Genomic DNA, 53,919 nt, shown 5'->3' on the forward strand with positions numbered 1-53,919 from the left:
CGCTTTGTATCTCACCCCCGGCAATCTGCCGTTGTAGCTGCTCCTGTGCCTGACGTTGTGACTCAGCGGCGCTGCGGAAAGGGTCTGACGCAATCGCTGCATTGTGATCTTCCCAACGCTGCTTTGACTCTGCGAGGGTTTTATTCAGCCGCTCCAGTTCAGCGCGCTGACCATCAGTATATTTCGCACCAGTTTCAATTGATGCGGCAAATAATGATGCAGCAGCCTCACCCTGCGCCAATCGAACAGACTCAATCTGTATTTCTTTATTCAGGTTAGCAACAGCTTGCTCATAAGCCTTGGTTGCGCTTTCAGCCGCTTTAGTTGCACTGGCCGCCTTACTCTTTGCTTGCTCATTCGCCTTATTCTGCTCGGACTGATCGTAGTTCCTGAGTTCACCGCTTACGAACTTTGATACCTCGGTGGGATCGGTGATTTTGAGCCGTTCAGCTTCCTGCCTGGCGATTTCAGTCGCCTGCGCCCTGCCCGACAGTTTCAATATAGCAAGCTTATCATCCTGCACCTTTTGCGCGTTTTTAAGCTCTTCACTGACAGGCAGAATCAGACTAGTTGAGTTAAAGGCGGTTTTGGCTTGGGTAGCAATATTCAGAGAGTTGGTAAAATTAGCCATCATTCCGGCTGCAATGCCCACCTCAACTTGTTCCAGCTTGAGGATGCCTACGCCCTCCTGAAGCGTCCCATTTAACTGAGCACTCAGAACATTGGCACCATTTACCGCCCTGCTTTTATTGTCCTGCGCATCAGTCAGTTCATTGAGTGCTATCGCCTGATTATTGAGAGAGATATTCAATTCTTCATTGGCTTGCTTCCCAATGGTTGAACCTTCCCCCCACAAATAAATCTGCCGGCGGTTTCGCTCAACGGCTTCAGTCGCTTTGTCGTAATTTTTTTGTGCATCAGCGACAACAGACGAAAGTGCCGGTAATGAGTTATTCAGCTTGCCGATTTCAGCCGCTAACTGAACATTCCCCATTTCCCGCATTTTATCAATCAGCCCACCGACTCCACCCGCCAGCTCTGTCGCTGACCGTTTTGCCTGTTCTGATTTTTCGTAGAAATAATAGATTGCACCGGCTGCCAGCATTGCGGCCCCGACTGGGCCACCCACCAGACCCAGCGCCTTACTTGCCAGCCCGGAAGCAATATTTAAGCGGCTCTGTGCTGCTGCAAGAGCATCGGTTGCAGCAACTTCGGCGCGGGATGCCGCCGCAACAGCAGCAGAGTTAACTGCAAGTTGCGCACGAATACTCGCGCGGGCCTTTTCTGTTTGTGCCAACTGTAATTGAGCGACCAATGAACGTTGCGCCGCAACCGCCGACTCTCGTTCTGTCCGGATCTGTAACAATGATGCCTGAACACCTTCTACCTGCGCTGCTGCAAGAGCAAGTTGTGAGCGAGTGGCATTAATGACTTCTTTGGTGGCTGTAGTGACATTATCAGCCATGCCGCCAAAGTATCGCGCTAATCCAAGTCCCACTAAGCCGGTACCGGCTGCAACAAGCACATCGATATTATCCGCAGCGGTACCAATCACGCCGGAGATCGCCGCCGTCACACCCATTGCACTATTGGCATCACCAATATAGGCTTTCCAATGGTTTGACAGCTTAGTGATGGCATCCCCGACCGTGGTCGGCATAGCCTCGGCAAGTTCGGCATTACGGTCTTTTGCAGCGATCACTGCCTTGGAAAAGGTATCCATTGATAACTTTCCAGCCGCGCCAAGTTTTTTCACTTCAAGCTCAGTGGTCCCCAAATAACGGGCAATATCACCGATAACGGTCGGCATAATCTCCATGACGGCATGCCACTGATCACCTGCCACCTTGCCATTTACCATGGATTTAGACAGTGCATTAATCGCGCTTTCGCCCTTTTCAGCGCTGGCGGCGTTAATGGTTAATGCGCTGGAAATTGAATCGATAAAATCAATCGTACTGGCCGTGGAGAAACCCAGCTCTTTCATCGAGTTGGCGCTGCGAATATACAGCTCGGATTGTTCCTCAATGCTTTTATAAGTGCGGTCGCTGATCTCCATCAGGCGTTGCTGAACGCTGTTATATTCCTCTTGTGAGCCGGTTGCCATTTTGATACGGGATGATATTTGCCCGTATTGGTCAGCCGTGCTGATCAGGCTACCCACCGCAAATGCCCCGGCAAACATGCCCACCATGCCACTGGCCGACTCTTTCACCGTGACCAATTCGTTATTCAGTTCTGCTAATGCACGTTTGCTCTGGCGTGTCGCCGCTTCTGCCTTACGCGAACCGCCCTCCATGGTTTTATAATATTCAGCCCCCATACGTGAGGCTCGGGCCATCTCCGTTTGATAAGAGGACGAGTTAGCCGTGATTTTGACGATGAGTTCACGTAAGGTTGCCATATCAGTACCAATAAAAAACCCGCCGAAGCGGGTTATGTCATGAGGGATTCAAAGAAAGATTCCAAAGCAGCGGTATCTTCTTCTGTCTCTTCCGGTTCTTTCCATTGCAGCAATAAATCTTCAAGGCCGACATTACTGCCCTGCGACCGATATACCGCACTGGCTATTTGTGCGGCATGGATATCCCCACGCCGATCCCCAATTGGGCTACCCGCATCAAACTCAATCCACAGCGCCAACTCACGCGCGGTCATGGTGGTTTCAAGTTCATGCAGGGTTCGCCCCAGCCGCAATGCCAACGACATGAGAAAAGACATACCCGGCGCATTTACTTTTTTTCGGCAGTTTCAATATCCTGCTTACTGAGACTTAGCGCTTCTTTAAGCAAGCGAGCATGCACCGGCCCATAACTTTCAGCGACAAGGGGAATATCTTCATTAGAAAACGCCTGAAGACCACTCTCATCAAGCAACACATCAACAAACAATGTGACATCTGAGAGAATATTGTTGGTGATCTGGTCCTCAATCGAGGCTTTTACCGCTTCATCTGGGTTCGCCTCGCCTTTTACCGCCACCTCTCGCCAACGTAGCCAAGCACCCGAAGAGGGTTCTCGCAGTATCACCGTGGTGCCATCCCATTCAGGAACGACCACCGTTTTATGTCGAAACCCTGCGCGGGGCGCAATAGCCAGCGCTCGTAAATCCTTTTTAGCCATGATTATCCGGCCTCAGTCACAGTAAAGTTACAGGTTGCAGTAAAGCCGCCATCCGCAGTGGTAAAGGTAACAATGGCCGCGCCATCATCCAGCCCTTCATACTGACCCGTTACCGGATCAACGCTCACAATCGCAGGCGCAGATGAAATAAAGGTGCCGGTTTTGTTGGTGGCATTAGCCGGTAAGAATGTCGGGATTAACACGCCGGTATCACCCACCTCAACAGCGGCGGTCGATTTGTTTAAGGTGACGCTGGTCACAGGAACCTCAGTGGCAGCAATGCGAACCGGTTTACCTTTAATGCGCAGGGTGAATGACGCAGACACCACGCCGGATGTGCCAGCACTCCAACTGTTCTGACGCACTTCGGCAAGATAGGCATAACCATTGCCGCTGGGGAAGACGACCTTGATAGAGCGAAGTGTGTCGGTTTCGTAGGCTTCATAGAGCGAATATTGGGCCTCTTCGTCCGGACTCCAGTTGCGCGAAATGGTCATTTCTGATGGTGCAGGTAAACCATTCGTCATTTCCTGTTCTTCAGAACACAGCGTGGTGACGTCGATATCCGCTTTTTGTCCACCAGTGAAACTGATCTCTTTGGTAGCACAAGCCGCAGACAACCACACAACAGATCCTGTTGGTAAAGGCTGAGTCGTCACGCCAGCCGAAACATAAATTTTCGTGCCCTGCGTTTTTTCATAAATACTGGTCATATTTTTCTCCAGACATAAAAAAACCGCCCGTAGGCGGCTGGTGACTTTCTTGGGGGTTATTCCCACACCTGAACTTCAAGCAGGGCGCGGAAAAGGGAGGTGTCTGATTCAAAGTGGGTGATTTCATTCATCTGAACCGGTGAAAGTGGCCTAATAAGCGCCCTCACTTCGTGACGAATGGCGCGAGCATCGTCAATGGTTCTGGCGTAGACATCAATTTGAAGCATCGATGCGGTGGCTGATTGTCCGTCTATCACATCATCAGTCACATCTGATGGAAGCGAAAACACCACCCAAGGCGGTAATATGGCCGGACCGCTGCCATCAGGTTTCTGAGGGGCAATATAGGGGTATACCTGCCCACCTGCCAAGTGCTTGATTAAGGGGTAAACATCAGCTTCGGTCATTTTGCCAATACCTCATCAATGGCCTGAATTGCTCGGTCAATCGTAACCCGTGCCGCCTCATCGGTTTTGGCATCAAAAGCCGGACGCATAAACGGAATAGCGGCCATATTAGAGGTGCCCAACTCCACAAAGCGCCAATAAAACGAGTTATTACTGCGGATCGCTTTCTTGGTGTTGTCACTGTTGGTACCGGATGGGTTAGTTCCCCTGACGCGGATACCGGCACTGGCCTGTGTCGCATCCCCTTTACCATTGGCGATAATGATGTTGCGTTTCAGTTTGCCGGTACGCTCTGGTGCACGGTTTCGTGCTTCAGCCTGAATAACAGCCGCACCGGCCCGAACAGCCTGCCGCAAAACCGTGCGACTCTCGGCCTTACTGAGCAACTCCAGCTCTCTATCCAGATCCAGCATGCCGGAGAAGTCGAGATGGGCATCAATCACGTTTTCACCCCTCTTTTGCATAGCAGTTCAAGTCGTGTGTTATTTTCGCCGCCAATCACCGATACAATGTCATAAATTTCACCGGTTCCGGTCGGTGGCTCATGCAAGATTCGATTAGCTGACGTCACAGGAAAGGCGGGATAACGGCGCATCCAGATCCTGACGGTGGTTTCCGACAGTTCAGCGCCGGAGGACACAAGCTCCCGACCCGAGATATCAGTAATATCCGCTCTGACAGACAATAATGTCTCCCAGTCAGTCACCGGTTGACCAGAGGGAAGTGTACCTGATGCTCGTTTTTGAATAGTCACACGGTATCGAAGTTTGCCTGCTTTCATACGCCGTAAATCCTATAAGGCTGCAACAGAGAATCGACCGTAAACTCAAGCTGCTTTGATGTAACACCAATGACCGTGGCCTCTCGGTTGGTGTACCAGTGTCCGATCAGTAGCAGCATGGCGGTTTCAATATCTTCGCCATAAAGCAACCCATCCTCTTCTGAATACCCCTCATCGCTGGCTTGATCGAACAACATGCGGCGGGTGTAGTTCTCGACAAAGCGTTTACTGGCTTTGATTCTGGCTTCTAGCCAATCATCATCCTCTGTGAACTCCGGTTCAATGTTGCAGTGATGCTTCACCTGATCCAGTTCCAGCATGGGTTCGCCTTATTTAGCTTTAGTTTTCTTACCACCAGCGTTAGCTTCTGGCGTTGGCTCCGTTGGCTCCGTTGGCTCCGTTGGCTCCGCAGGTTGTGATTCATCCAGCCGCTTTGCATAGCCTTTTTTCAGGAGTTCCCGCCCATGCTGCTCACCCGTTTCAAATTCCTGACCGTGATCAAGAACGCTACCACCGAAATAAATCTGCTTTAGTGCTATCAGTTTCATGATGTTATCTCTGATAAAGCGGCCCGTAGGCCGCTCAGTGAAGGGAGTCATTAGCCGCCGACAGGTGCAGGGACCGTAAACGCACCAGTAACAAACGCTTCAGGACGATACACCGCCAGTGCAAGACGTTCCTCGCAACGGATGGTGATCATGTTTTTCTCGAAGTCGTCGGAGTTCTCAGTACTGATCACCACGTTTGCATCTTCTCGGTCGAAGATTTGAGCACCCGCATTAAATGCACCGGTCAGGAACTTACCTTTGAATGCCGCCGCTTCTGTAGCGACAACAGGCAAGCCCCATAAGGTCGGTGTAGTCAATGCTGACGGATTACCCAAGATGTAACGGCCCAATGTGTCTTTGGTCAGTTCGATCTTGGCCCAATCAATAAAGTGCAACACATGACCGGAAGCAGAGAAACGAGCTAATTGAGACTGCAGCATAGCCAGACGCAAATCATCAATGCCGTTCTGTTGGGCAACTTCAAATGATGGGTCGAATACTGATGCCTGCGGCATAATCCCTTCAAGATGAACACCGGTACCATCACCAAACAAGATTTCTTGCTCTTCGGCATATTTCAGACCAAAGCGCATTTCAGTATCAATCGTTGATTGTAACTGTGAGAAATCATCAAGGATCTGTTTCGCGGCTTTGAACAAGTGGGCAATCGTGCGAACTGGCGTGATTTTTTCACCGAACTGAATATCGCTGTAAGGCTTTTGCGTACCCTCAGCAACGACCCGTGCATTATTGGTGAATCCGGTCTGCTGAACCCAATAAATGGTGCTGGATTCAGTACGACCCGGCGCAAGTAAATCACGAATAAACAGGCGCTGTTTAGGCGCGACATCGATACCCGGCAAACGATGCGGTGCCACAATTTGCCCCGGCACATCGACTGACAAGAGTGCCGCTTTCACCGGAATACTGATCCGCTGACTAGCTGCCAACCCTGAGACAAAACCTTTTAACGCCTCGGCTGACACAACTTGCTGGCCAATCGTCTCAACAGTCTGTACGGCATTATTCAATGGCATTTGGGCGACATGCTGCTCGAGTTCGCCCAAGGCCACTTTGAGGGTTTTCTCTGCGGCGGTCAGCGCGTTAAATTCTAACGCCATTTTGTCTACAGCGTCTTTAGTCGAGGCAGAGAGCTGGCCCGCGCTTTTAGCTTCTTTCAGTGCTTCTTCTGCCTTGGCGTTAAACTTGCCAGTGGCCTCTTCCAGTGCTGCGGAAACCTTTTTCAGTACATCGTTTACATCAGACATATATTCTCCAGATTATTGGCACGCCGCTTTCAGTCCGCTTAATGCAGACTCGAAGCTAGCTAAAGTTTCAGTATTAATTTCATTGGTAGCGCTTGGCGTACCGGGAGGAGTAACAGCAGCGCCCGGCATGCTGTCGGTTAAGGCTTTAAGTAATTTTCGACGCTCAGAGCGCGGGGTATTGGCTTTTGCCAGCAGCGCATCGAGTTTGCGAATGGCTGCTGACGGGCTTTGGTCGTCATTGGTAATCTCATCAGCCGATAACAAACTATCCGCAAAACCTTTTTCGACGGCATCACTACCCGCAATGTAGGTTTCATTGTCCATCATGGCCGCAATGTCTGCCGCTGGCAGGCCGGTACGAGCTGAATAGATATCACCCATTGCCCGATCAAAAGGCTCTATATCGATGGCTGCTTTCGCCAGATCGTGGCGGTTGCCCATCATCACAATCCAACAGTTGTGGATCATCAGAAACGCCCCGCGCCCGACCTGAATCTCATCACCGGCCATGGCAATAATGGAAGCTGCTGAGGCGGCAATACCCAGTACTTTCACCGTGACTTTGCCGCTGTATTCGCGCAGCAGGTTATAGATAGCCAATCCCTCGAACATGTCCCCACCGGGCGAGTTAATGTTAACCGTCACATCCTCGCCGCCCATCGACCGCAACGCGGCGGCAATGCGTTTGGTGCTAACTCCCTCGCCCCAGTAGTCCTGCCCGATCACGTCAAAGATTGAAATGCTGTTCTCGCCTGTCGCAGCGGCTTTTAACCCACCGTTCCAGCGCTCTACCGCACTTGGCGAAACCTCACAGGAAACACCCGCGCACGGGCGTCCCACCGGCGCTGCCGGAAGGCTTTTAATTGTCATTAGGCTTTACTCCTAGGCGGCTTGTTTTAGCGGTGACTGTTCAAGCGGGATGTCAGGGAACAGATATCCGTGAAGCTCAGTAATGGCTTTCGCTTTAACAACAGCGTTATGTGATTTCAGGTCTTCAAGTGCAACAAGGTTAAGTTGCACGGTATAGATATCGCCGCCCGGTATCGGAGGCAGATTTTCAAGGCGGCGAACATCGTTGCGGTTCATCCAGCCATTTTGCAATGCTGTGGTGTAGTATGCAGAGCGTCCTGCACTGTCGGCACGCAATAGACCTTCAACAGAAAACTCCGCAAAGTAATCCTCATCACCCGCCAGCAGGCAGCGCACAATCTCTTGCTCAATATTAACCAGTAGTGGACGAAGCGTATTGCTCAGGAAAAGAAGGTTCATTCCCTCAACGCTAGAAGCCCAACTGCTTTGTTTGGTCATGTGTCCCACCATGAATGGCGGCACCCTAAACCAGCGGCAAATCTCTTCGATACTGAATGCCCGACTCTCCAACATCTGAGCGTCTTCTGGATTCATGGTCACGCTTTGATAGGTCAAATCAGCCTCGAGCACCATGACTTTACCGGCATTTTTTGAGCCAGTGAATGCAGAAATACTCTTGCGTAATGCTTCTCGCTGATTTTCTTTCAGTGCTGTTTTACTGGAAAGAAAACCCGAATTTTGCATACCATTTTCGAAAACTTTCGCGGCTGACTCTTCGATAGCCATGGCTGAACCAAACACATCTCGACCAGTATTCATCGGCATTAACCCACACATACCATCCAGACCAAACCCTCGGATGTGCATCATGGTTTTAACCGGAATAACCCGCTTCTTGCCGTTCTCGGTATAGGTATATTCGAGCTGTCCGCTATCAAGGCGCTTAACGACCATATTCTGTGGCAGTAACGGAATAAGAGAGACTACGCGATCGCCGATCATTCTCTTTTCTATGAACGCATTGCCCCGTAAACAGATACTGGCCACCAGCATCAACATAAAGCGCGAGGGCGTCATTTCTGAATTGGGGCTTCGACATAACACGGGATACAGTGGGTGATCGGTTGCTGTACCTCGGGAGCCGTCCGGCATTCTCTTATACAATTTCAGTGGGAGAGTTGAAACTGACTCACTGATAAGCCGGACACATGCCCAAGCTGCGGCTAGCTGAATCACTTTATCCGCCGTGACCACTTTACCGCTGCTGCTGGTGCCGAACCATTCCTGAAAGAATGTGCCAGTGGTAAGGCTAATTGGCACACCAAGCCAGTTTAGGAGCGCACTTTTGACGCGCCCCGGATGTTTATTTTGTGCCATTAGATACCTACTATGATTGGGTTATCAAAGAAACCGTCCAGATCGCCCTCTTCCTCAATATCGGCATCTTCAGCAGCGCCGATGGCCATTGCAGAAGCAACCACGCCATCAATACGGCCGGTGCTCTTCTTCTTGGCAAAGATGCGATTATCTTTCTGGTCTGCCTCGAGTACTGCCGAGGCTGCATTCCAACGCAGGCAAGGGTTACGTTTGATAACCAACTCTTTGTTATTGAGTTTTTCCTCAAACAGTTCAATTGAGCGCGGCATCCATAAGCCGGATTCCTGCGCTTTGTAATAGCCCTGCCCATGAGGTACCAAAACGACACTGACCGAATTGCTTTCCAGTTCAGGCTCAAGGTACTTGATGCGGTATTGGTCAAAAGCGATGCATTGAATATCGAACAAGGCTGTCAGCTCACCGATTCGGTGGGCCACAAAACCATAGTTCACAGCCATGCCCGGTGGCGCGTGGATAAAGCCAGCCTTTAACCATTTGTCGTAAGGCACCCGATCGGTTTTGGCGCGCTCGAGCAGACTGTCTTTAGGTGTCCAGAATTCGACAAACAAGCGGTTACGCTTGGGGAAATAGAGCGCCAGCGAGGTTAAATCGCGAGATCCCGACAAATCAAGACCGCCGTAACATACCTCGCCGGCGAGTTCCTCAATATCGAACTCTTCTTCGCAATCCATCCACGTATCGCCACTGATCCACGGCGTGGCAGACTCCACCCATTCACAGAAGTTAAGACGGCGCACGATACTTTCTTTCGACGGGATACCCCGCGCAGAAGTCACTTGCTCACGAAGGTATTTGAGCTCAAAGGTTTGGCCCAGCGAGGGGTTAGCTTTACCCCAGCAAGACTCGTCTTTAAATGGATCGTCACCCTCATCCAGTGAACAAATGAAGCTAAAGAAGCTGTCATCCTCCAAATCACCGTTAGCCACTTTTCTGCCATATTCGTGATAGTCATAGCAAACGCTGGTCTTATCATGGCCGCTATTGGTGATCAGGAATATCAGAGCCTGACGCCGCCCTTTCGTACCCGCGCGCATCATTTCAACGACGGTGTTGTTCTTGTGTTCGTGCACTTCGTCAATTAGCGCACAGTGGGGACGTGGACCTGATTGCCCATCATCAGAACTAATAGGCCGGAAGAATGAGCCGTTTTGCAAAAAAGCGAGATTCCACTCTTTCCCTGCCCCACCTGATGGCTCTATTCGTTGAGATAACGCTGGTGACTGCTTAACCATCGCCACGGCATCACGAAACAGGATCATGGCCTGGTCTTTTTTGGTCGCTGCTGCATAGACCTCTGCGCGAGGCTCTTTATCAGCAACCATGCAGTACAAACCAACACCACCCGCTAAAGGTGATTTACCCGAACCCTTGCCAGACTCGACATACACCATGCGAAAGCGACGGGTGCCATCGCTGGATTTCCAGCCGAATATCGACCCCACAACAAAGCATTGCCACGACAGCAAAATGAAGGGTTTCCCCTCATGCTCACCGCCATTCAATTTCAAGACTCTTGCAAAAAAGTCTATCGCTCTACTCGCTGACTCCACATCCCACACCAAACCTCTTGCGGGACCAAACTCCAGATCACGCAAATGTCGGGCGCAAGCATGACGAATATCGGGGCCAGCAAGAATTATTCCCGCTGTTACATCCATCGCATATTGAGTTGCAGGGTCAACCGAAGAACTGGGCGAGCGGGTCTTCTTCTTTTTCTCCGCCATTCACATTCACCTTTGATCTTGCGGCTGGGGTAAGTCCGAATTCAATTAAGTAACCTTTGAAGCGGCGATCCGCATCGGCAAGCTGCCCTACGGCGGGATGCCCTTTGATAAGGAAATCACCCATTTGGGTTTTGGTCGTGTAGGTGTTGCCCTCATCAAGAACCTGCTGGCGCAACCGTAGAATTTCCGCATACAGATCACAAAGGCGTTCCAGCGCCATAGTATCGGCAACGGTCAACACGCCCATCTGATCTAGCAGTAAAGTAAGACGCCCCCAAGCCGCCTTGCCCCAGTCAGTTAAATGAGCTGGAGGGCTTGGAATTTCTCGGGCTGGCTGAGGTTCTTTTTTGTTCAGTGGGCGCTTGCCCGGATTGCCGGTGACCACCTTCAAGTGGGTCGGTTTTGGTCGGCGTCCAGCCATGGAAAACCTCCCAAAAAAAAGTTTTCAATTCGCGGTTGTGCACAGAAATGACGATGATAGGTCTTTGGGGATCAAAGCCCTGAACTTTCACCCCACCCTCCCCCTTGAGAGTCATTCTCATTTGAGGTGATGGGATTCATTATCATTTGTTCCAGTGTGAGTTAGGGTCAATCGGCATGCCATCATCGGTACACCCCGTTACACGACCGCTCTTCTCTTGCCGTTGCTTCGTTGAGCTATGGTGTGGAGTGCATAATGATTGCCAGTTCTTTCTGTTCCAGAATAGTTTCTGAGCCTTGGCTATCTGGACTAAGTTGCCAGACATCAAGGCTTCTTTGAGTCGATGCGGCTCGATGTGGTCAACGACTGTTGCGGCTTCTATCCGTCCCTGTTGTTGGCACATCACACACAGGGGATTAACACGTAGGAAAGAGGCCCGAGCCTTAGCCCATCGGCTACCGTATACCCTTGGCTCTTTCATGGGTTACCTGATGAATGAGTCGCGTGAGCTGAGTCGGCTGATACTTTCCTCTAATGCCCGAATATTCTTATACAAAACAGCAAAGTCTTGTTCACGCTGATAGTTAACCTGCTCAACCAGATGCCGAGTATCAGTGGCATTAGTGATGATGGCAGCAACGTTATCCTGAAGCTCCTTGATAGAAGCTAGAGAGGGGCCAATCCCTGCCTCTATCTTTCCACTGAATACACATCCATCAATATTAATGCCATCATTGAAAACAACAGATGATGGCGTGTGGGTTAGCTGCTTTTGCAACTCAACAGCCCGCTCTAACTTGGTAATCAAGCTATCTAATGGTGCCGTATCAACGTTAACTTTAATCTCAATCGTATTCATTTAGAGTTTCCTGCTGGTGGGTAAAATATAGACCGGCATATTTCGAAGCCCACTCGATACCAATACAGCGTGTTTGTGCTGTTTTTCTCGCTGGCCAATCGCCGATTTCAGAATTAAATAAAATGCCACCAGCCTGTTAATGCTCAGGGTGAGCGGCGGGAAACAGGTGGTAGCATTACTTATCGTGTATTGTCGCAATCACTCATTGAATGACTGCTGCAATACAGGTCGTCTCTCCGACTGTCACATCGCTTCGCCTACAACGGCTGATGTTGCCGCCAATGCCCGACTACAGGGTGTATTGGTTGTTTTTGATTCCAAGGGTACGCTCGATAGAGAGGTACTACGTCAGGGCTAATACCTTTGGACTGCGACAACCCAGCGCTATTGATGTGGGGTGCTGTTGATGATTAACCGGTCGTCAGTGACTACCTTCTGCAGTGCGGTGACCTTCTCAACTAGCTTGTCGGCTCGTTCAGCGATTGAAATAAGAAATCCGACATCTGCGTCTGAAAATCCGCAATCTCTGGCTGCATCAGTGAGCTGTCCACTGGCGGGAGTAACGGACATATCCCCAACTGAAGCGGAGAGACACTCGAAGCGCTTTTGCAGCTTGATATTGCCAGCACGGTAAGCAGCAATAGTGCCTTTTGCTTTATTCTCAGCATCTACTACCCCTTGTTGATATGCCTTTAATCCTGCTGATTGGGCAGCCTGAAGTTGATCCTCTTTTTCGGTGGCGCTCTTTCTGGCGGCTATTTCTGCCTCTAGGTCTGATTTATCGCGCTTAGTCCACTTGAGTAACCATTCCGAATCTTTACTATCGCTACCCCACCAGTACCCGCCACCGACTAAAACTGAAATCGTCAGTACGATGGCTATCAATCTCAATAGGGTTTCTTTCATGCGGGTATCTCAATATGAGGCGCATCCAGAAACTTAGCGGGCTTATCATTCGGGCTATCTGTCCACGTAATACCGAAACGCAGCTTAACGCCTAACTCTTTACCAGCGCGGTGCATGGCATCCAATACCGGCAACCAGCATTTATAATCATTCCAGTCGGCACCAGTGGGGAGCAGATCAACCGCATTGCCGGAGATATGACGGCTATTCATGGTCTGGCTTTTACCAGTGGCCACCAGCTCTTTTTGCCGTTCTACCGTGCGGACTCCTTCGATAACGCCGAAATCAACAGCCGAAAGCTCAAGGGCGCGGCGAACCACTCTCACCAGGCTAGCGTTAACGCCTTTCAGGTTATTCTCGCTTCGCTGGCTAAATCGAAAATTAGTTGTTTGCATTCTTAAACCCCGTAATCCGCTCCCAGAAGAATGAGAGAGCCACACTACCCATAGTTCCGCTCATGCCAGCAACAACCAGAACGTAGTAAATACTGAGTCCTGACTCGATGCTGATCAGTCCGCCGATTAACCCAGCGAACCCGGACACAGCAACCTGAGCGAATGCCGCCACCCAGCTCCATGTGGTTTTATTCGTTCTGGTATCGATGATGTATTTAACAAAGCCGCCATAAATTGACATGGCAGCAATAAGCACCCAAACGATAAGACCGTATGAGCCAGGGTCATTTTTTGGCATTTTCATATCTCCCCCTCCCATACGGGCTGGGCGTGTAGTGGAAATAAAAAAAGGCCCACCGGAGTGAGCCTTAAAATTGGTGCCAGAGTAAGCATCTGGTTGCACATTCCCACATCTGGTATTGTTAAATCGCCAGAAATAACCACATCAAATATGGAGAATTAAATGAGTGAATCAAACAAACCCACGAATGAAAGCAAGCCTCAACCACCAGCGCCACAAAAACCCACGCCAGCTAAAGATGGTTTTTCTGTTGGGCGAACGATAGTTGGCGATTCTGCTGACGGTCTCAGGAAAAAAAGTAAGTAATTACTGAGACGAAAATAGCACAAGCAGGGGTGAGGATGGTTGCTATCCTCGCCCTTGTTAATCTGGTTCTTATTTTTATATTATCGCAAAGCAACTCATCAGCGGTCATACACAGCGCCTTTAGTCTGAATCGCCTCATTACGGCCAAGCGGTTACATTCACCAACGAACCCATTACTTTTTAGTTCGTCAAATCCATCATTGCTGAGGGATTTATAACTTTCTGTGTAAAGTGTGTTCGGGGGAGCAGAGGCAAGCCCATGCATACTGACAGATAGCACTCTCGTAACTAAATATATTGCGCATGCAGACCAGTACAGAGTGAAAACTATTAGTCCTGCACTTAAAAAGTCTATATTCGGCCTTTGCGTTAACAGCAAAAAAGAAGAACCAACACCTACAATTAGAATACTTAACAGCTTGTATCCGTTTTCTTTATTAACGGTGTTTGACTGGTAGACATCCTTTATACACTCTTCGCCCTGCGCCTCTAGAAACCCGAGCAGGTCATCATCAGCATCCAGAAAATAATCATCAGGTAGATTCTTCATTTAATCCCCTCTCTTATGCTGTTTTATAGCAGTTGGATTTTCCAACCTAGGCATCCATGCAAATACAGACTTATTTTCTTTTGGATGATTTTACATAAGGGATTATCACACATGTAAAAAAGCCCCGCGATATGCGAGGCCTTAATTGTTTCGAGTGAGGCTTGTATGTAAGTACCCCACTATTTAAAGAAATTACGCCAGGTTCGGACAAAATGCAAGTTAATAATCAAACTTTGTCGCTAATGGCACCAATCATGACGCTATCGTGTTATTCGCTGAAACTCATCCTCAGCATAACTCTCTTCAATGTCGCATTTAGCCACCAGCGACTCATAGAATGGTTTCCAATTACGCCGCCATGTCCTTTCGTTGAGTTCTGGAAGCAACGCTGTAATCGCTCTGTAAGCTGTTGTTGAGGGTGTCCGTTTGTATCCAATTCCTGAGCAGCGTTCACACTCTTTCTCTACTGGCGCGCCAAGCCGTTTGGATTTCTCAAGGTCACGCACTTTACCGGTACCATTACAGCGGCAGCGAATAGAAATAGCACCCTTACCGTTACAGGATTGGCACAACTCCCGCACTTGTTCATTTTTGATGGCCGGGGATATCTTTTCTTCGCCATCTGCACCGATGTAACCAGAGTAAGTAACAACATCCCGAGTGACAGTGATAAATCGACGCCCACCGCAACATTTGCATGGGATGGTTGCCGCTGCTGAACTGCTGTATTCCTCGTAGGCAAATTTAGCCAGAATGACCATGCATTGAGCCATTCGGCGACCCGATGCTTTGCCGACATGTTTCGGGGCATTCTTCATTGCAAACTTGGTAAGCTGTTCGACGGTTCTGATCCGGTCCTCTTTGCTGATGCCAACCTTGCCAAGATATGCAGCCATTCCGAAACTGGCCCGAGCCTCAACCATTCCCATTGCAGCAGCTAAATCCGGTCCCTTAAGTGAATCGGAAGAGGTCGCGCGGGAAGAATCGGTAATCATCTGGCTCTTGGCGCTGAACTGTTTCATTGCTGATTCTAGTTTCACTGTGCCGCCCTCTCTTTAAATTTTGTGCATGGTTGAGTATTTTCGGGTCTTTTGTTCCGGTTGTTGCTGGCTGCGCTGTGCGGCTTCTTCCTGATTGATTGGCATAAAATGACCGTAACGGAATTGACGATAAATTACCCCCTGTGGGCCGTTGCGGTTTTTGGTCAGGTTAATTTCTGCAATACCTTTGGCGAGGCTGTTCTCGTCATAAAGTTCGTCGCGATATAACATCATGATCAAATCAGCGTCGGCCTCAATGCTGCCTGAGTCTTTCAAGTCGGCATTCACAGGGCGCTTGTTCATGCGCTGCTCCACACCTCGGGATAACTGGCTTAATGCTATTACGGGGGTTTTATTGCGCTTGGCTAATGCCTTAAGACCACTGGATACCTCACCCACGGCGATATCATGGCGCTGGCGCTCGTTAACAGATATCAGCCCAAGGTAATCAACAAAGACAGCGGCCAATTCAGGGTGCTTGCGCTTATGGGCAATTGCTGATTGCTTGATTTGTTCAAGGGTTAACTCGCTAGCGTCAATAACCCAAATAGGCCGATTGATCATGCGACCGATACCGGCTGATATTCTGGCCCAATCCTCATCTTCCAATTGTCCTGGTGATTTAAGTTTGGAAGTGGATAAGCCACCTGCGCCAGCAACTTGCCGTTCCGCTATCTGGATGCCGGACATTTCCATACTGAATAGCAGTACACCGCCGCCCAGTTCGGTAATTTTATCAATCAGGTTAAGCGCAAACTCTGTCTTGCCTACCGATGGCCGTGCCGCTATCAACACTAAATCCGTCAGATCAAAGCCACCGGTTAAAGCGTCTAACTCATCAATACCCGTCAGCAGTGTGCGCCCTTCGCCTACGCCAGCCATTCTCTCTTCTAGCCGAGTTTCTACCCCCGCCAGCAGATCATTAATATGAACGGCCACCAGTTCACCCGAGTTCAGTTCCATGTGTTGGAGGCTTTCACGTAACTCAGCAATGGCAGTCATAGACTCGTCGCCAGTTCGTGCGCCGTCTAACGCCGTTATCGCATTGGCTACCACCTCTTCAGCACTGCGAATGAAATGATTCTTCACCACCAGCGAGGCGTACTGCTCCAGATTGGCGATCGCCCATGAGAGTTTTACCGATGCGGACATGATCGCCTGATACTCGCCGCCCAAGGCTTCACCCACCAGCACTGGATCAATCACATTCTTGCTCAGTGCCTGCCGCATAATTTCACGATAAATATCGCGATATTGTCGGGTACCGAATGCCTCCACCGGTAGCGTAGAAAACACGTCGAACGTCTGTGGATATGCATCCAAATTACGCAACAACAGCGCCCCAATCACCGCGCCTTCAATCTCTTCGTGTGTCATGCCGCGCCATCCTTGCGGAAACTGTCCCAGTTAAATACCAGCGTTGCCCCACCACCTTCACTCATCCGGTCAACGATGCGCTCCCCGATAACGTCGGTAAGCTCACTAACGGTTAAGTTGCTTATCAGAATGGTTGGCCTGAAATTCTCATACCGTGTGTTGATGATTTCGAACAGGATCAGCTTTTCTGCTTCGCTTCCGAACTGAACACCGACCTCATCAATAATCAGCAAGTCCAACGAGCTGTACAGGTGATAAATATCATCTTCTGTGTTCTCAGAGTCCTTTTGCCATGTACGCTTGATGGCGCGGGTGATGCGCATTACGGAGGTCAGTAAAACGCTATCCTGGTGCTCGTTGATGATTTGCTTGGTCATGGCAACCGCCAGATGGTTCTTACCTGTTCCGCACGAACCACACAGTAGCAAGCTGGTACCCGATTCTTTCACCTGAGGCCAGTGCGTAGCGTAGCTCTTGCAAACCTCAAGGTTGCTGGCGGCTTTCTCGTTGACGGGCTGATAGTTATCAAAATTACAATGCTCAAACCGTGGGCTGATATGGGCCTCGGCGGTCAGTCGCTTGATCCGAATATCTTGGATTTGCCCGCCCACCTGATTAATTTCATCCGAAATACAGTCAGGGCAACGAGAACGGCGCTCAACAACACGATCCGAAAACTGGCAGGTCAGGCCAATACTGGTGTAATTACCGTGTGTAGGACAATTTTGGGCTTCATCAAAACCTCGGGTGAAGTGGCGATCCTCAGTGGCAATAACGCCAGAGGAAAAACTCAGTTCGGCTTCAAGGTCGCGGGCTTTATTGTTCAGTTCCCGCATGGATTGCTCCCAGATAGTGGGCATGCCGTTGATCATTTGTTAAACCTCGCCATGAATGGGGCTGTAGTTGCGCCGTAATCGCGATTGGCGAACCCGGCATGCGTGTTTTGTTTGTGGTTGCTGGCTGACTGTGGCGCCATAGCTGACCATGTATTTTCATACTCACAACCAGGGCCAAAGAAACGTGTAGCCTGCATGACATATGCGGTGTTGGTCTGGCCTTTGGCTTGGCAGAACTTGGCGTAGCGCTCTACCCCTGCCAATAAAACCTTACTGGCTACCCCCTCTTTGATTCGGGCATTCCAGCACTTGAACGCAGCGGGTTTAGAATTGCTCCCCTCGCGTTTTGGGTAATTGGCCCACGCTGTTTCGAATTCTGCTGAATAATCGTTTTTAATTCGCTTAGCAGGGGCATCATCGCCAGATGGTGCAAGTGTGTTTGTATTCTCTGTAGTGATCTCTGTATGTGTAGTCTCTGTAGTAATCTCTGTATACGTCTCACTTTTCAACGTAGGAGGGGTTACGTCAGAACGTAAGGGGGTGTTCCGTTTCAACGTAGGAGGGGTTACGTCAGAACGTAATACCTGTTCCGCTTCTACGTGGGTAGTAATCTCAGCGATACGCTCCGCCACAGGCTCAACGAACAGGACATTACTTAGCGTTACGCCGGTTTGAGTCTGAACCGTGCGCAACTCAAGATTAATCAGACCTGCGCCACGTAAGCGCTTTAGTGCGTCAGTAGTTTCACGCTTGGAAAAACCAAACTGATCAGCAAATGCCTGGTAACTTCGCTGCAATTTGTCCCCATGAAAACGCTTGCGCTGCCCAACAAGGACGCCGCTATTTTCATCCCGAACATCTACAGGTCGATACCAGTAAACGATGTCAGAAAGCAGCATGATGGCGGTACTGTCTGGCTTCCCACTTGGCAGCACAACATGACGCCACCAATTGGCGGGGATAACGTTCCCGCTGATGTTTATGCTGCCAATTGCCGTTACGGTTGGTGTGGGGGTGGTGATACTCATACTAAGCCCCCACTTTCGGAGTGATGGTGTAACCACGCGCTGACTCAAGGCGAACCTTTAGATCAGTGGTGAGCGCTCCAATTTTTCGGACTTTCAGACACCCTGCTCGCTCAAGATTTTTTACTTCTTTGAACATCGCCTGCTTGGTACAGCAGCAGAATTGGCTAAGAACATCATTATCGAAAATTCGTTCACCCTCACCATCACAACTGCCATTAGACAAGATACGCATCATAATCAGGCGCTGTAGCGGGTTATCGAACGGGTATTCGAAAACGAAACTTGATGGGGAAAAATAGATTTTACCGTTCATGCGGCACCTGCCCAGCCAATAGCTTGGAATATCCCCATTTTCGGGTGATACCAACGTGTGCCGCGTGGTTCCGCTTCGGACATCATCTTGCGAAATGCAGCCATGAAATCAGCTTCCAAGACGATAGCCATCGGGCGTGGCTGTCCGTCAGGTGTCATGATGGTGATGGTGTCTGTGGGGATGCGGCACGCATTAACAAGATTCTTGCACTTGGGAACGGTCATGCCGGATTTGGTCTTAAGCAGTGAATAACCCGCCCAACCAACCGGAATGGAACCACGTTTGATTTTCTCGATGGTTTCGGTAACAGCTACCACCCGATCCTCAACATGATTCAGGCGGCGCTCTTGTTCGAGGTTAGCCATTGCCATTGCCGCGATAAGTTCAGCTTGTGATTTTGGGCGACAACGTTCTTCTTCCAGTTCACGCCAGCGATCAACTAAACTTGCTGTGAACTCTGGGCAGAGTTGAGCTACTACTACAATGCTGTCACGCTTGCCTTGGTCGCCTTCAAATACGTACATCCATTCTTGCTGCTCTAATCCTAACCCATTGATTCTTGCACAAACCTTTGTCTCAGGGCGGTGGATAACACCGCGATCTGCTAATCGCTCAATAGATACTTTGACGTTATCAGGGCGAGAGCCAACCAGGTCAGCGATCTCTTTATGGGTCATTGATGGCTTATTGTTAATCAACTGATTCATACCGCTACCTCTTGGCTGATTGCTTGAAGGAAAGTGATTTTTGCACCATGGTAAGGCGGTAATTTCGGTGTGAATTCTTTGCACAATCGAGCAAGAACCACGGCAATATCATGCTGCGCACCAGCACCCTCAAAAAAATAAACAGTACGCTTAACTGTAAAACCCAAGTTGTTGACATACCCAACGAGGCGGATGGCTGGGGCTTGAATAGCGCCTCGACTCGCCAATCGCTCAATGCTTCTCTTGGCATCATAGTGACGAGCATCTGCCAGTTCTGCGATTGCGAGACTGTCCATAGGGAGTTTATTAATCAGGTTATTCATCACTGCCTCCTGTTGTGAGTTAGTCTTGGGTAGGAGCTGAACGGTAGAGAGATTCGTCGTATGCCAACTTTCCATCGGTAAGCTGACTCAAACGGAGGGCGTTCTTTTCAGGGATGATGTTTCCCCACTGACAAACCGCCTGCTCTGATATGCCAAGCTTTTCAGCCGTGCTACGCTGTGTTCCGAAAAACGTGATGACATCATTTTTTTTCATTGCAGAATTCGCCTCATTAAAGTTTAATTTAATTCTGCATTTAAATTTAAATTAAGTCAAACGGGGTTAGAATACTTTCATGAAAAAAGAAACCGATAAAATCAGCGTAGGACTCAGGATCAAGCAGCGTCGTACTGCCCTTGGGTTTACTCAAAGTGATGTCTCGCGCTTAATGGGTGTGTCCCATGTAGCCATATCCCTATGGGAGAGAGGTGATGCCGAACCTAGCGGAGCAAAATTACATAGTCTTGCGGATGTTCTAACTTGCGATCCTGCATGGTTGCTATATGGAGAATCCTCAGCACCAGCTCCAACATCAAATGAGCAAGGGTTAAGCCAATACGAGAGGGAATTGCTGGATCTAGTGTCCCAACTTCCAGCTACAGAAAAAGATAAATTGATTGATTACATTAAGGATAAGGTTGTTTTTTATGACAATCTATTCATGGAACTCAAAGATTCAAGAAAGCGCAAAGGTAAAGAGTAAACCCTCCAATCAGCTTACCTAGGGGTACGCAATTAACCGCTTACCCCTAGCTTCATTATACGACCACCTCCAATTCACTTAAAAATCATAAACTTGAAAATTAATTAAATTAAAATTAAATTTAACCTTGAATTTAAGTTTAATTTAATTAGAATCAACTCTATCACTTAAGCACAAAACGATAGAGGGGTTGGGAAATGTTAAACTTCAGCGAAGAGATTGAAAGAGCCATGTTCATGGCTCGTCAAATTAATATCCTGCAATCATTAAGCATCACTCAGTCACAGGATGATCGTCCATTCCTCGATGAGTTAATTATTGATAAATCATCAGAACTCAACTCTAAATTACTTTACATACTTGAGTCGTCAAAAACCACCACCCAGCCACGCACCTAATAACGAGGTAGATATGATCAGAGCTCAAGACTTGTTTATTGACTCAAGCCACATCAAGAAACAACAAGAGGACTTAAAAGATATTTCAAGTATTGCCGGTTCAACAAGAGAATGTTTCATTGATGGATTCAAGGCTATTGGCAATCTAATGTTTTGGGCCTGTGATAATGAAAAATACCCCGATAATGAAATGCGCGGTGATATGGCTAATATAGGTCTTTTATTAACTCGCGGCTCAGAAGTTATCGAAGCAATTATAGAGATTGAAGATATAACTGAATTTTATTCAAAAAAAGAAACCGGTGAGGCTAAATCATGAATAACGTGACATGTCACAGCAATGCGGCTCTGGTAATGACGCCAATCGAATACCAGAGCCTAGCCTTAAATAACTTCAGCGATGACATTAATAAGGTTGAAGCGGATTCTATCTTAACGGTATTCATCTTTGCAACCATTAAGCGCTCTGACGTTAAAGCTAAGCCAGTCATGATGCGAGTAACTGCCCGAAGCTATAAAGAAGCTCGGCAACAATTGATTCGCGATTACGTTATTTCATTCGCGGGTAAAGTTCCAGTTCGGGAGGTGAATCATGGCGCATGAAATCACATTAGAAAAAGCGGAAGAAATGGCGTATCAGGCTGAGTTAGTTTGTCTCTTGCTTGAGAGTCACCCCCGTGAATTACAGAGTGGTGATGTCTCAGCCATTGCAAGCCTATTAGCAAAACTAACGGGTCATGTTGGCGGGTGGTTACGGGAAGAAATGGCACAGAGGGCAGCTAATCGTGAATAAGGTAGATAATCCATGCACCGACCAAGCATTGACTGATGTACTGAGTGATATCGCGGTGTATCTGGAAGCGGCGCAAAGGCTAACTCAAGACCCCGGGCAAGGCGTTCAACTGGCAGATTGCATCATTAGCTACTGTGCTGATTACGCTAAAACTATGGCTGGACGTGCTGCGCTGGAAGGAACTGACCATGAAATCTAATCAATTGGAAGATGTCACCCATCAGGTAAAGCAAGCGCAAGCGGTCTTGGCAATGTGGCTTGAACTTGCCACTAGCAACAAGAACGATGTATCTGACAAGATCGGCGCAATCATAACGTTATTAGACGGCGTTCCAGAAGTGATGATCGCAGCTAATAGTAAACTAGCCGATTACGATTATGAGAAATATAAAGAAGGCAAAAAATGAAACCTGAAAAAATTGATTACGAACGAATGGGTGATAATTTCATTGTCGATGATGGCGGTATAAATCGTGCATTAATAAAAGTGCTCGCACAAATATATATTGTTAATCGCCACGGTGTTTATAAGCGCTATCTAAGCCGTAGTGCTGCAATTAATAAATTAGCTCAAGTTATGGCAACCTCTGTTTATCAGCGCCTTGGATTGCCTATACGTGAAGATGATGTTTATGACACTGAGCGCAAGGCATGGATTCGCGGTGACTTACTTCATGATTATATCCACTGCCGTGAAAGAGCAGTTCATCATCTTCGTCGCCTGTTAGCTAAACAGCGCAAAATCGATAAATGGAACAAAGAATATCAGCGATGGGTTGAAACACGTGACGAGTTATATAAACGCAAACCTTATTAATTAAGTAATCGTAAAAAATATTAACTATGGCCTTCGGGTTAGGACTACCTACACCTAAAGGCCGAAAAGTAAGGTAATTCAAATATGAGCAACATTGAATTAATTAATAAGAGACGCAAGCACATTGTTGACGCAAAGCTCGAATCCATGATGCGCAAAACAAATAGCCATTGCGTCATTGTCAGCTTGAAAGATGGCGGCATGTACACCGTGGAATTATCCGAGAGAGTACTGATCGAAGCCTTAATAGATTTCGAAGCGGAAATTTACGGGGAATACAAACGGCTCGAAGCTGGGGAATTCATTATTAACACCTATGACAGCTTCTTATCTAAAAGCAGCGATCACCTTACCGAGGTGGGAAAAGATTTCATGAATTCACTCGTTAAAAATATTGCCGAAATGGCTAAAGCAAAAGGAAAGGCAAAGTGAACCTATCAGGAAACCGAATCCCGCTTCGGATCTACATCGGGGCCACTCAGATTTTAAACCGGTACCGCCGTGGAGCCGTTCGCCCTCGCCGCACGTATCAGTATGGCTATCTGTCTTTACGCATTACCCACCGCTGGCGGTTGTTATCGAAAGACGGTGGGCAGCACTGGGAGGCCATGAGCCACCAGCGATACAACAAAGAATTGGGGGTGTAGGTGATGGGAATAAGCAAAGCAAACAACCAGGAGCGCATTGATGTTGGGTCGCTACTGACGATTACAGACCACCTTGAGGCATTGAATGTTGCTAACGCCACTCTGGACAGAATTGAGTCACAACTAACTAAAGCCAGTGATAAGGCCAGTGATTGGTATATCCGAGCCACTACCGCACATAAAACGTGGCATTGGATCAGGACTCAGATTTGCGGGCAGCTATCTGTTTTAAGGCAGAAGGAAAAAGAAAGGAATATCAATCTGCATATTTCGAAAGACCACTTTTTGATTCAAGCATTACGGCAACGGGTAACAGCGGAAGAATTTGAACAGTGCGTTCTGATTGCTAATGAAAAGGCCACTTCGGTGCATAGCGGGTTTATTCAGGATAATGAGGACTAACAAAATGAGTCAGTTAATTAGCACCAATAGCAATAATCCAATGATGGGAAGCCGTGAAATAGCGGTGGTAGTCCTTAAAGAACACAAAGAAGTCTGTCGTGATATTCGCGTCATGCTTGTGCAGCTTTACGGGGGCGAAGAGAAGGACTACATCCGTAGCGCAAATCTGCTCAACCTTACGAATCAAGGGGTTAGTTGCGTTCATTACGATATGAATAATCCTAATGCCTGGGAATACTTTCTTGACTTTGAACACTCGCAATGCCTTGCGACTGGCTATGACGCCCTCCGTCGTATGTCGATGGTTAAACAATGGCGAACTATGAAGGAAGAACTGGAGCAACCACGCATCGCAGTACAGTCAGCACCCCAGGAAAACAGCATGAACAATGACATTCTTTCCCTGGCTCGCGTTGTGGCAGAAGCAACCGCATCGGCAACCATGAAGGCGGTGATCGATATTGTTGGTATTCAAAAGTATCAGCCAGTAGCTGAACCAATTGTAGCTATCGCGCCACCAGCACCAGAAGCCTTGCAGGTCAGCCACCACACGCCAGATAGCGGACAATCTGAATATGCCCTTGTGTCTGATCTGTCGTGGGCTTGTGGGTTATCAGATGATGCCTGCCGCCGATTGACTACGTTCTCGAAGCTACCTACCCGCCTGACCAATGGTGAGCGAGGCCATTTACTGATTCACCGTGATTCGTTTATGTCGGCAGCTCAAACCTTGCTTGATGAGTCCACACCACCCACCGGCAAACTTAAGCGCTGGCAGCATCCAGAGTTCGGCGGCTTCACCTTGCGCCTGAAATCTGGAAATAACGATGGGGAGAAGGCTCAATGAATATCAGCTATATCGATCATGGCGTAACCGCATCACTGACACTTACTAGCTGGTTGCCTCATGTTCGCCAGCATAACCGCTGCGTGGATGTTGTTTTGCTGCGTATCGGCAGTGTTCAGGCAAAAAATAAAGGCTTCATTCGTCGCACAACCGTTATTACCGGACGTACGCCGCTGATCATGCATGCCTATAAGGTGGTTCTGGCTGAGGTGAAACGATGATTTGGGATGAAAATTTAACTACTGAAGAAAGTCATCAATATGCCCTCTGCTGGATTAGCGAAGCATTCATTATTCATCAAACGGCAATTCACAGGCGGCCTGTTTATCGCCATAAATTTGGAGATATATCTCTAACTTTTATTGGTTTGCGCGGTTTGATTGATGGGTATCTAGAGCAGGCTGGAAAATCACTTTTCCAGCGAGGTGCTTATTACGTGTCACTTATCGATTGGGAAGCCAAAGAAAAACCACAGCATGGACTTCTGTTTGATCAGGGCAATATACCGCCGCTTACAGAGTTTGGTTTGAAGTGGATTACCTGTCAGCTCGACCAATTCGGAGACATGGTGCAGGACCTCGGGGTAGATAAAGCCGCTCAATTGATGGGGGTAACAATCGATGACTGATAGCAACATTTTCCAACTGGCTAACATCATCAAATCAGCCGGCAGTGATCCAGGTGATATCACAACCGCTATCTGGGTAGCTCACTACCGTAAGCCAGAACGCGGTGCGGATGAAATTACTGATTTGACGATGAACATTATCGGTAACCACTGCATGGATTTTCTACCTCCAGATGTCTGGCCGGAAACGTTGGATGGAGTGCTTAAATTTGAACTTGGTGTGTTGGTTGATGAATTCTACTCGGTAAACCCACTTCCGGGCAAAATCGCTAAAGCAGTATTGGCAGCCGGTTACCGTCTGAATGAAAACATTGCAGCACAGGAAGCTACCGAAAGAGATATAGCGGTCGATGAAATGCACGTCATGTATGTCAATGCGCCTGATACCACCAGCGTTCGACAGTACCTTGAAATGCTATATGACGCCGGGTATCGCAAGGGGGCTACCAATGGGTAAGCAAGCCGATATTCATGACACCGAAGTGCGGGCCACTGTGATTGTTGACGATGGGTGCGACTGGACTAAATACCTTAACTGGTTAGCCAAAGCAAAGTACCGCATCCGAAACGGGATAAATGAAGCGCCACCAGCTAGACCACAAGTAGCACCGGTAAGTTTCAAGTCGATTAATCAGCCCCGTAAAAAGGGCTATCGAGTGGTTCAGAAAGCGATAGGGGCGGTGTGAAAATGGGAATGATTAAAACCAATAATCCAACGATGCTACAGCTCAAAAGTTTAATGACTGTCACATACGGATTTTCCCGTTGGCATGTTGCCTGTGCTGTTGAAGCGTACCGAGATGAGCCATCGATTGACCCCACATCAGCCTCGTATATCTATGCTGGACGGGCCATGAAGCAAGGCATCAAAGATGGTGAGATTGATAAATTGCATAACGGTGGCCGCTATTATTGCTTCGTGGAGGTGAAACCGTGAAATTTAAATGTACAGGCAAGTGGAACGGTGAACCATTCGAGCGCATTACCGAAGCGGAAGATGAAGCTGATTGCTACGGGCATTGGCACTGGTGGGCGGCAATGGGTGAAGCCACTATTACTGATTTTGTTATGGAGGTATGCGCCAATGACTAACAAAAAATCATTCGAAGAATGGGCCATAACCGATCGCGATATGTGGATCACTTTCCAGCATGACGGCACCGCTAAATATTATGCCAAGTCAGCATGGCAAGCGGCCACCAAAACACCGGTTATCCTCCCTCCAATGATTGATATCACTGGTCTGGAGGGTGAACACCTGAACGCCGCGAACCATTTCAACGCCGCCATTGCTATGTGCTCTATAGCGATCCGGCAGGCGGGCTATCCGTCAGAGTGTTCAACAATGTTTTACCCACCTAACAAAGAGGTGTCAGATGGCTAGAACACAGACACTTAAGGACTGGGCCGCTGATGAGTTCGATGAACCCATCCCCAGCTATCCCACATTACTAAAATATGCACAACATGGCATGATATCGCCGCCACCTTTTAAAGCTGGCAGGTGCTGGCGGGTTGACAAGAATGCCCGATTCGTCGGTGTGACCGTCAAGCCGGTAGTGAGAAAAGATGATGACCCACGCTTGAAGAGGATAATGGAAGATGGCCAGACCTCGTAAGTACAACATAAATGTACCAGGTCTATCGTGCTACACAGACGCCAGAACCAAAAAGGTCTACTGGCGTTATAAGCACCCTGTATCAGGGAAATTTCATGGGTTAGGTGATGATGAGGCAGCGGCAAAGGCTATCGCTATTGAAGCTAATAGTCGCTTTGCTAGTCAGCAAATGGGGCAATTACTAAAGGCGCGAGATGAAATCAGTCTCAAAACCGGTAAGGCCATAACGGTAACAACTTGGTTAGATCGTTATCTCGCAATCCAGCAAGAACGTTACGATAGTGAGGAAATAAAACTCAACACACTTAAGCAAAAAAGTGCGCCTGTTGAGGCATTCAGGCGTCATTGTGGAATGTTGCTCCTTCCTGATGTTGGGGCTAGAGATATAGCTTCTGTAATTGAAGAATATAAAGACAAAGGACAAAAACGGATGGCGCAGGTTGTCCGGATGGTTCTTATCGATGTGTACAAGGAGGCCCAGCACGCCGGGGAAGTTCCACCTGGTTACAATCCGGCGTTGGCCACCAAGCAGCCAGCAAACAAAGTTACCCGTGTTCGTTTGAATTTTGATGAATGGGAATCAATTTTTAATGCCGCCGCTAATATGCAAGGTTATATCCAAAATGCAATGCTCCTTGCTTTGGTTACTGGTCAGCGTTTAGGGGATATCGCTGACATGAAATTTAGCGATGTTTGGGATAATCACCTCCATATCGTGCAAGGAAAAACTGGCACCAGAATAGCAATACCAATAAGCCTGAAGTGTGAGTCTGTTGGTTATACGCTGCAAGATGTTATCGCACGATGCCGTGACATGATAGTCAGCCCATACATGCTTCACTATCACCATACAACATCAATGGCTAAGCGCGGGGGGCAAGTATCAAGTAATGCGATCACTACGGGCTTCTCATCAGCAAGGGATAAAAGTGATTTGGATTGGAAAGACGGCACCCCACCAACATTTCACGAACAACGATCATTATCTGAGAGGCTATATCGCGAACAAGGGGTAGACACTAAGACATTGCTTGGACATAAAAACCAAGCGATGACCGACAAATATAATGATGACAGAGGCAAAGAATGGATAGTTTTAGCTGTGTAATTTGGGTTGTTTTTTGTACGGTTTTGCAGAAGGGTTTTGCAGGAGTTTTGCAGAAGAAACATAAGAAGGTTGAAAAAATCACGGAAGCCGAAGCCTCCGTGAGATATTGCACTAATCGTGCAATTACATGTGCTGAATAATGGCGTCGCCAAATTCACTGCATTTCAATAGTTTAGCGCCATCCATTAAGCGCTCGAAATCATAAGTCACAGTCTTGGCCTGAATTGCGCCTTCGGTGCCTTTGATAATCAAGTCGGCCGCTTCGAACCAGCCCATATGACGCAGCATCATTTCTGCGGACAGAATAATTGAGCCAGGGTTCACTTTATCCTGACCCGCATATTTTGGCGCAGTGCCGTGTGTGGCTTCAAACAAAGCACACTCGTCACCAATGTTGGCACCTGGGGCAATACCAATACCGCCGACTTGTGCAGCTAATGCATCAGAAATGTAATCGCCGTTCAGGTTCATACAGGCAATAACATCATATTCAGCAGGACGCAGCAGGATCTGTTGCAAGAAAGCATCAGCAATGACGTCTTTCACAATGATATCTTTGCCATTGTTTGGGTTTTTGATTTTAACCCAAGGACCACCATCGATCAGCTCACCACCAAATTCCTCGCGCGCTAACTGGTAACCCCAGTCTTTGAATGCGCCTTCGGTGAATTTCATAATGTTGCCTTTATGAACCAGAGTGACTGATTCACGATCATTGGTAATAGCGTACTCAATCGCTGCACGTACCAAACGTTTAGTCCCTTCTTCCGAGCAAGGTTTTACACCAATACCACATTGCTCAGGGAAGCGAATTTTCTTCACGCCCATCTCTTCACGCAGGAACTTGATGACTTTCTCAGCTTCTGGTGAACCGGCTTTCCATTCAATGCCCGCATAGATATCTTCTGCGTTTTCGCGGAAAATCACCATGTTAGTCAATTCAGGATGTTTTACCGGGCTAGGAGTCCCTTCGTAATAACGAACTGGGCGCAGGCACACATACAGGTCGAGTTGTTGACGCAAAGCCACATTCAGAGAACGAATACCACCACCCACTGGCGTGGTTAGCGGGCCTTTAATTGCCACACGGTAATCACGAATCAGATCCAATGTTTCTTCTGGCAACCAAACATCTTTACCATAAACATGTGTTGATTTCTCGCCGGTGTAGATTTCCATCCAGGAGATTTTACGCTCACCTTTATAGGCTTTCTTAACCGCAGCATCCACCACGTTGATCATGGCTGGAGTCACATCAACACCAATGCCGTCACCTTCAATAAATGGAATGATCGGATTATGCGGAACAACCAGTTTACCCTGAGCATCGACAGTAATTTTCTTACCTTCTGCCGGAACAACTACTTTGCTTTCCATCAACCTCTCCTTCAGCGCAATTTTGTTAATGCCTTGTAAGATTCGTGTCAATACTACTTGAATATTCGTTCCACGCCAATCCGAAACGGATTGAGGTATAATGCGCTAATCATTCGGAATCGCAATAATCATGAATAAATTCTCTGTTAAAAATCACAACGTTAACCGATTCAGCACCAAGACGCCGGCTAAGTCGGGGAAGCCTATCGCCCCGCGGAGAGTACTGTTATTCAACAAGCCTTTTGACGTATTACCTCAATTTACTGATGAGTCCGGGCGCACAACATTGAAGGAATTTATCCCCTTTAATGATGTTTATGCCGCTGGTCGGCTTGATCGTGATAGTGAAGGTTTGCTGGTATTAACCAACGATGGAAAATTACAAGCCAAACTCACCCAGCCCGCGCAGAAAACCGGGAAAGTCTATTTCGTCCAAGTAGAAGGCGTACCTGGAGATGATGCGTTGGCTCAACTCCGACGGGGAATAACCCTAAAAGATGGCCCTACTTTACCTGCCGGGGCTGAGTTGGTTGATGAGCCAGAGTGGTTGTGGCCACGAAATCCACCTATCCGGGAGCGTAAAAATATTCCGACAACTTGGGTAAAGATCACACTTTTTGAAGGCCGTAACCGACAAGTTCGCAGAATGACAGCCCATGTTGGCTTCCCAACTCTGCGCCTGATACGTTTTAGTATGGGAAATTTGAGCCTTGGCAACCTACAGCCCGGCGAATGGAAGGAGATAAACCATGTTTAAGCCGCACGTAACTGTCGCTTGTGTTGTACATGCTCAAGGGAAGTTTTTAGTGGTCGAAGAGACGATTAATGGGAAAAAATTATGGAATCAGCCTGCTGGTCATTTGGAAGCAGATGAGACTTTACTGCAAGCCGCAGAGAGAGAACTGTGGGAAGAAACTGGCATTCGTGCTATCCCACAATCTTTTCTGCGCATGCATCAATGGTTAGCGCCGGACAAAACACCATTTTTACGTTTCGCTTTTGTCGTAGAATTGGCAGATCAATTGCCGACCGAACCGCATGACAGCGATATTGATTGTTGTCTGTGGCTCACCGCCGATGAAATATTACAGGCGCCTAACTTACGCTCCCCTTTGGTTGCGGAAAGTATCCGCTGTTACCAGCAACCAGAGCGTTATTCCCTTGATCTGGTTGGCACATTTAATTGGCCTTTATAAAAGACAGATTTGATTTACTCAGGTAATTTGGCCAAAGCACCGATTCTGCGATGCGCGCAGACAACCAACGTGATAAAATCCGGCGCTTGTTTTTATAATGCTTTGTTTGCCGCGCAATGTAATACGGATAATCCGTATTTGGCACACCCGGCGTTTAAGTTAGTGAGACTCCCATGTCAGATAACAGCCAGAAAAAAGTCATCGTCGGTATGTCCGGCGGTGTTGATTCTTCCGTTTCCGCCTACCTGCTCCAGCAACAGGGTTACCAAGTTGCTGGTTTGTTCATGAAGAACTGGGAAGAGGATGATGACGAAGAGTATTGTTCAGCAGCGACCGATCTGGCCGATGCTCAAGCAGTATGTGACAAACTGGGCATGGAGTTGCACACCGTCAATTTTGCAGCAGAATACTGGGATAATGTGTTTGAACTGTTCCTGGCAGAATATAAAGCTGGGCGCACTCCCAACCCCGATATTCTGTGCAATAAAGAAATTAAATTTAAAGCTTTCCTTGAGTTTGCAGCCGAAGACTTGGGCGCAGACTACATTGCTACCGGCCATTATGTTCGTCGCCAAGACGTGAATGGTAAAAGCCGCTTGTTGCGCGGTTTAGATGGCAATAAAGATCAAAGTTACTTCCTTTATACTTTGAGCCACGAACAACTCGCCCAAAGTTTGTTCCCTGTGGGCGAGTTAGAGAAACCAGAAGTTCGCCGCATCGCTGAACAATTAGAACTCGTTACCGCGAAGAAAAAAGATTCCACCGGCATCTGCTTTATTGGTGAGCGCAAATTCCGGGATTTCCTGGGGCGCTATCTGCCAGCTCAACCCGGCCCAATTATGACTGTAGATGGTCAGCATATGGGTGAACATCAGGGCTTGATGTACCACACGCTAGGCCAGCGTAAAGGTTTAGGCATCGGTGGTACTAAAGACGGTGGTGATGACCCGTGGTATGTCGTAGACAAAGACGTGGCTAATAACATTTTGTTGGTTGCTCAAGGGCATGAACATCCACGTTTAATGTCTGTTGGCCTAATTGCCCAACAGCTACATTGGGTTGACAGAGAACCGGTCACGGCGGCTTTCCGCTGTGTAGTGAAAACCCGTTATCGTCAACAAGACATTCCTTGCACCGTGACGCCACTGGATGACGATCGCGTTGAGGTTCGGTTTGATGACCCCGTTGCGGCGGTCACGCCGGGACAGTCTGCGGTCTTCTACCAAGGTGAGGTCTGTCTTGGTGGTGGTATCATTGAAGCGCGTTATCCACTGACCGACTCGGTAATCAACTAAATCAGTCATCAGAACGTTTACAGGAGTGATCGTGGCGAAAAATTATTACGATATTACGTTAGCACTGGCGGGGATCTGCCAGTCTGCTCGCTTAGTACAGCAATTGGCTCATGAAGGCCAATGCGATAATGATGCATTGAACACGGTACTGGGCGGGCTGCTACAAACCAATCCGCCTTCAACCTTGGCGGTATATGGTGGAAACGAACAGTCTCTGAAAATGGGATTGGAAACATTGCAAAGTGTCTTAAACGCCAACCGTCAGGGGCCGGCTGCTGAACTCACTCGCTATACCCTAAGTTTGATGGTGCTGGAAAGAAAGCTCCATGCCAACAAGTCAGCCATGAATACCTTAGGAGATCGTATTAGTCAGCTTGATCGCCAGTTGGCACATTTCGATCTTGAATCCGAAACCATGATGAGTTCGCTGGCGGCGATTTATACTGATGTCATCAGCCCGCTTGGCCCGCGCATTCAGGTGACAGGTTCACCTGCTATTTTACAAAGCACATTGGTGCAGGCAAAAGTCCGTGCTGCCCTGCTGGCGGGTATCCGTTCTGCCGTGCTTTGGCAACAAGTCGGCGGAAGCCGTTTGCAGTTAATGTTCTCGCGAAATCGTCTGTTTAAACAGGCGCAGAGTATTCTTGCTCATAATTGAAATCTGATCTCAGGAGTTGCCACCGATGGAATTATCCTCACTGACCGCCGTTTCCCCGATTGATGGACGCTACGGCGACAAAGTCAGCGCACTGCGCCCAATCTTCAGCGAATTTGGTTTGCTGAAATTCCGTGTGCAGGTCGAAGTACGTTGGCTGCAAAAACTGGCCGCCTGTGCAGAAATCAAAGAAGTTCCCGCTTTTGATGCAAACGCAAACGCTTACCTTGATAAGATCGTGCAAGAATTCAATGAGCAAGATGCGCAACGCATTAAAACCATTGAACGCACCACTAATCACGATGTGAAAGCGGTTGAATACTTCTTAAAAGAAAAAGTAGAAAGCATCCCGGCACTGCACGCCGTATCAGAATTTATTCACTTCGCATGTACGTCAGAAGATATCAATAACCTGTCCCACGCCCTCATGTTGCAAACCGCGCGTCAGGATGTGGTATTACCGATGTGGCGTCAGATTATTGATTCAATTAAAGCGCTGGCACATCAGTACCGCGACTTACCACTGCTGTCCCGAACTCACGGTCAACCCGCAACACCATCCACTATTGGTAAAGAACTGGCGAACGTCGCTTACCGCATGGAACGCCAGTTCAGCCAGTTGTCGCAAGTAGAAATCTTAGGGAAAATCAACGGCGCTGTAGGTAACTATAACGCTCATATTGTTGCTTATCCTGAAGTTGATTGGCATCAGTTCAGTGAAAGTTTTGTGACATCACTTGGGATCAACTGGAACCCATACACGACACAAATCGAACCTCACGACTACATAGCTGAATTGTTTGATTGTGTTGCTCGTTTCAATACCATTTTGATCGATTTTGATCGTGATATCTGGGGCTACATTGCACTGAATCACTTTAAGCAAAAAACTATCGCTGGTGAAATTGGTTCAAGTACTATGCCGCACAAAGTAAACCCAATCGACTTCGAAAACTCCGAGGGCAATCTTGGGTTATCAAATGCAGTACTCGGTCATTTGGCCAGTAAATTGCCGGTTTCACGCTGGCAGCGTGATCTGACTGACTCCACTGTGCTGCGTAATTTAGGTGTGGGTCTGGGTTATGCCGTGATTGCCTATCAGGCAACCATGAAAGGTATTAGCAAGCTGGAAGTCAACGAAGCGCACCTGTTGGAAGAATTGGATCATAACTGGGAAGTTCTGGCTGAACCAATCCAAACAGTAATGCGTCGCTATGGCATTGAAAAACCTTATGAAAAACTGAAGGAGTTGACGCGTGGAAAACGTGTCGATGCCGCAGGTATGCAGGCATTTATCGATAGCTTGGCTTTGCCAGAAGTAGAGAAGACTCGCTTAAAGGCAATGACCCCAGCCAATTATATTGGTCGTGCCACAACGATGGTCGATGAACTGAAGTAATGTTGTAATCTTAAACACAGGTGGCAGATCAATGTCACCTGTGTATCCCCTCTCTTTTCTTATTCCTTTACGTACTGCCCCTGTTTAGCCCCGGTTTAGCCGTTATCATTGATAATATCGGCAATGTCAAAAGGACGTTACAACCGCAGGAGCTATTATTTTTATGTTGAAGCAAACACTACTTTCCGTTGCCCTGATGGGTACCTGTACTGCCACAATGGCGGCTGATTACAACTACGTAGCAGGTGGGTTGCAATACGGTTCCATCAGCAGCAATTCGCGTTTCGACAAGCAATTTGACCAAAGTAATTACAGCCATATCGGCAAACGCGACATGGGTGGGCTTTACCTGAACGGCGGTTATGGTTTTGATAATGATCTATTTATTGATGCTCGCATCAGCAGCATTGCCAATAATGATCGTGGGCTTGCCGAAGCCGTCCTTGGCCTGGGCTACCATTTTGCTTTCTCTCCTAATGTTGATTTTTATACCTTAGTGGGTGGCAGTCGCCACGCAATGGTATTTGATGCCAGCAAAGATGGTAAAAAGACTAATACGTATAATAGCGCTACCGGTGAAGTCGGAATTAAAAGCAAGTTATCACAGGATATTGGTCTGGATGTTGCCTACCGTTTAGCGAACTATGATGGCCGTGCATTCCATGAAGCACGAGTCATGACAGATTATTCGCTAACACAAAATCTTGCTGCTGAAGTCGGTTATACCTACCATAATTGGAAAGTGAACGATCAGGCAATGCAAGTAGGTTTACGTTATAACTTCTAAGTCACTGTTTTAATTTTGACTTGTCGGGTAATATTAAATTACCCGACTAACGAATATCGAGGAATGTGGTATGCGGGTTCTGGTTGTTGAAGATAATGCTTTGTTGCGTCACCATCTTACGGTGCAAATGCGTGAAATGGGCCATCAAGTTGATGCTGCAGAAGATGCCAAAGAGGCAGACTATTTCTTGCAGGAACATGCTCCTGATATCGCAATTATCGATCTTGGCTTACCGGGTGAGGATGGATTGAGTCTTATCCGCCGCTGGCGTAGCCATCAGACAAACCTACCCATTCTAGTGTTGACCGCAAGGGAAAGTTGGCAAGATAAAGTCGCGGTACTAGAAGCCGGTGCAGATGATTACGTGACCAAGCCTTTTCATCTGGAGGAAGTCATCGCACGGATACAGGCTTTGATGCGACGTAATATTGGCCTCGCATCACAAGTTATTGAATTCCCTCCTTTTCAGATTGATCTCTCTCGCAGAGAACTGTGCGTTAATCAGCAACAAATTAAACTGACAGCTTTCGAGTACACCATTATTGAAACGCTTATTCGCAATGCTGGTAAAGTGGTCAGCAAAGATACATTAATGCTGCAACTGTATCCGGATGCCGAGCTGCGTGAAAGTCATACTATTGATGTATTAATGGGCCGTTTGCGTAAAAAACTGCAAGCAGAACATGAAGGCGAAGTGATTATGACCATCCGTGGTCAGGGATACCGTTTTGACGCCAACTAGACACCATGTTCAGAAAAAATAGCAAACCATTCTCCCTTCGTGCACGTTTTCTTATGGCGACAGCCGGTGTCATTTTAGCGCTGTCGCTATCTTATGGTATGGTCGCTGTAGTGGGTTATATTGTCAGCTTTCAAAAAAATACTTTTAGTGCGCATCGCAGTGAAAGTAATCTGTTTTTCAGTCTGGCTCAGTGGCATAACAATAAACTCAGCATCTCGGTCCCCCCAGAACTCGAACTGAACATTCCCACACAGGTTCTGATTTACGATAAAGATGGCAATATCCTATGGCGTCAACGCCATGTACCTGAACTTGAATCTCACATCGAAAAAAGCTGGTTGCAAAAACCGGGCATTCACGAGCTTGATACTGGAACTCATATCAGCAGTATGATGCTAGGGGATAATCCCAAGGCCCAAGATCAGCTAAAAAAATACGATGACACCGACAGCAGCGCATTAACCCACACTGTTTCGGTTAATACTTATCCAGCAACGTCCCGCTTACCACAACTGACTATTGTGGTCGTCGATACCATTCCACAGGAATTACAACGTTCAGACTTGGTTTGGAACTGGTTCAGCTACGTCCTACTGGCTAACTTATTGTTAGTATTACCATTACTGTGGTTAGCCGCATATTGGAGCCTCAGGCCAATTAAAGCTCTCGTCAGTCAGATAAGTCAGTTAGAAAAAGGCGAGCGTGAACAGTTAGATGAGAATCCACCGCGTGAATTGCAAAGTTTAGTGCGAAATCTCAATATTTTGCTCACAAATGAACGCCAACGTTATACCAAGTACCGCACAACACTATCAGACCTAACTCATAGCCTCAAAACCCCACTAGCAGTGTTACAAACAACGCTTCGCTCTTTACGTACCGGTAAACAGACCACCATTGAAGAAGTAGAACCTATCATGCTTGAGCAGATAAGCCGTATTTCTCAGCAGATTGGCTATTACCTACACCGTGCTAGTATGCGTTCCGAACATAATGTCCTCATTCGTGAAATTCACTCTGTGCCCGCGCTGCTAGACAGCCTATGCAGTGCACTAAATAAGGTTTATCAGCGCAAAGGCGTAGTACTTACACTGGATATCTCACCCGAGGTGACTTTCCTTGGTGAGCAAAATGACTTCATGGAAGTCATGGGAAATGTACTGGAAAATGCTTGCAAGTACTGCCTCGAATTCGTCGAGATAACCGCCCTGCACTCTGAAAAACAACTTACCATTGTCGTTGACGACGATGGACCGGGTATTCCCGAAAGTAAACGACAGTTAATCTTTCAACGAGGCCAGCGCGTCGATACTTTACGTCCAGGGCAAGGGCTTGGGCTATCTGTTGCCGCAGAAATTATTGAACAGTATCAAGGTAAGATAACCATCACTGAAAGTCCTTTGGGCGGTGCCAGAATGATGGTGACTTTTGGCCAGCAACATGATTATCACACTGATTAATAAAATTTGCCTGTCAGCCCCTGATACTGTTGGCTGGCATCCGTTATAATCACTGGCAAGCTCACCCCTATCTGGAATAAACATGGATTACCAACTCGATCTCGACTGGCCTGATTTTCTGCAACGCTATTGGCAGAAACGCCCTGTTATCCTCAAACGTGGCTTTAAAAACTTTATTGACCCACTTTCGCCTGATGAACTGGCTGGCTTGGCGATGGAGAATGAAGTAGATAGCCGTCTGGTTAGTCATGAGGAGGGTCGCTGGCAAGTCAGTCATGGTCCATTTGAGAGCTTTGATCATTTAGGTGAAACCAACTGGTCTCTTCTCGTGCAAGCAGTTGATCACTGGCATGAGCCTGCCGCCGCATTAATGCGCCCATTCCGCCCTCTGTCAGACTGGCGCATGGATGATTTAATGGTCTCCTTCTCAGTACCTGGTGGTGGTGTTGGCCCACACTTTGACCAGTATGATGTCTTTATTATTCAAGGTACTGGCCGTCGTCGCTGGCGAGTCGGCGAAAAAACAGAAATGAAGCAGCATTGTCCACACCCCGATTTGCTGCAAGTAGGGCCTTTCGATGCCATTATTGATGAAGAAATGGAGCCGGGTGACATTCTCTATATCCCACCAGGTTTTCCACATGAAGGCTATGCGCTTGAAAATGCGTTGAATTATTCGGTTGGTTTCCGTGCACCTAATGCACGAGAACTGGTCAGTGGTTTTGCCGACTATGTGCTTTCTCGTGAGCTAGGCAGCTACCGCTACAGCGATCCTGATTTGCAATTGCGGGAACACCCAGCAGAAATTAAGTCACAAGAGGTCGATAAACTACGGACGATGATGTTGGAGTTAGTCCAACAACCAGAAGATTTCCAAAGCTGGTTTGGTGAATTTATTTCTCAATCTCGCCATGAATTGGACCTTGCACCACCTGAGCCACCATATCCGGCTGGAGATGTATATCAATTACTCTTGCAAGGTGAAGAATTACAACGACTTAGTGGTCTTCGTGTGCTGCGCATTGGCAACCAATGCTTCGTTAACGGTGAGTTAATTGACACACCACATTTCCAGGCAGCAGATGCACTGTGCCAGCACTTCAGTGTTGATGCAGAAAAACTCGGTGACGCGCTGGAAGACCCTTCATTCTTGGCAATGTTAACTGCGTTAGTGAATAGTGGTTATTGGTATTTTAACGACTAATATCTCCAGCTTACGATGCAAAACGCCCCGATAAACGGGGCGTTTTTAATTACACAACTAATCTCATGCCTCTTTGGCTCGTCTAGCGGTCAGTTCGGCAATTCGCATGATAACCGCAACTGCTTTCTCCATCCCCTCCAGCGTAATAAACTCATGTTTACCATGGTAGTTATAACCGCCAGTAAAGATATTCGGGCAAGGTAGCCCCATGAAAGACAACTGTGCACCATCAGTGCCACCGCGGATCGGCTTCATAATTGGCGTAATATCACAATCGCGCATCGCCTGCTGCGCCAGTTCAATAATATGCGGGTGCTTAATGATATGCTCACGCATATTGTAATAACTATCATCCATAACGATTTCGATATAGCAGTCTCGGTGTAAACCTTTACCTACCCGCTTGGCGATATCGACCATATTTTTCTTGCGTGCTTCAAAACCATCACGGCTAAAATCTCGCACAATGTAGTGCATTTCTGCACGCTCAACGGTACCTTTAATACTTTGTAGATGATAAAAACCGTCATAGCCTTCGGTACATTCTGGGGTTTCATCTACCGGTAATTCCTGATGGAAACGGGTTGCCAATGATAACGCATTCACCATAACCCCTTTGGCTGTGCCGGGATGAACATTATTCCCCACAATTTTTATTGTCACTGATGCCGCATTAAAGTTTTCAAATTCCAGCTCACCGACGCCACCGCCATCTACGGTATAGGCCCACTGAGCATCAAACTCCTCCACATTGAAGAAACGCGCACCTTTCCCCACTTCTTCATCTGGCGTAAATGCAATGCGGATATTCCCATGAGGGACATGACTGTGCTTTAGGCGCACCATCGCGGTAATAATCTCGGCAATACCGGCTTTATCATCGGCACCCAGTAACGTTTTACCGTCAGTGGTAATTAAAGTGTGTCCAAGTAACTGATGTAGCACTGGGAACATGACTGGAGACAGCACTTCATCCCCCATTCCCAAGGCAATGTCGCCACCACGATAGTTTTCAACAATCTGTGGATTAACATTTTTACCCGAGAAATCGGGAGAGGTATCAAGATGGGCAATAAAGCCAATGGTGGGGACCGGCCAGGCAACATTGGCAGGCAAAGTTGCCATTACGCAGCCATGGTCGCTCAAGCTAACCTGAGAAAAGCCCAACGCCTGTAACTCATGTTGTAACGCCTGAGCAAGCTTACGCTGCCCTTCAGTGCTCGGCACGGATTTTACATTGGCTTTTGCTTGTGTATCAAAAGAAACATAGTTGAAAAAGCGGTCGAGTAATTTGTCCATGGTTCCCACCCTCATAATAGTGAATATCATTATGGGGAAGTGATCATGATCAAATATTGCGTCAGGTCAGCTTTAGACAAACTTAAGCCAGAATAATAAGGTGCAATGCAGAAAACTCTGCCGGGTGATTTATTCATCAACCGACAGAGGATATTGCTTATTTATACATCAACCTGACTTAAATATGCCAATTAAGCAGGATAAATTAATCGCCCTGACGATTCTCCCCCCGCGTGGTGAGAAACTCACGCACATATTCCGGCACCACTTTACTGGCTAAACCATAATGTTTTTCATCAAACTGACTTTCCACCTGACTGGGTTCCAGATTCAACTCGACAGTATGAGCGCCATGCAAACTTGACTCATGAACAAACCCAGCAGCAGGATAAACGTGGCCGGAGGTTCCAATCGAAATAAAGAAGTCAGCCTCAGCCAGTGCCTTGTAAATTTCATCCATTCCCATTGGCATCTCACCAAACCACACAATATGTGGCCGAAGCGGCGAAGGGAATTGACAACAATGGCAACGTTCCTCAGGACTGAGGTCGCCAGGCCAGTCCAACACTTGACCAGACTGCGTGCAACGCACTTTCAGTAACTCACCATGCATGTGAATAACTCGCTTACTACCGGCTCTTTCATGCAAGTTATCAATGTTTTGTGTCACTAGCACAAAATTATCACCTAGCACTGCTTCCAAATCAGCCAGTGCGAAATGGGCAGCATTTGGTGCAATCTCCGGCTGCTGTAGCTGGCGGCGGCGCGCATTATAAAAAGACTGAACTAGCTCAGGATCCCGACGATACCCTTCAGGCGTGGCCACATCTTCCACCTGATGCTCTTCCCACAAACCATCAGCAGCACGAAAAGTTCGAATACCGGATTCTGCCGAAATACCGGCACCAGTAAGAACCACCACAAACGGTTTCTTCATTTCAGATGTTACCGCACTGTCTCGATGAAAAATGCGGGAGCGAAAACGTTGATGCCGCAAATGCTTATTCTTGCGAAACCGACATAGCCGATGGCGAATGCGCATAACTTTTTCCTTTTTTGATACCCTTTCAACTCAACGTTTGGATATTGTCATTATATTATTTAGATAGATGCAAAAACGCAGCGCCACGCACGCCACCTGCATCACCATAACGCGCTTTTTCAATGCGTGGCAATCGGGCTACACGTAATAAATGCTGCGGCAAACGTTTTGGCAGTTCCTGATAGATCTGTTCGAAGTTTGATAACCCACCGCCAATCACCACTAAATGGGGATCAAGCATTGTCAGCAAATTGCCCAGACACACCGCCAGCACATCCATAAAGCGTTCGACATGCGCCACAGCCTTAGATTCACCCGCATTATAGTGAGCAATAATCTCTACGGCTGGCAAGGATTGTTGATTGAAATGTTTGTACATCCATTCAAAACCACGCCCAGAAATATAATTTTCAATGCAGCCATGATGACCACAACCGCAGGGCACTCGCGGAATATCAGCCCCCAAAATATCCAGTGCATCTACCGGTAGACGAAAATGGCCGAATTCACCCGTAATATGATTACGTCCACCAACAATACTGCCATTGACAATAAGCCCACCGCCAACACCCGTACCCAGAATCAAACCCAAGACGGTGGGATAGTGGCGAAACTCAGGATCCCAAGCTTCAGATAGTGCAAAGCAGTTAGCGTCATTATCAATTTTAACTTCACGCCCAATCCGTTGCGAAAGATCGCCCTGCAACGATTGCCCCATTGCCGCAGGAACATTGGCGGTGAACACCGTTCCATCATCTGCGTTGGGTAAGCCGGGAATGCCAATACCTACACTGCCCTGCACTTTACAATATCCGTCTGCTTCCAGCGTCAAGTCCTGTAATGTTTGGAGTAATTGCTGATAATCTTCACGCGGTGTAGGGACTCGCTTATGCCAGATTCTTTGCAGGTTGGCATCAAAAACACCTAGCTCAATTTTGGTGCCGCCCATATCAAAACCGTAATACATAAGTTTGCCCTTATTAAAGATGAAATCTATTGCCCACTCAGTACCCGTGCCGGATCAATACGGCTGGCTCGGCGAGCAGGATACCAACTGGCAATCAAACTCAATACCAGCGCAGTTGCCAACACGCAGGCCACATCAAACCAGTGCAATTCTGACGGTAAAAAGTCAATGAAGTAGATATCGCCTGATAAAAATTGATGCCCGATCAACTTTTCTAACCCACGAATAATGTTGGTCAATTGCAAAGAGACTATCACGCCCACCACCGCCCCACTGACACTACCGATAAGACCGGCCAGCAAGCCATACCAGATAAAAATCGCGCGGATCAGGCCATCTTTGGCCCCGAGCGTACGAAGTACCGCAATATCGCTACTTTTATCTTTAACCGCCATGACCAGCGTGGACACAATATTAAAACTGGCGACGCCAATCACGAGTATCATAGCTAAGTACATGATTGTACGGATCATTTGGATATCTCGGTACATATAGCCATAAGTACCAATCCAGCTACTGATGTACACATAGGCATTCGTGACTTCACCAGCACTGCGTACCAGTTTGTTCGCGTTGTAGACGTCATCAACTTTTATGGCTATACCAGTGACACTGTCACCCATATCTAAATATTGTTGAGCATCTGCTAATGGCACTAATGCCAGACTATGATCTAACTGCCCACTCAATTCAAAAATGCCAGCAACCTGTAAACGAATGCGCTTAGCTTGCAGCAATTTATTCTCAGGATCGCTATTGGGAATCATCACTGTCAGCCATGATCCCTGCTTGACCCCCAAAGCCTCTGCCAGACCTTTACCCAAAATAATCTGCTGCTGACCCGCTTTGAAATTATCCCAAGCATGGTCAAGCACAAAACCTGGCAATGCACTCAGACGCGACTCTGCCTGTGGGTCAACACCTTTGACTGATACTGCACGCAATTGCGTCGCGTTTTCAATCAAGCCCGTAAAATTGATATAAGGTGCCGCTGCCACAATGCCGGGAACTTTTTCAATGCGCTGCAAGGTTTGGGGCCAGCCGCTGAACGGTTGATTAACCACAGCAATCTCACCGTGGGGTACGACGGCCAAAATACGGTTTTTTAGCTCACGTTCGAAACCATTCATTGCACTTAAACCGACGATCAATACCGCAACACCCAAAGCAATACCCAATGTTGAAATGACCGAGATTAACGACACCATACCGCCGCGGCGGCGGCCACGGCTAAAACGCAAACCGATTAACAGTGACAGTGGCGAAACGCCCATTACTCTGCCCCCACCAACGTCAAGTGCTGCTGTAGCTGACCATCACGCATTTCTAACTGGCGACTCATTCGCTTAGCCAAATGTAAATCATGAGTCACCACTAAAAATGCTGTCCCTTGGCGAACATTCAGTTCACCCAGCAAATTAAAGATGCTATCGGCATTACGCTGATCGAGGTTGCCCGTCGGTTCATCAGCCAGAACCAAAGAGGGGTCATTGACTAATGAACGCGCGATAGCGACTCGTTGACGTTCCCCGCCCGATAATTCTGATGGACGGTGTTTACTGCGTTTTTCCAAACCAACCGCCGCTAACATAGCGCGCGCTTTTTCTTGCGCTTCACTCGGTTTAGCGCCACCAATTAACAGTGGCATGGCGACATTTTCCAACGCGGTAAAATCGGGCAGTAAATGGTGGAATTGATAGATAAAACCTAATTCTCGATTACGTAACTCTGCCTTTGCAGTAGAAGAAAGCTGGTTTAGTGAGCGCCCTTGATAAATAACCTCGCCAGAGGTAGGGGAATCCAACCCCCCCAGCAGGTGCAATAAGGTACTTTTGCCCGAACCAGAACTACCAACAATCGCCATCAGCTCGCCAGCTTCGATAGTAAACGACACATTGCGCAATACATCGGTATGTAGTTGGCCTTCCTGATAGCGTTTGCACAGGTTTAAACACTGTAATAAAGGATGGTTACTCATAGCGTAAAGCCTCAGCAGGTTGTGCGGCGGCAGCGCGCCAGGAAGGGTAAAGCGTAGACAGCAAAGCTATCGCCATTGCTACCAGAGCAATAACAATGACCTGAACAGGGTTAATCTCAACCGGTAATGTGGCACCATCAATCAATATACCGAGAACCGGAATTAGGGTATTCAATTGGCTGGCCAGTAAAATACCTAACCCAGCACCAAGCAACGCGCCAATGACCCCAGCAGTAGCCCCCTGCACCATAAACACCAACATGATTTGGCGGCGACTTAACCCCTGAGTTTGCAAAATAGCGACTTCGCCCTGTTTTTCCATGACTAACAGGCCTAGCGAGGTAATAATATTAAAGGCCGCGACAGCGATGATAAGACTCAGCAGCAGCCCCATCATATTTTTCTCCATCCTCACGGCTTGGAAAAGCTCGCCTTTGCGCTCACGCCAATCTTTCCACACCGTGCCTTCCGGCAAAGTCTGCTGGCTCAAGCTATCAACGCTCAGTGGTTGAGAAAGGAATAAACGCCAACCGGTAATATTACCTGCGGGATAGCGCATCAGCCGCGACGCATCCTGTTGATTAACCAACATTTGGTAACCATCAACTTCACTGTCTGCGGCAAATGTCCCGATAATATTAAACAGGCGCTGACTGGGAATGCGGCCCATCGGAGTAAACTGGCTGGCACTCGGCACCATTAAGCGCAATGTCTCACCCCGTTTAACCCCCAATTGACCCGCCAGTTTCTCACCGAGAATCATATTGTAGCTTCCCGGCTGCAAATCCTTTAGTTTCACATTGACCAAATAGTCTGCTAGCGGTTCATGCTGTTCTGGATCAACGCCCAGCATGACGCCAGCGGCTAAATTATGTGCACTTTGTAACACCACATCCGCCGTGGTCAAGGGCACAACATCAGTGACTCCCGCCAATGATTTCAATGTTGAAGCAGGAATTTTGTTTGGGTCGAGAGAACCTTGTGGCGTGGTGATCAGCGCCTGTGGCATCAGCCCCAAAATATTATTCTGCAAATCGCGCTCAAAACCATTCATCACAGACAACACTGTAATTAATGCCATCACGCCCAGCGTAATGCCAATGGTAGAAAGCCACGAGACAAACCGACCAAAACGGTCAGATGCACGCCCGCGCATATAACGCAGGCCAATAAATAGTGCGACAGGTTGATACATGAAATCTGTTTAGATCCTGTTGCTAAAGCAAAGTGATCGAGGATAATAAAGGGTACAACCGCTTTATGGAACCATTAACCGTCTATATCTCCGGCTTTTATTCCAAATCAGAGCACCAATCTGTGGCTATCCCCTCGCACGTGCTAGGATAGCCGCCGAGAATTATGCTGATATTGAAACTCGGGTCAATGATACCCCAGTGATTGGTGTTGCAGGTTGGTCGCTATCAAGCATCCCTGCGGCGTCAAGGACGAAAGGTAAACCACATAGAAGAGACTGTTTAACTGCTTATGTCCCAACAACATCGTTATTCATTACCGACACGGCGTGGCGATACACGTCAGTTAGGCCAGTTGACCGGATCGGCTTGTGCAGTCGAATGCGCAGAAATCATTGAGCGCCATGATGGCCCGGTAATGTTAATTACCCCTGACATGCAAACGGCACTGCGCCTGCGTGATGAGATTCAACAATTCTCTCCGCGCCCAGTGAGCACCCTCTCTGATTGGGAAACTCTGCCTTACGACAGCTTCTCGCCTCATCAGGATATCATCTCAGCCCGTCTTTCTTGCTTGTATCATCTTCCATCGATGGAACGCGGCGTTATTATTCTTCCAATTAATACCCTGATGCAACGGGTTTGCCCGCATGAATTCCTGCATGGTCACGCGTTGGTCATGAAAAAGGGCCAGCATCTGTCACGCGATAAGTTGCGTGCACAACTTGAGCAAGCAGGATACCGCAGTGTTGATCAGGTGATGGAACACGGTGAGTTTGCCACTCGTGGGGCACTGCTAGATCTCTACCCGATGGGCAGCGAAGAACCGTATCGAATTGATTTTTTTGATGATGATATTGATAGCCTGCGTGTATTCGATGTTGATTCACAGCGCACACTGTCGGAAGTTGAGCAGATAAACTTACTGCCCGCCCATGAATTCCCGATAGACAAAACTGCGATAGAGCTGTTCCGTAGCCAGTGGCGCGAGCAATTTGACGTTCGTCGCGATGCTGAACATATTTATCAGCAAGTGAGTAAAGGCATCTGGCCTGCGGGTATTGAATACTGGCAGCCATTGTTTTTCAGCAAGCCATTGCCGACACTCTTTAGCTATTTACCTGAAAATACCTTACTGATTAATACCGGCGATCTGGAGCACTCAGCAGAACGTTTTTGGCTGGATGTTAACCAACGTTTTGAAAGCCGCCGCATTGACCCAATGCGGCCATTACTTGCACCTGAAACTCTGTGGTTGCGCGTTGATTCACTCTTTAGTGAGCTAAAATCTTGGCCACGCGTGCAGTTTAAGACGGATGTATTGCCAGCCAAAACCGCTAATACCAACTTGGATTATCAGGCATTACCTGATTTAGCCGTGCAGGCCCAGCAAAAGTCCCCGTTGGATAATCTGCGGCGTTTTATTGAGTCATTCAGCGGCAGTATTGTGTTCTCGGTTGAAAGTGAAGGCCGGCGTGAAACACTGCAAGACCTACTGGCACGAATAAAAATCAGCCCAACGCTGATAGCCCAGCTATCTCAAGCCAAGGCTCCTGGTCATTATCTGATGATTGGTGCTGCTGAACGCGGTTTTCTTGATACCGATAAACAGTTAGCGCTGATTTGTGAAAGTGATTTATTGGGCGAGCGCGTCAGCCGCCGCCGTCAGGATAATCGCCGGACGATTAATACTGACACGCTGATCCGCAACTTGGCAGAGCTGCGCCCCGGTCAGCCAGTGGTTCATCTAGAACACGGTGTTGGCCGCTATTTGGGTTTGACCACACTTGAAGCTGGCGGCATCAAAGCTGAATACCTAATATTGACCTATGCTGGCGAAGATAAGCTGTATGTCCCAGTATCCTCATTACATCTGATTAGCCGTTATTCTGGCGGGGCCGATGAGAATGCGCCACTGCATAAACTAGGCGGCGATGCCTGGAGTCGAGCACGCCAAAAAGCGGCAGAAAAAGTACGCGACGTGGCAGCAGAGCTGCTGGACATCTATGCGCAACGTGCGGCTAAATCTGGTTTTAAATTTAAACTCGATCGTGAGCAATACCAGTTATTCTGCCAAAGTTTCCCTTTTGAGACGACCCCGGATCAAGAACAGGCAATTAATGCCGTTATCAGCGATATGTGTCAACCATTAGCGATGGATCGCTTGGTGTGTGGCGATGTGGGCTTTGGTAAAACCGAAGTCGCCATGCGAGCGGCCTTCCTTGCAGTGGCGAATAATAAACAAGTTGCGGTATTGGTACCGACCACCCTGCTCGCCCAACAGCATTTTGACAACTTCCGTGACCGCTTTGCAACCTGGCCGGTACGGATAGAAATGATGTCCCGTTTCCGTAGCGCCAAAGAGCAACAAGTGATTCTGGAGCAAGCCGCCGAAGGGAAAGTCGATATTATTATCGGCACTCATAAATTGCTGCAAAGTGACCTTCGTTGGCAAGATCTTGGCCTATTGATTGTTGATGAAGAACACCGCTTCGGGGTTCGCCATAAAGAACGAATCAAAGCCATGCGCGCCGATGTGGATATCTTGACGCTGACTGCCACGCCTATCCCGCGCACACTGAATATGGCGATGAGCGGCATGCGCGACTTGTCGATTATTGCCACGCCACCGGCACGCCGCCTGGCAGTAAAAACCTTTGTTCGTGAGTACGACAGCTTAGTGGTGCGAGAGGCAATTCTGCGTGAGGTTCTGCGTGGCGGGCAAGTTTATTATCTCTATAATGATGTGGAAAATATCGAAAAAGCCGCACAACGGCTGGCAGAGTTAGTCCCCGAGGCGCGCATTGCCATCGGCCACGGCCAGATGCGTGAGCGAGACCTTGAACGAGTGATGAATGATTTCCATCATCAGCGCTTTAACGTTCTGGTCTGCACTACGATTATCGAAACTGGGATTGATATTCCTAGTGCCAATACCATTATCATCGAACGAGCTGATCATTTTGGTCTGGCGCAGTTACATCAATTACGAGGCCGAGTTGGGCGCTCTCATCATCAAGCCTATGCTTACCTGCTCACTCCGAACCCAAAAGCGATGACCACCGATGCCAAAAAACGGTTAGAGGCCATTGCATCACTGGAAGATCTTGGTGCCGGCTTTGCATTAGCGACCCATGATTTGGAGATTCGTGGTGCCGGCGAGCTATTAGGCGAAGATCAAAGTGGCCAGATGACCACTATTGGTTTCTCACTGTATATGGAGCTACTGGAAAGCGCGGTTGACGCACTGAAAGAAGGCCGGGAGCCATCGCTGGAAGATTTGACCAGCAATCAAACCGAAATTGAAATGCGCATGCCGGTTTTACTGCCAGAAGACTTTATTCCAGATGTGAATGTCCGTCTTTCGTTCTATAAGCGTATTGCTAGTGCACGTAATGAAACCGAGCTTGATGAGTTAAAAGTTGAGCTTATCGACCGCTTTGGCAAACTGCCGGATGCGGCCCGTTACCTACTCCATACTGCACAGTTGCGCCAACAAGCTCAGTCGTTAGGTATCAAGCGCATTGAAGGTAATGAGCGCGGTGGTTTCATCGAGTTTGGTGACAAAAACAAAGTGGATCCGGTTTATTTGATTGGTTTGTTACAGCGCCAACCACAGATATACCGATTAGAAGGGCCAACCAAACTGAAGTTTATGCAGGACTTGAGTGATCGGACACAGCGGCTGAAATTTATCAGTGAACTGTTAGCCGCTTTTGCTCAACATCGCGTGGCTCAATAAGCTCATTAACACGGGTTTCAGCAAGGAGAAACCCGTGTTAATGCTAATGCCACTCGCTTATCAAGCACGTTAAACGATCAGAATTAACACTAAACACGGGTTCTTAATTCAAGGTTTTGGACAACAGATTTTGTATTATGCTCGGTTATTCAGTATCAGTTGACCATTTTTATCGATTGGAATCTGCGTGCCTGGATCACGATCCATGCGAATTTTTCCCTGCTGATCACCAATTTTGTAGGTTACGTCATATCCCAACATTTTCTGTGACTTATCGTAAACAGTTTGGCAACGTTGCTGAGTTGTTGTGTAAGTATCACCCTCTTGCATATTACTTTGGACGCGATTACCGGCGTATCCGCCCGCCAATGCGCCAGCAACCGTAGCAATATCTTTACCTCGACCTCCGCCAACCTGATGGCCCAGCACCCCACCAGCCACGGCACCCAAAACCGAACCGGCTATCTGATGCTCATCCTGAACCGGCTTACGGTGCGTGACGGTCACATTACGACATTCCTGACGAGGTGTTTTAATCGTCTCTTTAATCGGTGTCGCAGTAAGAACTTGTGCATATTGCGGTGCGCCAGAGAAGACATTCATACTCGCGACAGCGGCAATTCCCAGAGCAGCCGCAATACCGATACCCACACCTGCTAACATTGATTTGTTCACAGGAAATCCTCCTGAAAGTGTTACCACGCATCTTATGCCCCAGAATTCCAAGGTAAAAAATGAAAATCTGACAGCGTCCGGCAGTTGAGGGATTGCCTCTTATTTCCGGAATACGGCGTGCATGACTTGCCGTCTGTAAACACATGTGAGTCTGCACAATCTACTTTGACCTAGCAATAAGACGAATGGACTAAACACCCAGATAATAGGTGTGAATGAATGTGTTTAGGAGTAATCCGACTGCTGAGATTTGTTATTGCGGAGTTTTATGCTGAAAATTTAGCATTACGTGCGAATGACTTTAGCTTTCCGTGCGCTGATAAACGTAAAAGCCGCCACCATCAACAATGGTAGCGGCTTGTTTACCTGTCATACTTCAAGTTGCATGTGCGTTAGTTACGCTCAATAACCCGAATCACTGACCACCGTCAACCCATCGGGCTTCTCTTGTTTACCGCCTTCCAGTAACTCGAATTATTTGGGTATCGAATAATAAAAGTCATTAATGGAGCTTTAATCGTGGCCGAATAACCCGATTAATCCCGCCCACTAACATCATCAAGCCGGTCTTAGTATAACCATGCAATGCCACCTGATGCATACGATACAGTGAGATATAGACAACACGGGCGACACGCCCTTCTACCATCATTGAACCGCGCATCAGGTTACCCATCAAGCTACCGACGGTACTGAATTTCGACAGTGAAACCAGTGAACCGTGATCCTTATAAATATAAGGTTTCAGCGGCTGATCATTGAGCAAGGCCAGAATGTTGCTGTAGCAGCGGCTAGCCATCTGATGTGCAGATTGCGCACGCGGTGGTACGAAACCACCACTTGGTTGTGGGCAAGAAGCACAATCACCAATCGCAAAAATATTCGGATCACGGGTTGTTTGCAGGGTCGGCTCAACCACCAATTGATTAATGCGGTTGGTTTCCAGCCCAGCGATATCTTTCATAAAGTCTGGCGCTTTGATACCCGCCGCCCACACCATCAGATCAGCATTGATGAACTCACCCTCTTTGGTATTCAGGCCTTTCTCATCTGCGCTGGTCACCATGGTTTTGGTCAATACACGAACACCCAGTTTAATCAGTTCCTGATGAGCAGCCGCTGAAATACGCGGTGGCAAGGCTGGCAAAATACGTTCACCGGCCTCAACTAGCGTGACATTCAGCGCCTGATTGTCCAAGCCCTCAAAACCGTAGCTATGCAACTGTTTCACTGCATTGTGCAGTTCAGCAGACAGCTCAACACCAGTGGCCCCACCGCCGACGATGGCGATATTAACTTTGCCCTTTTCACCCGGTTGCGCTGAATATTTCAGGAATAGGTTAAGCATCTCATTATGGAAGCGGTGCGCCTGATGTGGGTTATCAAGGAAGATACAGTGCTCTTTTACACCTGGCGTCCCAAAATCATTCGAGGTACTGCCCAACGCCATCACCAGAATGTCATAGGTCAATTCACGTTGCGTCACCAGCACATCGCCATGTTCGTCGCAAATTTCAGCCAAACTAAGGGTTTTGGTTTCACGATTAATATCGGTCAAAGAACCCAATTGGAAATTAAAATAGTGGTTACGGGCATGAGCAAGATAGCTCAGTGCATCAACACCATCATCCAGAGAGCCGGTGGCCACTTCATGTAACAACGGCTTCCACAAGTGACTATGGTTACGATCCACTAAAACGATCTCGGCTTTTTTGCTACGGCCCAGCTTGTGACCCAGACTGGTTGCCAGCTCAAGACCGCCAGCACCACCACCAATAATAACGATTTTTTTCTTCGGCGTTGTCAAAATGACCCCCTAAATGTGAACCAATTGTTAGCTAAGGGTAAACTAATAATATCCTTAGATAACATAGGGTTCGCTGATGCTAATTCAATAATCTGCTGTCAGAATATCATGCAGGGTTATTTGGTCATACCAAAATTGATATATATCAACTTTTTTTGATTAAAGTGGCAGCAGAGAGAATTTTTCTGGAAGAGGATTCAAATAGTTAGCACTTAGTCACAGTTTGCGATTTTTCTATTTGATGTGGAATAAAAAACCATTCTAGCGCTTTAAGTCATAAAAATGGCCTGAAAAAAGTCTATTGCTACCTTTTTTCAAGCCAAGTCATAAAGTCTACGCCGCACTACAATTAACCAATCATTAACAAAAAGTCCGTTTGATTGTGAATTGTTGACCCACTCTGCGTTGACTAACCGAGTGTTTTAAACGCCTTGATTCGCTGCAGATGAGGAGAAAGATCCTTAAACTTGTGTGTCTGTTTATCATCCCAGACAATTTCATAATAAGGATGCAAATCACCGGCTGTCCGTTGGCTATCGAGCATTTCATCATGACGTGAGAGTACAACCAAACAGCGATCGCGATTTTTCTCACGAAAATCAGTAATACACTTACTGGCGATATCGACATACTCTTCGGGGCGATCAATTTTACCGCTCATATTGTCCTGCGGATAAAGGTTTGGATTGAAAGCCACCTGACGGATCCCACACAGGAAACCAATACGTTCAGCCCAAAAACCACCTAAACCCACACCGCAAATCAGCGACTTAGCATCGCCACCCTGCTGGATGGCTTTATCAACTTCTTTCAGTAAATGCTGCATGTCATGGCGCGGATGCAATGTGCTGTAACTGATAAAACGCACATCCGGGTCGATAAATTGCAGTTGCAGGACTTTCTCATGATTACCCGGGCTGTTGGAATCAAAACCATGTAAATAGACGATCATATTTATCCTCGCTACGACATTTGTTTATGCGCATCCCAACGCTCACTGAGTGCTGTTAATGCCTTATTCGCCTGCTGCCAACGCGATGATGCCATCAACACTTGGCGGCTGAACTGCCCAGAATGATACAAGCGCGCCACTTGGTCTGCTTTGACCGGAGACAGGTTATCTAGCACACTTACCGCGCCCTTGCGGTTATTACACACCAGAATCATATCGCAGCCCGCATCCAAAGAGGCTTGCCCACGCTCGGCATAACTGCCCATGATTGCAGCACCTTCCATCGATAAATCATCGGAGAAAATGATGCCATCGAATCCTAACTCTTGACGCAGTATGTTTTGCAGCCAGTAGGATGAACCACTGGCAGGCCGCGCATCTGCTTCAGTATAAATCACATGCGCCGGCATAATGGCATCAAGTAATCCTCGTGCAATCAGTTCGCGAAATATAACCATATCATGAGTACGGATTTCTGCCAGTGGTCGATTATCACGTGGCGTTTCTTTATGTGAGTCTGCCGTCACTGCACCATGACCTGGGAAGTGTTTGCCTGTGGTTTTCATGCCAGCACTGTGCATCCCTCGGATAAAACACTCAGCCATATTCAGCGCCTGCTGCGGGTCACTGTGAAATGAACGCTCACCGATGGCTGCACTGACATGACCAATATCCAATACCGGGGCAAAACTAATGTCGATATCCATAGATATCATTTCAGCCGCCATCAACCACCCCGCCTCTTGCGCCAATTGAGCCGCCGTCGCTGCATCATTAATAGCTGCAAACGACTGAGCCGCGGGTAGGCGAGTAAAACCCTCACGAAAACGTTGGACTCTGCCACCTTCCTGATCAACGGCCACCACCAGACGCTCATGAGATGCCGCCCTAATTTGGCGAACTAACTCACATAGCTGTTCGGCATCATGAAAATTACGGCTAAATAAAATCAAACCGCCCACCAGCGGGTGTTTTAAAATTTCGCGTTCTTCAGCATCCAGCTCGTAGCTGGCAACGTCTAACATCACTGGACCCACGGCAACTCCATAAATTTTATTTTTAACATCAGAAAGACAGATTAAATCGCTGACGCAGCGGCGCAGCCCATTGTAAAAATTCACTGTTCCCAGTCTGCTGCCAGCGCACTTCAAACCACATCAGCATCAGATAATCAATCCATGACATCCAGCGCAGTATCTGGCGCGATAGGCGCTCAATGTCATGATAACCCTGCTCACAACGGCAATAGTGCTGTAAAAAAGTTTGCTGCTGTTGCACTGACCAACCATTCCCACAAAACAACGCGGCAATATCAAGTGCAATATCACCATCCGCGGCGTATTCCCAATCAATTAATTTCAGCCCCGTTGGGGTGTCTAAGAGATTACCGGGATGAATGTCCATATGCAGAGGTGCGAGTTTCACCGGTTGTGGTAATGGACTGCGGATAAAATGATGGTGAAGGCGCAGCCATTCCGGCGAACGACGCCGCGAATCAATCAGGCAACCATAACGCATGAGCTGGGTGCGCAAATCCAGACGATAGCCACTAGCGGGCAAATGGTGCAAGCGAGCCAGTAATAGCGACAACTGACCATTGTCTGATAATTCAATGAATTGCTCTTGAGTGACAACGTCACCTTCAAGCCAATTGACCACCAACCAACGTGGGTTGGCTGCAATAACTGTTGGTGATACATGGCAATTGGCCACATGTCGCAGCAACTTACGCTCTTGTCTCCGGTTCACACCCAACTGCGTTTTCTGCACTGACTGTTCGCGCGCCAGCCAGTCAATATTCGGGGCGGTATTTGACCGGTGAGAAATACGCCAACTCTCGCCGGTCAGGCCAGACACCGGACTAATTTGACAATCGGCGATTTTCACCGCCGGATGAATGCTTTCTATCAACGCATACAGCGAGGGATCAACGCTTGACTGGGCCATTACCTGACCAGATGATTTCGCCAGTTTGCACTTGCATCAATTGCATTTCGATAGTCGGTGATTTCACATCACCACTCACATCGCTGTACAGCACATATTGAGCGCTGAC

The 53,919-nt window shown here is 47.9% G+C and carries 74 protein-coding genes (1 of these 74 only partly in view); 33 read left to right on the forward strand and 41 right to left on the reverse strand.

Annotation, left to right across the window (positions count from 1 at the left end):
• The 16 genes from HUZ92_RS02640 to HUZ92_RS02715 form a co-directional block, all read right to left on the reverse strand.
• On the reverse strand, window positions 1-2,404 hold a 2,404-nt coding region (locus tag HUZ92_RS02640; RefSeq protein ID WP_174846784.1), incomplete at its 3' end, for a tape measure protein.
• Between the two features lie 32 nt (window positions 2,405-2,436).
• Window positions 2,437-2,709, reverse strand: coding sequence for a phage tail assembly protein T (locus HUZ92_RS02645; protein WP_051144542.1), 273 nt, complete (start codon window positions 2,707-2,709; stop codon window positions 2,437-2,439).
• Window positions 2,710-2,732: 23 nt separating this feature from the next.
• Window positions 2,733-3,122, reverse strand: a complete 390-nt coding sequence (locus HUZ92_RS02650) for a phage tail assembly chaperone (protein ID WP_019210727.1) — start codon at window positions 3,120-3,122, stop codon at window positions 2,733-2,735.
• A 2-nt stretch (window positions 3,123-3,124) separates the two neighbouring features.
• A complete protein-coding gene (locus HUZ92_RS20995) occupies window positions 3,125-3,835 on the reverse strand; it encodes an Ig-like domain-containing protein (RefSeq protein WP_019210728.1) in 711 nt (236 codons plus the stop codon).
• A 56-nt stretch (window positions 3,836-3,891) separates the two neighbouring features.
• Window positions 3,892-4,242 carry a tail completion protein gp17 gene (gp17, locus tag HUZ92_RS02660; RefSeq protein ID WP_145579655.1) on the reverse strand — a complete coding sequence of 117 codons (351 nt, stop codon included), beginning with the start codon at window positions 4,240-4,242 and terminating at the stop codon, window positions 3,892-3,894.
• Window positions 4,239-4,685, reverse strand: a complete 447-nt coding sequence (locus tag HUZ92_RS02665; protein WP_019210730.1) for an HK97-gp10 family putative phage morphogenesis protein — start codon at window positions 4,683-4,685, stop codon at window positions 4,239-4,241. The genes gp17 and HUZ92_RS02665 overlap by 4 nt, the downstream gene beginning before the upstream one ends.
• The gene (locus HUZ92_RS02670; RefSeq protein ID WP_235896985.1) at window positions 4,682-4,996 is read right to left on the reverse strand and encodes a phage head closure protein; all 315 of its coding nucleotides are present in this window, start codon (window positions 4,994-4,996) and stop codon (window positions 4,682-4,684) included. The genes HUZ92_RS02665 and HUZ92_RS02670 overlap by 4 nt, the downstream gene beginning before the upstream one ends.
• 23 nt (window positions 4,997-5,019) lie before the next feature.
• Entirely contained in the window at window positions 5,020-5,343 is a 324-nt protein-coding gene (locus tag HUZ92_RS02675; RefSeq protein WP_019210732.1) for a head-tail connector protein, read from the reverse strand.
• Between the two features lie 9 nt (window positions 5,344-5,352).
• Window positions 5,353-5,571 carry a hypothetical protein gene (locus tag HUZ92_RS02680; RefSeq protein WP_145579656.1) on the reverse strand — a complete coding sequence of 73 codons (219 nt, stop codon included), beginning with the start codon at window positions 5,569-5,571 and terminating at the stop codon, window positions 5,353-5,355.
• Window positions 5,572-5,621: 50 nt separating this feature from the next.
• Window positions 5,622-6,839: a phage major capsid protein gene (locus HUZ92_RS02685; RefSeq protein WP_145579657.1), complete on the reverse strand. Its 1,218-nt coding sequence runs from the start codon at window positions 6,837-6,839 to the stop codon at window positions 5,622-5,624.
• Between the two features lie 12 nt (window positions 6,840-6,851).
• Window positions 6,852-7,709 (reverse strand): head maturation protease, ClpP-related, encoded by an 858-nt coding sequence (locus HUZ92_RS02690; RefSeq protein ID WP_049647608.1) that lies wholly within the window; start codon window positions 7,707-7,709, stop codon window positions 6,852-6,854.
• A 12-nt stretch (window positions 7,710-7,721) separates the two neighbouring features.
• Window positions 7,722-9,026, reverse strand: coding sequence for a phage portal protein (locus tag HUZ92_RS02695; RefSeq protein ID WP_145579658.1), 1,305 nt, complete (start codon window positions 9,024-9,026; stop codon window positions 7,722-7,724).
• Window positions 9,026-10,771, reverse strand: coding sequence for a terminase large subunit (locus tag HUZ92_RS02700; protein WP_145579659.1), 1,746 nt, complete (start codon window positions 10,769-10,771; stop codon window positions 9,026-9,028). Before HUZ92_RS02700 ends, HUZ92_RS02695 begins: the two co-directional genes overlap by 1 nt.
• Complete coding sequence (locus HUZ92_RS02705) at window positions 10,725-11,192, reverse strand: phage terminase small subunit P27 family (protein ID WP_054882664.1); 468 nt, start codon at window positions 11,190-11,192, stop codon at window positions 10,725-10,727. The genes HUZ92_RS02700 and HUZ92_RS02705 overlap by 47 nt, the downstream gene beginning before the upstream one ends.
• 142 nt (window positions 11,193-11,334) lie before the next feature.
• Window positions 11,335-11,673 (reverse strand): HNH endonuclease, encoded by a 339-nt coding sequence (locus tag HUZ92_RS02710; protein ID WP_145579660.1) that lies wholly within the window; start codon window positions 11,671-11,673, stop codon window positions 11,335-11,337.
• A gap of 3 nt (window positions 11,674-11,676) precedes the next feature.
• On the reverse strand, window positions 11,677-12,051 hold the full coding sequence (locus HUZ92_RS02715; protein WP_057645862.1) for a hypothetical protein: 375 nt from the start codon (window positions 12,049-12,051) through the stop codon (window positions 11,677-11,679).
• Window positions 12,052-12,217: 166 nt separating this feature from the next.
• On the opposite strand from HUZ92_RS02715, the gene HUZ92_RS02720 reads away from it, so the two are divergent.
• Window positions 12,218-12,409 carry a hypothetical protein gene (locus HUZ92_RS02720; protein WP_145579661.1) on the forward strand — a complete coding sequence of 64 codons (192 nt, stop codon included), beginning with the start codon at window positions 12,218-12,220 and terminating at the stop codon, window positions 12,407-12,409.
• 26 nt (window positions 12,410-12,435) lie between these two features.
• Here HUZ92_RS02720 and HUZ92_RS02725 read toward each other — a convergent pair whose 3' ends face one another.
• Genes HUZ92_RS02725 through HUZ92_RS02735 form a run of 3 tightly spaced genes read right to left on the reverse strand, consistent with a single transcriptional unit; the run spans window position 12,436 to window position 13,656 of the window.
• A complete protein-coding gene (locus tag HUZ92_RS02725) occupies window positions 12,436-12,957 on the reverse strand; it encodes a DUF2514 family protein (RefSeq protein WP_235896986.1) in 522 nt (173 codons plus the stop codon).
• Window positions 12,954-13,352 carry a M15 family metallopeptidase gene (locus HUZ92_RS02730; RefSeq protein WP_145579662.1) on the reverse strand — a complete coding sequence of 133 codons (399 nt, stop codon included), beginning with the start codon at window positions 13,350-13,352 and terminating at the stop codon, window positions 12,954-12,956. Before HUZ92_RS02730 ends, HUZ92_RS02725 begins: the two co-directional genes overlap by 4 nt.
• Window positions 13,339-13,656, reverse strand: coding sequence for a phage holin family protein (locus HUZ92_RS02735; protein ID WP_049525581.1), 318 nt, complete (start codon window positions 13,654-13,656; stop codon window positions 13,339-13,341). Before HUZ92_RS02735 ends, HUZ92_RS02730 begins: the two co-directional genes overlap by 14 nt.
• A gap of 159 nt (window positions 13,657-13,815) precedes the next feature.
• Between HUZ92_RS02735 and HUZ92_RS02740 the strand changes: the two genes are divergently transcribed.
• Window positions 13,816-13,959, forward strand: a complete 144-nt coding sequence (locus HUZ92_RS02740; protein ID WP_174846785.1) for a hypothetical protein — start codon at window positions 13,816-13,818, stop codon at window positions 13,957-13,959.
• Here the strand turns inward: HUZ92_RS02740 and HUZ92_RS02745 are convergent.
• From HUZ92_RS02745 to HUZ92_RS02785, 9 genes are all read right to left on the reverse strand, one after another.
• A complete protein-coding gene (locus HUZ92_RS02745) occupies window positions 13,940-14,509 on the reverse strand; it encodes a hypothetical protein (protein ID WP_145579663.1) in 570 nt (189 codons plus the stop codon). The genes HUZ92_RS02740 and HUZ92_RS02745 overlap by 20 nt on opposite strands.
• 260 nt (window positions 14,510-14,769) lie before the next feature.
• Window positions 14,770-15,549, reverse strand: a complete 780-nt coding sequence (locus tag HUZ92_RS02750; protein WP_145579664.1) for an antitermination protein Q — start codon at window positions 15,547-15,549, stop codon at window positions 14,770-14,772.
• Window positions 15,550-15,564: 15 nt separating this feature from the next.
• Entirely contained in the window at window positions 15,565-16,926 is a 1,362-nt protein-coding gene (locus tag HUZ92_RS02755; RefSeq protein WP_145579665.1) for a replicative DNA helicase, read from the reverse strand.
• Window positions 16,923-17,798 carry an ATP-binding protein gene (locus HUZ92_RS02760; protein ID WP_145579666.1) on the reverse strand — a complete coding sequence of 292 codons (876 nt, stop codon included), beginning with the start codon at window positions 17,796-17,798 and terminating at the stop codon, window positions 16,923-16,925. The genes HUZ92_RS02755 and HUZ92_RS02760 overlap by 4 nt, the downstream gene beginning before the upstream one ends.
• Window positions 17,795-18,790 carry a replication protein gene (locus HUZ92_RS02765; RefSeq protein ID WP_145579667.1) on the reverse strand — a complete coding sequence of 332 codons (996 nt, stop codon included), beginning with the start codon at window positions 18,788-18,790 and terminating at the stop codon, window positions 17,795-17,797. The genes HUZ92_RS02760 and HUZ92_RS02765 overlap by 4 nt, the downstream gene beginning before the upstream one ends.
• Window position 18,791: 1 nt before the next feature.
• Window positions 18,792-19,103: a transcriptional regulator gene (locus HUZ92_RS02770; protein ID WP_145579668.1), complete on the reverse strand. Its 312-nt coding sequence runs from the start codon at window positions 19,101-19,103 to the stop codon at window positions 18,792-18,794.
• Window positions 19,100-19,810, reverse strand: coding sequence for a Rha family transcriptional regulator (locus tag HUZ92_RS02775; RefSeq protein WP_049611592.1), 711 nt, complete (start codon window positions 19,808-19,810; stop codon window positions 19,100-19,102). The genes HUZ92_RS02770 and HUZ92_RS02775 overlap by 4 nt, the downstream gene beginning before the upstream one ends.
• Window positions 19,807-20,133, reverse strand: a complete 327-nt coding sequence (locus HUZ92_RS02780) for a hypothetical protein (RefSeq protein WP_049611589.1) — start codon at window positions 20,131-20,133, stop codon at window positions 19,807-19,809. Before HUZ92_RS02780 ends, HUZ92_RS02775 begins: the two co-directional genes overlap by 4 nt.
• 19 nt (window positions 20,134-20,152) lie before the next feature.
• Complete coding sequence (locus HUZ92_RS02785; protein ID WP_049611585.1) at window positions 20,153-20,347, reverse strand: Cro/CI family transcriptional regulator; 195 nt, start codon at window positions 20,345-20,347, stop codon at window positions 20,153-20,155.
• Window positions 20,348-20,426: 79 nt separating this feature from the next.
• Between HUZ92_RS02785 and HUZ92_RS02790 the strand changes: the two genes are divergently transcribed.
• From HUZ92_RS02790 to HUZ92_RS02885, 21 genes are all read left to right on the forward strand, one after another.
• Window positions 20,427-20,834, forward strand: a complete 408-nt coding sequence (locus HUZ92_RS02790; protein WP_049611583.1) for a helix-turn-helix domain-containing protein — start codon at window positions 20,427-20,429, stop codon at window positions 20,832-20,834.
• Between the two features lie 197 nt (window positions 20,835-21,031).
• On the forward strand, window positions 21,032-21,232 hold the full coding sequence (locus HUZ92_RS02795; protein WP_049611580.1) for a hypothetical protein: 201 nt from the start codon (window positions 21,032-21,034) through the stop codon (window positions 21,230-21,232).
• Between the two features lie 13 nt (window positions 21,233-21,245).
• Window positions 21,246-21,551, forward strand: coding sequence for a hypothetical protein (locus HUZ92_RS02800; RefSeq protein WP_050875580.1), 306 nt, complete (start codon window positions 21,246-21,248; stop codon window positions 21,549-21,551).
• Window positions 21,548-21,835, forward strand: a complete 288-nt coding sequence (locus HUZ92_RS02805) for a host cell division inhibitor Icd-like protein (RefSeq protein WP_072098916.1) — start codon at window positions 21,548-21,550, stop codon at window positions 21,833-21,835. The genes HUZ92_RS02800 and HUZ92_RS02805 overlap by 4 nt, the downstream gene beginning before the upstream one ends.
• Entirely contained in the window at window positions 21,825-22,025 is a 201-nt protein-coding gene (locus tag HUZ92_RS02810) for a hypothetical protein (protein WP_145579669.1), read from the forward strand. The genes HUZ92_RS02805 and HUZ92_RS02810 overlap by 11 nt, the downstream gene beginning before the upstream one ends.
• The gene (locus HUZ92_RS02815) at window positions 22,018-22,224 is read left to right on the forward strand and encodes a hypothetical protein (RefSeq protein ID WP_050075097.1); all 207 of its coding nucleotides are present in this window, start codon (window positions 22,018-22,020) and stop codon (window positions 22,222-22,224) included. Before HUZ92_RS02810 ends, HUZ92_RS02815 begins: the two co-directional genes overlap by 8 nt.
• Entirely contained in the window at window positions 22,214-22,432 is a 219-nt protein-coding gene (locus HUZ92_RS02820) for a hypothetical protein (protein WP_050156824.1), read from the forward strand. Before HUZ92_RS02815 ends, HUZ92_RS02820 begins: the two co-directional genes overlap by 11 nt.
• Entirely contained in the window at window positions 22,429-22,842 is a 414-nt protein-coding gene (locus HUZ92_RS02825) for a hypothetical protein (protein WP_145579670.1), read from the forward strand. Before HUZ92_RS02820 ends, HUZ92_RS02825 begins: the two co-directional genes overlap by 4 nt.
• An 84-nt stretch (window positions 22,843-22,926) precedes the next feature.
• Window positions 22,927-23,274, forward strand: a complete 348-nt coding sequence (locus HUZ92_RS02830) for a hypothetical protein (RefSeq protein ID WP_145579671.1) — start codon at window positions 22,927-22,929, stop codon at window positions 23,272-23,274.
• Complete coding sequence (locus HUZ92_RS21070) at window positions 23,271-23,489, forward strand: ParE family toxin-like protein (protein WP_145579672.1); 219 nt, start codon at window positions 23,271-23,273, stop codon at window positions 23,487-23,489. The genes HUZ92_RS02830 and HUZ92_RS21070 overlap by 4 nt, the downstream gene beginning before the upstream one ends.
• Before the next feature lie 3 nt (window positions 23,490-23,492).
• Entirely contained in the window at window positions 23,493-23,891 is a 399-nt protein-coding gene (locus HUZ92_RS02835; protein WP_145579673.1) for a hypothetical protein, read from the forward strand.
• 4 nt (window positions 23,892-23,895) lie between these two features.
• A complete protein-coding gene (locus tag HUZ92_RS02840; RefSeq protein WP_145579674.1) occupies window positions 23,896-24,738 on the forward strand; it encodes a Rha family transcriptional regulator in 843 nt (280 codons plus the stop codon).
• Window positions 24,735-24,959 (forward strand): hypothetical protein, encoded by a 225-nt coding sequence (locus HUZ92_RS02845; protein ID WP_145579675.1) that lies wholly within the window; start codon window positions 24,735-24,737, stop codon window positions 24,957-24,959. Before HUZ92_RS02840 ends, HUZ92_RS02845 begins: the two co-directional genes overlap by 4 nt.
• Window positions 24,956-25,366, forward strand: coding sequence for a hypothetical protein (locus HUZ92_RS02850; protein WP_145579676.1), 411 nt, complete (start codon window positions 24,956-24,958; stop codon window positions 25,364-25,366). Before HUZ92_RS02845 ends, HUZ92_RS02850 begins: the two co-directional genes overlap by 4 nt.
• Window positions 25,359-25,823 carry a hypothetical protein gene (locus HUZ92_RS02855; RefSeq protein WP_145579677.1) on the forward strand — a complete coding sequence of 155 codons (465 nt, stop codon included), beginning with the start codon at window positions 25,359-25,361 and terminating at the stop codon, window positions 25,821-25,823. The genes HUZ92_RS02850 and HUZ92_RS02855 overlap by 8 nt, the downstream gene beginning before the upstream one ends.
• Window positions 25,816-26,052, forward strand: a complete 237-nt coding sequence (locus HUZ92_RS02860; RefSeq protein ID WP_145579678.1) for a hypothetical protein — start codon at window positions 25,816-25,818, stop codon at window positions 26,050-26,052. The genes HUZ92_RS02855 and HUZ92_RS02860 overlap by 8 nt, the downstream gene beginning before the upstream one ends.
• Before the next feature lie 2 nt (window positions 26,053-26,054).
• A complete protein-coding gene (locus HUZ92_RS02865) occupies window positions 26,055-26,303 on the forward strand; it encodes a hypothetical protein (protein WP_049611539.1) in 249 nt (82 codons plus the stop codon).
• Window positions 26,300-26,458 carry a hypothetical protein gene (locus HUZ92_RS02870; protein ID WP_087819040.1) on the forward strand — a complete coding sequence of 53 codons (159 nt, stop codon included), beginning with the start codon at window positions 26,300-26,302 and terminating at the stop codon, window positions 26,456-26,458. The genes HUZ92_RS02865 and HUZ92_RS02870 overlap by 4 nt, the downstream gene beginning before the upstream one ends.
• The gene (locus HUZ92_RS02875) at window positions 26,451-26,750 is read left to right on the forward strand and encodes a hypothetical protein (RefSeq protein WP_145579679.1); all 300 of its coding nucleotides are present in this window, start codon (window positions 26,451-26,453) and stop codon (window positions 26,748-26,750) included. Before HUZ92_RS02870 ends, HUZ92_RS02875 begins: the two co-directional genes overlap by 8 nt.
• Window positions 26,743-26,985, forward strand: a complete 243-nt coding sequence (locus tag HUZ92_RS02880; protein WP_050879232.1) for an excisionase — start codon at window positions 26,743-26,745, stop codon at window positions 26,983-26,985. Before HUZ92_RS02875 ends, HUZ92_RS02880 begins: the two co-directional genes overlap by 8 nt.
• Complete coding sequence (locus HUZ92_RS02885; RefSeq protein WP_050879233.1) at window positions 26,969-28,093, forward strand: phage integrase Arm DNA-binding domain-containing protein; 1,125 nt, start codon at window positions 26,969-26,971, stop codon at window positions 28,091-28,093. The genes HUZ92_RS02880 and HUZ92_RS02885 overlap by 17 nt, the downstream gene beginning before the upstream one ends.
• A gap of 123 nt (window positions 28,094-28,216) precedes the next feature.
• Here HUZ92_RS02885 and icd read toward each other — a convergent pair whose 3' ends face one another.
• A complete protein-coding gene (gene icd, locus HUZ92_RS02890) occupies window positions 28,217-29,470 on the reverse strand; it encodes an NADP-dependent isocitrate dehydrogenase (protein ID WP_019209643.1) in 1,254 nt (417 codons plus the stop codon).
• 130 nt (window positions 29,471-29,600) lie between these two features.
• On the opposite strand from icd, the gene rluE reads away from it, so the two are divergent.
• The 9 genes from rluE to HUZ92_RS02935 all read left to right on the forward strand — a co-directional run bounded on the left by rluE (window position 29,601) and on the right by HUZ92_RS02935 (window position 38,208).
• The gene (gene rluE / locus HUZ92_RS02895) at window positions 29,601-30,227 is read left to right on the forward strand and encodes a 23S rRNA pseudouridine(2457) synthase RluE (protein ID WP_050097299.1); all 627 of its coding nucleotides are present in this window, start codon (window positions 29,601-29,603) and stop codon (window positions 30,225-30,227) included.
• Window positions 30,220-30,666 carry an NUDIX hydrolase gene (locus tag HUZ92_RS02900; protein ID WP_050295351.1) on the forward strand — a complete coding sequence of 149 codons (447 nt, stop codon included), beginning with the start codon at window positions 30,220-30,222 and terminating at the stop codon, window positions 30,664-30,666. The genes rluE and HUZ92_RS02900 overlap by 8 nt, the downstream gene beginning before the upstream one ends.
• Before the next feature lie 173 nt (window positions 30,667-30,839).
• Entirely contained in the window at window positions 30,840-31,961 is a 1,122-nt protein-coding gene (gene mnmA, locus HUZ92_RS02905; protein WP_050097295.1) for a tRNA 2-thiouridine(34) synthase MnmA, read from the forward strand.
• 31 nt (window positions 31,962-31,992) lie between these two features.
• Entirely contained in the window at window positions 31,993-32,619 is a 627-nt protein-coding gene (hflD, locus tag HUZ92_RS02910; RefSeq protein ID WP_050097294.1) for a high frequency lysogenization protein HflD, read from the forward strand.
• A 25-nt stretch (window positions 32,620-32,644) separates the two neighbouring features.
• Window positions 32,645-34,015 carry an adenylosuccinate lyase gene (purB, locus tag HUZ92_RS02915; protein WP_145579680.1) on the forward strand — a complete coding sequence of 457 codons (1,371 nt, stop codon included), beginning with the start codon at window positions 32,645-32,647 and terminating at the stop codon, window positions 34,013-34,015.
• A 163-nt stretch (window positions 34,016-34,178) separates the two neighbouring features.
• On the forward strand, window positions 34,179-34,802 hold the full coding sequence (locus HUZ92_RS02920) for a YPO1635 family putative outer membrane beta-barrel protein (RefSeq protein ID WP_050097292.1): 624 nt from the start codon (window positions 34,179-34,181) through the stop codon (window positions 34,800-34,802).
• A 70-nt stretch (window positions 34,803-34,872) separates the two neighbouring features.
• Entirely contained in the window at window positions 34,873-35,544 is a 672-nt protein-coding gene (gene phoP / locus HUZ92_RS02925; protein WP_050097289.1) for a two-component system response regulator PhoP, read from the forward strand.
• 5 nt (window positions 35,545-35,549) lie between these two features.
• A complete protein-coding gene (gene phoQ, locus HUZ92_RS02930; protein WP_050097288.1) occupies window positions 35,550-37,004 on the forward strand; it encodes a two-component system sensor histidine kinase PhoQ in 1,455 nt (484 codons plus the stop codon).
• Between the two features lie 82 nt (window positions 37,005-37,086).
• A complete protein-coding gene (locus HUZ92_RS02935) occupies window positions 37,087-38,208 on the forward strand; it encodes a ribosomal protein uL16 3-hydroxylase (RefSeq protein ID WP_050097286.1) in 1,122 nt (373 codons plus the stop codon).
• A gap of 63 nt (window positions 38,209-38,271) precedes the next feature.
• On the opposite strand, the gene pepT is transcribed toward HUZ92_RS02935, so the two are convergent.
• The 6 genes from pepT to lolC all read right to left on the reverse strand — a co-directional run bounded on the left by pepT (window position 38,272) and on the right by lolC (window position 44,689).
• A complete protein-coding gene (gene pepT, locus HUZ92_RS02940) occupies window positions 38,272-39,507 on the reverse strand; it encodes a peptidase T (protein WP_050097285.1) in 1,236 nt (411 codons plus the stop codon).
• Between the two features lie 205 nt (window positions 39,508-39,712).
• Window positions 39,713-40,549 (reverse strand): Sir2 family NAD+-dependent deacetylase, encoded by an 837-nt coding sequence (gene cobB, locus HUZ92_RS02945; protein ID WP_050097283.1) that lies wholly within the window; start codon window positions 40,547-40,549, stop codon window positions 39,713-39,715.
• Window positions 40,550-40,604: 55 nt separating this feature from the next.
• Complete coding sequence (nagK, locus tag HUZ92_RS02950) at window positions 40,605-41,516, reverse strand: N-acetylglucosamine kinase (protein ID WP_050295350.1); 912 nt, start codon at window positions 41,514-41,516, stop codon at window positions 40,605-40,607.
• A gap of 26 nt (window positions 41,517-41,542) precedes the next feature.
• Window positions 41,543-42,790, reverse strand: a complete 1,248-nt coding sequence (gene lolE / locus HUZ92_RS02955) for a lipoprotein-releasing ABC transporter permease subunit LolE (protein WP_128450844.1) — start codon at window positions 42,788-42,790, stop codon at window positions 41,543-41,545.
• Window positions 42,790-43,494 carry a lipoprotein-releasing ABC transporter ATP-binding protein LolD gene (gene lolD, locus HUZ92_RS02960; protein ID WP_050097278.1) on the reverse strand — a complete coding sequence of 235 codons (705 nt, stop codon included), beginning with the start codon at window positions 43,492-43,494 and terminating at the stop codon, window positions 42,790-42,792. Before lolD ends, lolE begins: the two co-directional genes overlap by 1 nt.
• On the reverse strand, window positions 43,487-44,689 hold the full coding sequence (gene lolC, locus HUZ92_RS02965; protein ID WP_050295348.1) for a lipoprotein-releasing ABC transporter permease subunit LolC: 1,203 nt from the start codon (window positions 44,687-44,689) through the stop codon (window positions 43,487-43,489). Before lolC ends, lolD begins: the two co-directional genes overlap by 8 nt.
• Window positions 44,690-44,979: 290 nt before the next feature.
• On the opposite strand from lolC, the gene mfd reads away from it, so the two are divergent.
• Window positions 44,980-48,429 carry a transcription-repair coupling factor gene (gene mfd / locus HUZ92_RS02970; protein ID WP_050097275.1) on the forward strand — a complete coding sequence of 1,150 codons (3,450 nt, stop codon included), beginning with the start codon at window positions 44,980-44,982 and terminating at the stop codon, window positions 48,427-48,429.
• Window positions 48,430-48,564: 135 nt separating this feature from the next.
• On the opposite strand, the gene HUZ92_RS02975 is transcribed toward mfd, so the two are convergent.
• The 6 genes from HUZ92_RS02975 to lpoB form a co-directional block, all read right to left on the reverse strand.
• Window positions 48,565-49,104, reverse strand: a complete 540-nt coding sequence (locus tag HUZ92_RS02975; RefSeq protein ID WP_050097273.1) for a glycine zipper 2TM domain-containing protein — start codon at window positions 49,102-49,104, stop codon at window positions 48,565-48,567.
• A gap of 502 nt (window positions 49,105-49,606) precedes the next feature.
• The gene (locus tag HUZ92_RS02980) at window positions 49,607-50,911 is read right to left on the reverse strand and encodes an NAD(P)/FAD-dependent oxidoreductase (RefSeq protein WP_050097272.1); all 1,305 of its coding nucleotides are present in this window, start codon (window positions 50,909-50,911) and stop codon (window positions 49,607-49,609) included.
• A 409-nt stretch (window positions 50,912-51,320) separates the two neighbouring features.
• Window positions 51,321-51,863 (reverse strand): alpha/beta hydrolase YcfP, encoded by a 543-nt coding sequence (gene ycfP, locus HUZ92_RS02985; RefSeq protein WP_050097271.1) that lies wholly within the window; start codon window positions 51,861-51,863, stop codon window positions 51,321-51,323.
• Window positions 51,864-51,874: 11 nt separating this feature from the next.
• Window positions 51,875-52,900: a beta-N-acetylhexosaminidase gene (gene nagZ, locus HUZ92_RS02990; RefSeq protein WP_145579681.1), complete on the reverse strand. Its 1,026-nt coding sequence runs from the start codon at window positions 52,898-52,900 to the stop codon at window positions 51,875-51,877.
• A 28-nt stretch (window positions 52,901-52,928) separates the two neighbouring features.
• The gene (gene thiK, locus HUZ92_RS02995) at window positions 52,929-53,810 is read right to left on the reverse strand and encodes a thiamine kinase (RefSeq protein ID WP_050097269.1); all 882 of its coding nucleotides are present in this window, start codon (window positions 53,808-53,810) and stop codon (window positions 52,929-52,931) included.
• Window positions 53,791-53,919, reverse strand: the final stretch of a protein-coding gene (gene lpoB / locus HUZ92_RS03000; RefSeq protein WP_050097268.1) for a penicillin-binding protein activator LpoB. 453 nt of this gene lie beyond the right edge of the window; the window shows 129 of its 582 coding nt (coding positions 454-582); the start codon falls outside the window, past its right edge; its stop codon occupies window positions 53,791-53,793. The genes thiK and lpoB overlap by 20 nt, the downstream gene beginning before the upstream one ends.

It is taken from the genome of Yersinia vastinensis (genome assembly GCF_902726565.1).
In the GTDB taxonomy this organism is placed as follows: Bacteria; Pseudomonadota; Gammaproteobacteria; order Enterobacterales; family Enterobacteriaceae; genus Yersinia; species Yersinia vastinensis.

What these genes read in the sequence shown, in the direction of transcription:
- cobB (WP_050097283.1), bottom strand. Translation starts at nt 40,549, where the DNA reads ATGCGCATTCGCCATCGGCTATGTCGGTTTCGCAAGAATAAGCATTTG.
- HUZ92_RS02645 (WP_051144542.1), bottom strand. Translation starts at nt 2,709, where the DNA reads ATGTCGTTGGCATTGCGGCTGGGGCGAACCCTGCATGAACTTGAAACC.
- HUZ92_RS02765 (WP_145579667.1), bottom strand. Translation starts at nt 18,790, where the DNA reads ATGAGTATCACCACCCCCACACCAACCGTAACGGCAATTGGCAGCATA.
- HUZ92_RS02685 (WP_145579657.1), bottom strand. Translation starts at nt 6,839, where the DNA reads ATGTCTGATGTAAACGATGTACTGAAAAAGGTTTCCGCAGCACTGGAA.
- HUZ92_RS02690 (WP_049647608.1), bottom strand. Translation starts at nt 7,709, where the DNA reads ATGACAATTAAAAGCCTTCCGGCAGCGCCGGTGGGACGCCCGTGCGCG.
- HUZ92_RS02810 (WP_145579669.1), top strand. Translation starts at nt 21,825, where the DNA reads ATGGCGCATGAAATCACATTAGAAAAAGCGGAAGAAATGGCGTATCAG.
- HUZ92_RS02730 (WP_145579662.1), bottom strand. Translation starts at nt 13,352, where the DNA reads ATGCAAACAACTAATTTTCGATTTAGCCAGCGAAGCGAGAATAACCTG.
- phoQ (WP_050097288.1), top strand. Translation starts at nt 35,550, where the DNA reads ATGTTCAGAAAAAATAGCAAACCATTCTCCCTTCGTGCACGTTTTCTT.
- pepT (WP_050097285.1), bottom strand. Translation starts at nt 39,507, where the DNA reads ATGGACAAATTACTCGACCGCTTTTTCAACTATGTTTCTTTTGATACA.
- ycfP (WP_050097271.1), bottom strand. Translation starts at nt 51,863, where the DNA reads ATGATCGTCTATTTACATGGTTTTGATTCCAACAGCCCGGGTAATCAT.
- phoP (WP_050097289.1), top strand. Translation starts at nt 34,873, where the DNA reads ATGCGGGTTCTGGTTGTTGAAGATAATGCTTTGTTGCGTCACCATCTT.
- mnmA (WP_050097295.1), top strand. Translation starts at nt 30,840, where the DNA reads ATGTCAGATAACAGCCAGAAAAAAGTCATCGTCGGTATGTCCGGCGGT.
- HUZ92_RS02725 (WP_235896986.1), bottom strand. Translation starts at nt 12,957, where the DNA reads ATGAAAGAAACCCTATTGAGATTGATAGCCATCGTACTGACGATTTCA.
- HUZ92_RS02855 (WP_145579677.1), top strand. Translation starts at nt 25,359, where the DNA reads ATGACTGATAGCAACATTTTCCAACTGGCTAACATCATCAAATCAGCC.
- mfd (WP_050097275.1), top strand. Translation starts at nt 44,980, where the DNA reads ATGTCCCAACAACATCGTTATTCATTACCGACACGGCGTGGCGATACA.
- thiK (WP_050097269.1), bottom strand. Translation starts at nt 53,810, where the DNA reads ATGGCCCAGTCAAGCGTTGATCCCTCGCTGTATGCGTTGATAGAAAGC.
- HUZ92_RS02900 (WP_050295351.1), top strand. Translation starts at nt 30,220, where the DNA reads ATGTTTAAGCCGCACGTAACTGTCGCTTGTGTTGTACATGCTCAAGGG.
- gp17 (WP_145579655.1), bottom strand. Translation starts at nt 4,242, where the DNA reads ATGACCGAAGCTGATGTTTACCCCTTAATCAAGCACTTGGCAGGTGGG.
- lolE (WP_128450844.1), bottom strand. Translation starts at nt 42,790, where the DNA reads ATGGGCGTTTCGCCACTGTCACTGTTAATCGGTTTGCGTTTTAGCCGT.
- HUZ92_RS02920 (WP_050097292.1), top strand. Translation starts at nt 34,179, where the DNA reads ATGTTGAAGCAAACACTACTTTCCGTTGCCCTGATGGGTACCTGTACT.
- HUZ92_RS02715 (WP_057645862.1), bottom strand. Translation starts at nt 12,051, where the DNA reads ATGAATACGATTGAGATTAAAGTTAACGTTGATACGGCACCATTAGAT.
- HUZ92_RS02735 (WP_049525581.1), bottom strand. Translation starts at nt 13,656, where the DNA reads ATGAAAATGCCAAAAAATGACCCTGGCTCATACGGTCTTATCGTTTGG.
- HUZ92_RS02740 (WP_174846785.1), top strand. Translation starts at nt 13,816, where the DNA reads ATGAGTGAATCAAACAAACCCACGAATGAAAGCAAGCCTCAACCACCA.
- HUZ92_RS02700 (WP_145579659.1), bottom strand. Translation starts at nt 10,771, where the DNA reads ATGGCGGAGAAAAAGAAGAAGACCCGCTCGCCCAGTTCTTCGGTTGAC.
- HUZ92_RS02830 (WP_145579671.1), top strand. Translation starts at nt 22,927, where the DNA reads ATGAGCAACATTGAATTAATTAATAAGAGACGCAAGCACATTGTTGAC.
- HUZ92_RS02865 (WP_049611539.1), top strand. Translation starts at nt 26,055, where the DNA reads ATGGGAATGATTAAAACCAATAATCCAACGATGCTACAGCTCAAAAGT.
- HUZ92_RS02770 (WP_145579668.1), bottom strand. Translation starts at nt 19,103, where the DNA reads ATGAACGGTAAAATCTATTTTTCCCCATCAAGTTTCGTTTTCGAATAC.
- HUZ92_RS02780 (WP_049611589.1), bottom strand. Translation starts at nt 20,133, where the DNA reads ATGAATAACCTGATTAATAAACTCCCTATGGACAGTCTCGCAATCGCA.
- HUZ92_RS02680 (WP_145579656.1), bottom strand. Translation starts at nt 5,571, where the DNA reads ATGAAACTGATAGCACTAAAGCAGATTTATTTCGGTGGTAGCGTTCTT.
- HUZ92_RS02935 (WP_050097286.1), top strand. Translation starts at nt 37,087, where the DNA reads ATGGATTACCAACTCGATCTCGACTGGCCTGATTTTCTGCAACGCTAT.
- HUZ92_RS02795 (WP_049611580.1), top strand. Translation starts at nt 21,032, where the DNA reads ATGTTAAACTTCAGCGAAGAGATTGAAAGAGCCATGTTCATGGCTCGT.
- purB (WP_145579680.1), top strand. Translation starts at nt 32,645, where the DNA reads ATGGAATTATCCTCACTGACCGCCGTTTCCCCGATTGATGGACGCTAC.
- HUZ92_RS02785 (WP_049611585.1), bottom strand. Translation starts at nt 20,347, where the DNA reads ATGAAAAAAAATGATGTCATCACGTTTTTCGGAACACAGCGTAGCACG.
- HUZ92_RS20995 (WP_019210728.1), bottom strand. Translation starts at nt 3,835, where the DNA reads ATGACCAGTATTTATGAAAAAACGCAGGGCACGAAAATTTATGTTTCG.
- HUZ92_RS02775 (WP_049611592.1), bottom strand. Translation starts at nt 19,810, where the DNA reads ATGAATCAGTTGATTAACAATAAGCCATCAATGACCCATAAAGAGATC.
- HUZ92_RS02820 (WP_050156824.1), top strand. Translation starts at nt 22,214, where the DNA reads ATGAAATCTAATCAATTGGAAGATGTCACCCATCAGGTAAAGCAAGCG.
- HUZ92_RS02760 (WP_145579666.1), bottom strand. Translation starts at nt 17,798, where the DNA reads ATGATCAACGGCATGCCCACTATCTGGGAGCAATCCATGCGGGAACTG.
- HUZ92_RS02800 (WP_050875580.1), top strand. Translation starts at nt 21,246, where the DNA reads ATGATCAGAGCTCAAGACTTGTTTATTGACTCAAGCCACATCAAGAAA.
- HUZ92_RS02840 (WP_145579674.1), top strand. Translation starts at nt 23,896, where the DNA reads ATGAGTCAGTTAATTAGCACCAATAGCAATAATCCAATGATGGGAAGC.
- rluE (WP_050097299.1), top strand. Translation starts at nt 29,601, where the DNA reads ATGAATAAATTCTCTGTTAAAAATCACAACGTTAACCGATTCAGCACC.
- HUZ92_RS02705 (WP_054882664.1), bottom strand. Translation starts at nt 11,192, where the DNA reads ATGGCTGGACGCCGACCAAAACCGACCCACTTGAAGGTGGTCACCGGC.
- HUZ92_RS02745 (WP_145579663.1), bottom strand. Translation starts at nt 14,509, where the DNA reads ATGAAGAATCTACCTGATGATTATTTTCTGGATGCTGATGATGACCTG.
- lolC (WP_050295348.1), bottom strand. Translation starts at nt 44,689, where the DNA reads ATGTATCAACCTGTCGCACTATTTATTGGCCTGCGTTATATGCGCGGG.
- HUZ92_RS02850 (WP_145579676.1), top strand. Translation starts at nt 24,956, where the DNA reads ATGATTTGGGATGAAAATTTAACTACTGAAGAAAGTCATCAATATGCC.
- HUZ92_RS02885 (WP_050879233.1), top strand. Translation starts at nt 26,969, where the DNA reads ATGGCCAGACCTCGTAAGTACAACATAAATGTACCAGGTCTATCGTGC.
- HUZ92_RS02755 (WP_145579665.1), bottom strand. Translation starts at nt 16,926, where the DNA reads ATGACACACGAAGAGATTGAAGGCGCGGTGATTGGGGCGCTGTTGTTG.
- nagK (WP_050295350.1), bottom strand. Translation starts at nt 41,516, where the DNA reads ATGTATTACGGTTTTGATATGGGCGGCACCAAAATTGAGCTAGGTGTT.
- HUZ92_RS02675 (WP_019210732.1), bottom strand. Translation starts at nt 5,343, where the DNA reads ATGCTGGAACTGGATCAGGTGAAGCATCACTGCAACATTGAACCGGAG.
- HUZ92_RS02790 (WP_049611583.1), top strand. Translation starts at nt 20,427, where the DNA reads ATGAAAAAAGAAACCGATAAAATCAGCGTAGGACTCAGGATCAAGCAG.
- HUZ92_RS02845 (WP_145579675.1), top strand. Translation starts at nt 24,735, where the DNA reads ATGAATATCAGCTATATCGATCATGGCGTAACCGCATCACTGACACTT.
- HUZ92_RS02805 (WP_072098916.1), top strand. Translation starts at nt 21,548, where the DNA reads ATGAATAACGTGACATGTCACAGCAATGCGGCTCTGGTAATGACGCCA.
- HUZ92_RS02835 (WP_145579673.1), top strand. Translation starts at nt 23,493, where the DNA reads ATGGGAATAAGCAAAGCAAACAACCAGGAGCGCATTGATGTTGGGTCG.
- HUZ92_RS02860 (WP_145579678.1), top strand. Translation starts at nt 25,816, where the DNA reads ATGGGTAAGCAAGCCGATATTCATGACACCGAAGTGCGGGCCACTGTG.
- HUZ92_RS02650 (WP_019210727.1), bottom strand. Translation starts at nt 3,122, where the DNA reads ATGGCTAAAAAGGATTTACGAGCGCTGGCTATTGCGCCCCGCGCAGGG.
- lolD (WP_050097278.1), bottom strand. Translation starts at nt 43,494, where the DNA reads ATGAGTAACCATCCTTTATTACAGTGTTTAAACCTGTGCAAACGCTAT.
- HUZ92_RS02695 (WP_145579658.1), bottom strand. Translation starts at nt 9,026, where the DNA reads ATGGCACAAAATAAACATCCGGGGCGCGTCAAAAGTGCGCTCCTAAAC.
- icd (WP_019209643.1), bottom strand. Translation starts at nt 29,470, where the DNA reads ATGGAAAGCAAAGTAGTTGTTCCGGCAGAAGGTAAGAAAATTACTGTC.
- HUZ92_RS02875 (WP_145579679.1), top strand. Translation starts at nt 26,451, where the DNA reads ATGACTAACAAAAAATCATTCGAAGAATGGGCCATAACCGATCGCGAT.
- HUZ92_RS02825 (WP_145579670.1), top strand. Translation starts at nt 22,429, where the DNA reads ATGAAACCTGAAAAAATTGATTACGAACGAATGGGTGATAATTTCATT.
- HUZ92_RS02710 (WP_145579660.1), bottom strand. Translation starts at nt 11,673, where the DNA reads ATGAAAGAGCCAAGGGTATACGGTAGCCGATGGGCTAAGGCTCGGGCC.
- HUZ92_RS02880 (WP_050879232.1), top strand. Translation starts at nt 26,743, where the DNA reads ATGGCTAGAACACAGACACTTAAGGACTGGGCCGCTGATGAGTTCGAT.